This window comes from Acidobacteriota bacterium (assembly GCA_018001935.1).
Lineage (GTDB): Bacteria > Acidobacteriota > JAAYUB01 > JAAYUB01 > JAAYUB01 > JAGNHB01.
Window position 1 is genome coordinate 1 of record JAGNHB010000009.1, and the last position, 57,671, is coordinate 57,671.

The window sequence follows — 57,671 nt, forward strand, 5'->3', positions numbered from 1 at the left end:
TTTCTTTCTATAGAATAAAGCCTTCTTTAGAGGCCGGGCTATAGAGTTTATTACCGCCTCTCCGCGGATGGGGCTGGCCCAATCCCTGACCGTTGCTCTTGGCCTTCTCCCTCACCGGTGCGGAGACCGTAAAAAGTCGGAAAACGAACCAGAATAGTGTCGTAACTCCTTTGTTTGACCCATCGGGCGGGGCCCGACGGTACTTTTTACGAACCCGTCACACATGACGGTCGGCGACCGCCCGGACTCAACTTTCAAGTGAAAATGCCATGGAAGGAGAACCCTGATTTCTGATCGGAGGGATGGCCGTTCTTCAACGGCCGGTGTCCCGCACCTCTTCACCGCGGTTGAGCAGATCATCGAGGCGCGCCTTCAGACGCCGGGCGAGGCGGCGGACGGCGGCTTCCACGGGAGGGCTCAGGGACTCGCTCAGATCGCGGGGGGGCCGGATGGTGACCCCCCAGAGTTCCACCTCCGGGAAGGGGTCCACAAGGGCCAGTTCCCGGAGGGTGGCGACGACCTGGAGCGCGTCGGCCTGGTGGAAGGAGGGGGCGAGGCGGGTGGGGGTGGGGGCCCGGCGCACGATGCGGCCCGGGGGGTCACCCAGCACGGCGTCCACCACGAGGAAGCGGGGGGCGCGCCCCAGGACCTCCGACAGGGCGAACAGGTCGCCGTCCAGGAAGTGGAAAAAGAGGCGGGGGTCCTCGCCGCAAGCCTCCCGCAGGAGGGACACGGCCACGACCCCCGCACCGTCGTCGCCCGCGAGGGTGTTCCCGATGCCGACCAACCCGACCCGGGGGAAACCCTCCGGAAACACCATTTTTCCCTCCGGACCTACAGCCCAACCCGGACAAACCGGAGAAGGAACCACGAAATACACGGAATACACGAAAGGGAAAAGAACCACGAACCACACGAACCACACGAACGAAGAAGACAGAAAATAAATAAACAGGCGGTCTCAACCTCACGCAAAGATACAAAGCCGCCAAGCCTCGTAAAGCCGGAACCGGAACAGGGTATTCCTTTGCGAGGCTTTGCATCCTGGCGTCTTGGCGAGAAACCTTTCTCGTCGATTCCGGACCAGGATCGGCACAAGCAGGGTGTTCCAGCCCCGGGGCATGCCTGGCGACGCTGCTGGGATTCCGTCCGTCCCCTCATCGGGTTTCCCCGCTCCGAAAGCGGTGGGAGCCCACCGACGATTTCAAATCTTGCTCATTTTGCCAAAGATCTTACTTCGAAGGGACTACGCTTTCTCCCGGGACTTCGCCCGGTGAAAGTGGCCTCGAAAGGCCACCGGTAGCGACAACATGTTGGTAAGAACGCATCCGCTGAAGCGCCTACACCCGACCGGCATCAGTACAGCTTCACGTCGTACCGGCAGCCGGTCTCCCCCCGTTCCGCCTGGAGGAGCCGGGGCCGGAGGTTCCCCATCCGGGACAGGTAGCCGGCCAGGTAGTTGTAGAAGAGGACGCAGAGTTCCTGCCCGAGGGGGATGCCCTCCTGGAGGCACAGCTCCCGGATGTAGCACCGCCCGATGTTCACCGTCAACTGGTCGCCCGCCAGGGTGAAGTTCAGGTCCCAGGTGGGTTCGAACTGCTGCCTGGCGAATTCGAGGGTCTCGGCGAGGTCCTTGGGGGCCCGGTACCGCGGCAGCTGACCCGCCAGGGTCTTGCCCGCCATGGTGCCGACGGCGGGGAGCCCCCCGCCCAGGGTCTGCTTGAAGACGGCGGCCACGGAGAGCAGCCGGACCCCGAGGTCCTTCCGGGCGCTCTTCAACTCCTCTTCCTCGGTGATGACGCGGTGCGGCGGGGCGCCGCCCCCCTGCAGCCGCGTCGCCACCTCGACGGCGTAGGGGTCGTGGTAGAAGTTGACGGAGTGGTAGATGTCCTTGTGGAAGATGGCCGCCGCGGGGCAGATCTCCGAGCAGCTCAGGCACTCGAAGCACTCCTCCGGCTTGTCGACCCGGGGGACCCGCTTCTCCTCGTCGAAGGAGAACACCTTGGTCTGGCAGGTCTCCACGCAAAGAGTGCAGCCGACACAGGCCCGTTCGTCAATCTGGATGGTCGCCATCACTCACCTCCTCTCGAAGCGGCGGACGATCTCGTCGCCCCGGCGGATGATCACCTCCATGGGCATCCGGCCCAGGGCGTGGGTGGCACAGGCCAGGCAGGGGTCGAAGCAGCGCACGACGAACTCGAGGCCGTTCATGAAGTAGTCGTCCCCCTTCTGCCCGTAGAACGCCTTGGCGGCGGCCGTGACCGACGCGTCGATGGCGTCGTAGTTGTTCTGGGTGGCGACGATCAGGTTGGCGGAGGTGATCTTGCCCTTGTCGTCCGCGGTGTAGTCGTGGATCAGGACCCCCCGGGGGGCCTCGATGAGCCCGACGTAACGCCCTTCCCGGTAGGGGGGCTCGTCGGCCTTGACGGGGCCGGCGTCCATCTCCTGCGGGATCGCCGCCATGCGCTCGGCGCAGTGGGTCATCTCGATCAGCCGTGCCCGGATGAAGTCGGTGACGGCCATCTTCCCGCCGGTTTCGCGGCGGTACTCCTGGAGCATCGCGTCGGCTTTCGGGGTCCCCAGGCGCTCGTTGGCGTGCAGCCGGGCCAGGGGGCCCACCACCTGCACGCGGTCTTCCCGGCCCCGGACCCGGACGTTCTTCATGTAGGACCCGGGCATGACCCCTTCCACCAGGTGATCCGCGTACTTTTCGGGCGCGAAGGAGAGGATGGGCGTCCCGTCGGTGTCGAGCACCCGGACCTCCCCTTCGAGGAAGTCGGCCTTGCCCTGCTGGGAGACGGCCATGGAGATGAAGGGCAGCCGGGTGGCCTCCCGGATCTCCGCCAGGGTTTCGAGGCGGTCCCTGACGATGCCGGCGAGGTCGTCGAGGATCCCCAGGGCCTCCTCGCCCCAGGCGGCGATCTTCGCCATGCGGTCGTCGGCCGGCCGGTACGCCATGCCGCCGGGGACGGCGGTCACGGGGTGGACCCCGCGCCCGCCCACGGCCTCCACGGTGAGCTGGCCGATGGTCCGCAGCCGGAGGGCCTTCCTGGCCGCTTCCGGGTCCGCCTTCAGGATGCCGAAGACGTTGCGCTCGGCGGCGGGGGCGTCGACCCCCAGAATGAGGTCGGGCCCCAGGAGGAAGAAGGTGCTCAGGGCGTGGGAGTGAATGATGTGCCCGACGTAGAGCAGTTCCCTCAGCCGGCGGGCGTTGGCGGGGATGGTCATCCCTAGGCCGTTCTCGATGGCCTGCACGGAGACCAGGTGGTGGGCGGCGGGGCAGACGCCGCAGATGCGGGCGGTGAACTGGGGCATCTTGAAGAGTTCCATGTTTTCGAGGAACTTCTCGAAGCCACGGATCTCGAGGACCTGCAGGTGGCCGCGCTCCACCTGGCCGGCGTCGTCGACGTCCACCAGGACCTTGGCGTGCCCCTCGATGCGGGTGACCGGAGTCAGGGTGATTCGCTTTCCCATGGTCGCTCTCCTATTCGGTGCTCTGGGGCCGCTTGGCGTCGGCCCACTCCCGCAGCTCCACGGCGGGCTTCTTGTAGATGACGGGGGACGCCATGGCGTAGCAGTAATACGTCTTGGCGTCTTCCTCGATGTAGTGCTTCACCTCGTCGGCGGCGATGCCCGTGAGCATCTCCATGCGCTTGGCCAGCATGGTCCGGATGTCGAGATGGGGCTCCGAGACGATGTCCACCGACGGTCCGTTGCACCCGGTGCAGGCCACCCCCACCTCGGGGCAGGGCGCCATGCAGCGGTTGAGGGTGACGGACCCCATGCAGACGACCCCCTGGCTGAGGAAGCAGACGTCGGCGTCGGGGGCCGTGACCGCCCCGCGCTTGAGGGCGACGCCGGTTTTCTTCATCATTTTCCTTTTGCAGTCGGCGCAGACCGGTTTGCCGGTCGCCGCCGCCTCCTTGTCGCCCAGCAGCTGCTTCACCGCCCCCGCGATGAAGGCGGGGTGCGGCGGGCAACCGGGAAGGTAGACGTCCACCTTGACCACCTCGTCGATGGGGACGACGCTCTCCTCCAGGGGCACCGCGTCGGCGTCGGGGCGCTGCCCGGGCACGTTGGTGGGGCCCTTGGAGTAGGCGGCGTCGAGAACCTGGTCCCGGGTGTAGAGCCACCCCATCCCCGACGGGCCGCCGTAGACGGCGCAGGAACCGAAAGCCACCAGGGTCTTGACGCTGGCCCGCATCTTTCGGAGGCACTCGCGGTCGTGCTCGCTCCGGACGGCGCCTTCCACGATGCCCACGTCGGCCTCGGGGAAACCCTTCTCGTCGACGAGCACGGGGAGGCGCACGAACACCACGTCGTCCATCAGGGCCAGCAGCTTCTCGTGGAGGTCCACCATCGCCACGTGGCACCCGGAACAACCGGACAACCACTCCGTGGATATTCTCGCTTTCATGCCTTTTCCTCCCAGCTCATTTCCTTCAGGCAGGCGTTGGGGCCGGCCTGGATGATCTCCAGCCCCACCTTGTGCCCGGGGAAGATCTTCTCCATGGCCCCGGCGAACACCCCGTGGGCCATCTGGCACAGGGAAAGCTTCTGCTCGTGGGCGAAACGGAAGAGGGCGTTGCGGACCATGCAGGTCCGAAACACCACCCGCATCTTGCGAGTCCCGTTCTCCACCTGCACCAGTTCCGCGCGCTCCCCCTGGAAGGGCTCGAAAACCCAGACGATGCCGCGGTCCGCCAGCGCCTTGCGAAGGCTCTTCAGCGCCTCGACGGGGTCGAGGGTGGGCTCGACGTCCTTGACCGCCTCCAGCCCGAACTTCTTCCCCGCCATGAAGCTGATGGAAAGGCAGCCCCGCCCGAGGTGCTTCTCGGCACCGTGGGCCAGGGCGCCCAGGAAGTGGGACAAGTCGTGCAGCTCTTTCCGCAATGGTTCCATATGCTCCCCCGATCTCGTTAATAGTGTCCACCCGGGAGGCCCCCGCCAGGGGATGCCTCCCGTGCGCGCAATTCCAGCCGTCCCTCGAATTGCAGCCCGGCTGAAAACAGGAGCGGCGACGGGACCGTTACATGGCCTTCTCGATCTCCACCGACCGCTTCTTGAGCTGGTACCGGATGTTGCCGAGATTGGCGCCCGTCGTGGCCACCACCGCCAGGATGGAGTCCGCGCCGAGGAGCGAGATCACGATGATGCCGTCCTTGTACTCGAACATGCCCTGTTGCAGCTGACCGATTCCGAGTTCGTTCCCGACGACCTCGGAGGACCCGACGCCGGTGGAGATGACGGCGCCGACCGCCTCGGTGTCCACCTTGCCCCCGCGGGAGACGGCCTCGATGACGAAACCATCACGACTGACCAGCACGGCCGTGTTGATGCCTTCCACCAGAATCAGCTCCTTGAGCAGCTCCGGGAGTGTCAGAATACCCATGATGATGTGCCCTCCATTGGAAGATTAATGCCGTGTCAATATACGACAGGGTTGCGATTCTGTTCGTAACCTGCGTCACATTCCGGACAAAGGATCGAGGGTCGGGATCGGGGGACCGGTCGGGTCCTCGATCGCGGACGACGGATTGCCCTGGCCCTGCAGGGCGTGATTGACGACTTTCCGCAGAAAGGCCTGGATCTTTCCGGGGGAGTCGATGCGTTCCGCGAAATCGCACGCGATGTCCGCCGGGCTGACGGCGAAGAAGGGGATGGTCCGCCCCCGGCACGCCTGCTCCCGGAACGCCTGCAGGTGGGGCTCGTCCTGGGGGGAGGCCGCCAGGAACACGGCCGCGTCCGTCGTTCGGAGCATCGGCTCCCAGAGGAAGGAGAAGCGCTTTTCCCCCTTGATGGACAGCAGGTGGAGGGTGCGGTCCCCGAGGCTGATCTTGAGGAACCCCATCACGCCCGAACTGGCCGCCCGGGGCGTCTCGGCGCCGCAGATGGCGGCCATCTCCCGGAACAGGCCGGCGGCGACGTCCTCCCGGGTGAAGGCGAAGAGCACCCGGAGCGGGCGGGCGGGGATGCAGAGGATCTCGTCCACGGTGCGGGGCCCGATGTGGCCGTGCTTGGCCAGCTTGGCCACGCTGACGATCACGCGGGACTGGGAGAGCCGGGTGGCGTCCTGGATCTCCGGGATGCTGCTCTTCCCGTTCCGGATGGCCCCGATCACCGAGAGCACGTCCGGGTCGTCCATCTTCTGCGGCAGGCTGTTCAACCGGAGGTCCTCGAGGTTGTCGGGAAGGTGTTCCTTCACGAACTGGTGCTCGTCGTAGAGGCGCAGGCTGTCCATCAGGATGAAGCTGATGGGCTTGGATATCCTTCCCGTCGAGACGGGCCCCGGGATGAACTGGAAGCACCCGTCCCGGAGGGTCAGCATCTCGAGGAGCGCGTCCTCCCCCTGCAGGTCCCCGTAGGCGGCGTCCAGGAGGAGAGGGCTCTTCACCGCAAGTGTCCCCGCGCCCTCCGCCGAACTGACGTGCAGGGTGCCCCGGCGCATGGTGTAGTCCAGAAACTGCAGGATGTCCGCCAGGGGGATCTCGTGGAGCGAACCCCGGAGGATGTCCCCCTTGGGCCGCCGGGCGATCTTGCGGCACATGACCTCGAGCCGGACGATCAACTCCTCGGGGTCGAAGGGCTTCACCAGGTAATCGTCGGCGCCGGAGCGGAGGCCGGTGATCTTGTCGTGGGTGGTCCCGAGGGCGGAAAGGAAGAGGAAAGGCGTGTCCTTGAAATCGTCCAGTTCGCGAAAGGCCCGGCAGAATTCGAGGCCCGTCATCCCCGGCATCATGATGTCGGAGACCACGAGGTCGGGCTGCTCACGGCGCGCGGCCTCGAGCCCCTGCAGGCCGTCCGCCGCCTCCACCACCCGGCACGCGCGGTCGCCGAGCCCCAGCTCGAGGGTCTGGCGCACCAGGCGCAGGATGTTCTCGTCGTCATCCACCACCAGGATGGTGACGGGGGCAGGGGCTTGCTCGCTGGTCCTTTCCAGCGACGGGGACGACAGGTCCCCCTCGTCGGTGTGTCGGCTCGTCATGCGATTCTCGGCGTCTCCGTGTCGGTTCGGTTCAGGGCGGACTGGATACCATACCCTATTCTAGAATCAGGAAAAGGAAACCGCAACCTTTTTTTGCACGGGGACACCGGACCCGCAGGGCGGCGCGGGGTTCGATCCGTCCGCGGGAGACCCCGGGAACGCCGCCGGGACGTTTGTAAAAACATAAAGAAAGATTGTGGGCCCGCCGGCGCGGGGGGAAAGAAAGCCACGGGTTTCGGGAAACGGGCCAGGGATGGTCACCCCCCATCTTTCTTGTTGCAATTTTGTCTGAGCCGGTGTAACATTCCTCTCAAATATGCTTGCTGGAGGTTCCTATGCGCAGGTGGGGGTTCCTTGTTCTTTTCATCGCGGCCGCGGCAGGCCTGGGGACCGCGTCCGACTCGGCCGACTTCCTGACCAACCCCGGCCCGGTCATCAACGTCAACCTGACCAACCCGTCCTTCGAGACGACCTGGTCGGGCACCACCGCGCCCACGGGCTGGAGCCAGAACGCCTCCTTCTCCACGAGCCGCAACACCACCTACCGCCACGGGGGGAACGCGTCCGTCGCCCTGTACAAGACCACGTCCTACATGCGCAGCATCCAGCAGGACAAGGCCGTGGACGCCGGCCGGGTCTACAACGCCACCGCCTGGTTCCGTGACAACGGCAACGGCAAGGCGCGGCTCGTGCTCAAGTTCTTCAACGGCACCACCCTGCTGGGGACCCTCAACGGAACGTACACGACCAACAGCAGCTCCTGGCAGTCCCGGACCCTCTCCGCCGTCGCCCCGACCAAGGCCAACAAGCTCCGCGTCCTGGTCGAGTACGTGGACGATCCCTCCGGCTCTCGCAGCACGCTGTACGCCGACGACCTCGCCATCGACTCCACCGTGGTGACCGCCGACCTGGTCAGCGGCAACCCGGGCGCGATCTACGACCGCAGCCCCGGCTTTTACAAGGACGGCACCTACTGGTACGCCATCGTCCACGCCAAGGCCGACGTCCAGCGCGTCCGCCTCGTGGGGGACTTCACCCGCTTCAACACCAACTCCGTGGACCTGGCCCGGACCCCTGACGGCAAGTTCTGGTGGCTGAAAGCGGCCGGGGGCGATTTCTACAGCACCCCGGCGGCCGGGAACCGATACCGGTTCATCCTGGACGGCAACACCAAGGTCCAGGACCCCGCCGCCCGCTGGCTGGAACTCACCACCACCGGCTCGGTCCTGCCCCTTTACTCCAAGGTCACGAACGCTGACGCCTTCGCCTGGACCGACAACGCCTGGGTCCGGCCCGGCTGGGAGTACTACAACATCTACCAGGTCCACCCGCTCCGCTTCACCAGCCGCAACTCCGGCCTGACCCCGATCCAGCAGGTCACCGAGGAACTGGACGGCGACGGGTACAACGACTACATCAAGAACCTCGGCGTGACTGCCGTCGAACTGCTGCCCGTCAACGAGTTCTACGGCCAGTACTCCTGGGGCTACAACCCTTCCTTCTTCTACGCCGTCGAATCCAGCTACGGGACCCCCGACCAGCTCAAGCAGCTGGTGAACACCGCCCACAACCAGGGGATCGCCGTGATCCTCGACCTGGTCTTCAACCACGTGGCCTGCGAGGACAACATCCTCTGGACCATCGACCAGGCCGCCTACATCGACGGCGACACCCGCTGGTGCGGCATGGTGAACTTCGACGACCCCGTCGCTCTGAGCTTTTTCGTGCAGAATATCCTCTACCTGGCCCGCGAGTACCACATCGACGCGTTCCGCTTCGACGCCACGGCGGTGATCCACAACCCGTACCACGACTGCATCACCGTTCCCGGCTCCGGCGGCGGCTGGGAGTTCCTGCGGGAGATCCGGCGGAAGGTCAAGGCCCTCGACCCCGGCATCCTGCTGATCGCCGAGGAACTCCCCAACGACTGGTACATGACCCAGCACGGAATCCCCGCCTACTACGGCGACACCAACGGCCCCTTCGACGCCCAGTGGAGCGACGGCTTCCACGACAACTTCAAGGCCGTCCTGACGGGCGACAACAACCTCGACCGGCTCTACAGCGTCTTCTGCAACTTCGGGGACGACTGGATGGACGGGCTGATCTACAGCGAGTCCCACGACGAGGTGGGCAACACCGACGACCGCATCGCCCGGCGCGGGCGCGACGGCAAGGGGTGGGAAATGTGCCAGGTCTCCGCGGCGGGGACCATTCTGGCCCGCGGCATCCCCATGGTCTTCATGGGCCAGGAAGCGGGCGAGATCATGCAGTTCGGACTCGACGACGGCAAGCTCGCGGATTACAACCCCGGCACCGGCACCACCTGGTGGGACGACCGGCTCGACCTGAACGCCTACGAGACCGACGCCGGCCGGGCCAAGATCCGGACCTGGTTCAAGAAGATGAACGACATCCGCCGCGCCGCCATGCCCAGCTTCGCCTGGGGCGACATCCAGGTGCGCCACATCCACAGCGGCAACAAGGTCTGCGCCTTCACCCGCGACAGCGGCAAATACCTGATCATCCTGAACTTCGGCTGGCAGAGCTGGCCGAGTTACGGGGTGGGCGTGACGGGCAACTACCGGGAAATCGCCAACACCAGCCGGCCGGAGTACAACCTCAACCCGGGGCTCTACCCCCAGACGGTCAACTCCACCAGCTACACCTGGCACAGCGAGTTCGCCATCCCCTGCTACGGCGCCGTGGTGCTGGAACGGCAGTAACCCAAGCGTCGGCAGTTCGACGTAAACCGCTGAAAATCCCCGCCGGCCGAAGGCGGGGATTTTTTTGCCCGTCCCCTGGAGTCGATCGCCTCCACGCCCTCACCCCGTCGTGAAATTTTTGTAGCAAGGGCGGCGGGTCCGAGCCCAAGCGAACCGGCCCTGCCCGTGGCGGGGTTGTTGTTTCCGTCACGCGCCGCGATGTTTGAACAGGCGCGGGGGGAGTGCCCGGCGCCCCGGAAACAGTCGGCGTGGCCGGGAAGGCGGCGCTCCGGCGGCCTGCGCGCCGCACTCCGCAAGCCGCGATTTCCCCGCCCCGCGCGCCGCCGGGGGTGAAACGTGCTCCGGAGCACCCTCCCGGCCGGCGGCGCGCGGGGGAGGAGGATTTTTATAACTGCCCTTTCTACAAATGTTTCACCCCTGACGGGGTGAGGACGCGGCGGGCACGATCCCGTTGGGGCGAAGACGCAGAGGGCACGATTCAGGATCAGGACACCCGCCCGTGATTCAGGGCCAGGACACCCAACCGTTGCCGAGGTGGGCGTTCCGTGCTCCTGAAGCTCTCGCAGAGGCGCTGAGGCGAGGAGACGTCCCGGGAGAGGCCTGGACCGATCCAGGCGCTTTCGCGGCTGCGTGTTCACCAACATGTTGTCGATCCCGGTTGCTTTCCCCGGCCACTTTCACCGGGCGACGTTCCGGGAAGAGCGTAGGTCCTTGCGTCTTTTTGCGTCTTTGCGAGGGCTACGGATGAACACGGATCGTCTCCGCGAAGCGCACGACCGGGACCTTGCGGTCTGCCTGCCCTTGAACTGAAGCCCCTTCGGGGTTACGCCCGCCGGGGCCACTTCCCGTCCCGTCTCCTGGCTTCCGTCTCCTGGCTCCCGGCATCCGGCTTCCGGCTTCTGGCTTCTGAATTCTGGATTCTGAATTCTGAATTCTGGATTCTTCCCCCTCACCTCTTCCCGACCTCCAACTCCAGCGGTGCGCCGGACGGGTCGTAAAAGCGGACGTCGCCCTCCACCGGCACCGCGCCGGTCGTCGTGAGGCGGATCTCGGTGGTGTAGCCGCCGCCGGCGGCCAGGTAGTTCAGGATCAGGTCGCTCCCCGGCGCGGGGTCCGTGAGCGGGACAACCGGCAGGGCGCTCAGCAGGAACTCGCCCCGGGCGTTGGTCCGGACAGTCAACTGCAGGGGCGCCACGGGTTGGTCCGACGTCACGTCCACCACCCCGTCGACGACGTCGGGGAGGGTGGGGAAGAGTGCGCTCAGGTACCGGGGGTGAGCGGTCAGCGGGTCCAGCGTCAGGACGGCGGTGTAGACGTTGCCGGCCTGGGTGACCAGGCGAAGCGTGACGTGGGCTGCCTGAGCGCCGGGGTTGGTGAGGGCGACCCCGGAGTCCACGACGTTTTTCGCGTACGTGGCCAGCAACCGGAACCGGGTGAGGGGCGCCGCGGGGTAGAGGACGGTCTCGGTGGTGTCGGCGGACCCCGGGTTGTACCGGAAGCTCTCGGCGGCGGCGAGGTCCCCGACCGCCGCCGGGTCGTCCGGTGTGAGGCGCGCCCAGCCGGCCCGGAGGGCCCCGTCGGGGCTCGACAGTTTCAGGACGCACTGGCGCTCGGGCCCCACGGCGAAGCGGGTGGCGGCGCCGCGGGCCTTTTCGAGCACGAGTACCCCGAAGCCTTCGCCCGGCAGGGTCAGGGCCAGGGTCCCCCCGGCCACGGAGTAGGCCTGGGACGTGAAAACGTCGGCGAACACGCTCCCGTCGGGGACCCCCAGGACCCACACGGGCAGCGCCACCGGGGCGGCGACGGTCCCCTTGCGCCGGACGACGGTGACCACCGTGTCCTTGCCGTCGAAGCGGGCGAAGGCGAAGGTGCCGGAGGCCTCGTCCGCCAGGAGGTCGCGGTAGGAACCGGTCCGGAGGGCGGTTTTTTCACGCCGGAGCCCGATGAGGGTCGCGTGGAAATCCAGCAGGTCGGTGCTCGGGGGATCGGCCAGGGTGTCCCAGGGGAAGGTGCGGCGGTTGTCCGGGTCCGCCCCGCCGGGAAGGCCGATCTCGTCGCCGTAGTAGACGCAGGGCGCGCCGGGGTAGGTCAGGAGGAAGGCCTGGGCGGCCTTCACCAGGCCGGGGTTCCCGCCGGCGCGGGTGAAGAGGCGCGGGTTGTCGTGCGCGCCGTTGCTGTTCATCATCGCCAGGCGGACGCACCCCGTGTTGTCCGCCAGAGTGCCCTGCATCCAGGCGTGGAACAGGGGGGTGTCGATGGGCGCGTGGTTGCCGAACATGTCGGCCTTGAGGAGCCATCGCCCCACGGGCGTCAGGAACCCGTTGTAGTTCATGGCGGAGTCCCACTCGTCGCCCTGGAGGTACGCCAGGGGGAGGTCCCACAACTCGCCCAGGATCAGGGCTTCGGGGTTGACGGACCGGACCGCCTGGCGAAACTCCGCCCAGACCGTGTGGTTGCCGATCACCGTGCCGCCGTACCCAACCTCCTGCCCCACGTCGAGCCGCCACCCGTCCGCGGCCCAGTGGGCCCCCAGCCAGGTCCGGGCGATGGAGCCCGGCGCGCCGTAGATCTCGTTCACAAGGCCCGCGTCGGCGTAGTCCAGCTTGGGCATGGTGTCGAAGTGACCGCCGAAACTCACGCCGAAGGTGACGTAGTCGTTGGGCCAGGTGTTGAAGGTGAAGTAGGGGGCGTACGGCGAGGCCTGCGACTCGTAGGCCCCCTCGCTGCCCGGCCACTGGTGGGCGCGGTCGAACCAGTAGTGCCAGTCGCCGCAGTGGTTGAAAACCCCGTCCAGGATGAAGCGGACGGGATAGTCGCCCGGGAAGTCCGCGTCGGCGTGCAAGGCCCCCGCGAGGTTCGTGAAGGCGTCGTTCCCGCCGAAGTGGGGGTCCACGTTCCGGTAGTCCATGGTGTCGTACTTGTGGTTGGAGGGGGACCGGAACACCGGGTTGAAGTAGATGGCCTCGATGCCGAGCCCGCCCTGGAGGTAGGGCCCGAGCTTCGCCTGGACCCCCGGCAGGTCCCCGCCGAAGAAGTCGTTGGACCCCGAGGGGGACGCCCCCCAGCTTTTGGCCTGCACCGGGCCGAAGTAGTCGTACTCGCCGGTGGTGACGTTGCCGGCCGGGTCGCCGTCGAAGAAGCGCTCGGGGAAGATCTGGTACCACGTGATCCCCTTGGACCAGTCGGGGACGTGAAAGCCGGGGACCAGCCAGAAGTTCAGGTTGGCCGGGACCTGGGTGGAGGCCTGGAAGGCGTTGTAGTAGAGGATGTCCGCCCCCTTCTGCACCTGGAACCAGTAGTCGATCCGCGCCGTCCCGACCACCAGGGAAGCGGTCCAGGTGTCCAGGATCCCCTCGGATTCCTTCGTCATGGGGAGGGTCTGGACGCCGGCCACGCCCTCCGTCTTCACCTGGAGCGAGACGCTGTCGGCATCCAGGTGTTTCGTCTGGAAGCGCAGCGTCACGGCCTCTCCGGGCCCGGGCTCGGACGGCCGGAGGTAGAAACGCCCGTAGTCGTGGAAGAGCCCCGCCGGGTCGATGGGCGCCGCGAGGACGCAGCCGGCGGCCGCCCAGCATAAGGCGAGCGCAACGAGCCGATGAAGGCGCCCTGGACCCCCACCCGCACTCACCCCACGACGATTCGCGAGTTTTCGCCTGTTCACCATGACGTCCGCCTCCCAGCCCGACCCGCCGGCCGGAAAATTTTCTGAACCACTAATAGCACTAATCTCCACTAATGGTATATGAAATCAACCAGGAACCGTGTGAAGGAAGGAATGCCGGCCGAGCGTCGCTCCGCTGGCTCACTCCGCGCGAATTAGTGTAATGAGTGGTTGTTACAAGTGATGGGTTCGCAAAAAGTCGGAAAACGAAGGGGAAAGTGTGTGCAAGGCCTTTGTTTGAGCCATCGCCCGGAGGGCGATGGTACTTTTTGCGACCGCGTCACAAGTGATCAGCGATCATCTTCGCCCGAAGAGGAGAAATTCAAAGGGCCTGAGGTCCAGGGCGGCGCCGGGGGCCAGGGTCGCCGCGCCGTCGGCCGGGTAGAGGCGTTTCAGCCCTTCCGGCAGGGGGGCCCCGGAACCGCCCACCTTCACCGTCACCGGTCGGTTGGTGGTGTTGGCCACGGCCACCACCGTCTCGGGCCCGGCCGTCCGGGAGTAGGCGCAGACCGCGTCGGGCCGGTCGGTGGCGAGGAAGGCGATGTCCCCTTCCCGCAGCGCCCCGCTGCCGGCGCGGAGGGCGAGGAGGGTCCGGTAGAGGTGGTCGAAGCGCTTGATCCGGGGCGGGTGGTTGTCCCAGAGGATGTCGTACTTCTCGAACAGGGCGGGGTCGTTGGACGGGACGGGGTCCCCGATCTCCTGGCCGTTGTAAAGCATGGGGACGCCGGGCACGGTGAGGGTCACGGCGGCCGTCAGCAGGGCCCCCTCGTCGCCGAAGAGGTTCACGGCCCGGACCTTGTCGTGGTTGTCGTTGAACCGCATCAGCAGCGCGCCCTTCGGGAAGGGGGCGATTTCCTTCGCGTAGGCCTCCGCGACCCACGACGCCGGTTTCCCGCGCACCACGACGTCGATGAGCGCCTCGTAGAACGTCCAGCTGTAGCTGAGGTCGAAGGCCGCCAGGTGGTCCTGGGGCCAGTCGCCCTCCGCCAGCATCAGGATTTCCGGCTTGATCTTCTCCAGTTCCTCCCGGGCCTTCTCCCAGAAGTCGAGGGGGATCATGTTGGCCACGTCGCACCGGAAGCCGTCCAGGTCGAACTCGCGCACCCAGTGTTTGAGCATGTCCGTCATGTACCGGCGCAGGCCCGGGTTGCCGTAGTCGAGGTCCGCCGTGTCGGTCCAGTCGGGCACGGGGGCCACCACCTTCCCGTCCACGCGCGTGTAGAAGGTCTTGTCTTTCTCCATCATGACGCTGTCCCAGGCGGTGTGGTTGGCCACCATGTCGATGACGACCCTCATCCCGAGGCCGTGGGCGCGCTTGACCAGGGACTTGAGCTCGTCCGGGCCCCCGTACGCCGGATCGATGCTGTAGTAGTCCTGCACGGAGTAAGGGCAGCCCAGGTGCCCCTTCCGGTTCAGTTGGCCCACCTTGTGGATGGGCATCAGCCAGACCACGGTGACCCCCAGGCCCTTCAGCCGGGGGAGAGCCTTTTCGACCTCGGCGAACGTGCCCGCCTTCGAAAACGCGCGGGTGAAGACCTCGTACACCACCGCCGACCGGACCCACGCCGCGCTGGCCCGGGCGGTCCGGCCGCCGCAGTCGAGGGGGCCGTCTGCCGCGGCGGAAACCCCGAGGCAGGCCACAAAAAACACGGTGAGCATCGAGCAACTCTTCTTCATGGCTCTTCTCCCTTGTACCCCTGGGGCTTGATGGATCCGGATTGTCCGCGGGTCCATCATTCCGGCTTTCCGCCGCCGGCGGAAGGCTGAACCGGGCGAACCCAGACCCGGACGTCGAAGGGGGCCAGGGCGCACCGGAGTTCGTCGCCCACCACCAACTCCTCGCCGCGGCGCAGCACGTCGGTCCACTCCCCCTTCAGGCCGGGGAAGGCGGAGACGCCCCACGCGAACTCGCGGGCGGCCGCGCCCCGGTGGAAGAGGAGCACCGCCTCGGTCTGCGCCCCGACCTTGCGGACCAGCAGCACGTCGCCGTCCGCGAAGAGTTCCGTGAACGTCCCGGTCTGAAGGGCGTCGCACTTGCCCCGGACGCCCAGCACCTTCCGGGTCCACTCCAGGCAGGCCTTCTCGTCGGGGCCCAGCCCCTTGCCGGTGAAGGCGCTCACGGTGTCGCCGGGGAACCCGCCGGGGAAGTCCTTGCGGTTCTCGGGGTCGGTGTTCCCCTCCATGGCGAACTCCCCGCCGCTGTAGATCTGGGGGATGCCGCGCAGGAGGAGGTTCAGGGCCAGGGCGTTGCGGTAGACGGCCCCGCGGCTCCCCACGGCCGTGGCGAAGCGGACGGTGTCGTGGTTGTCCAGGATGGTGAAGACGCTCTCCGGGGCGGGGTAGAGGTAGTCCAGCATGTAGAGGTCCCGGATCGGCTTCCAGCTCGCCTTCTCCGCGTAGACGCCCCGCAGGGCGGTCATGGTGCAGAAGTCCATGACACTCTCGGGGCCCTCGGCGGTGCCGTCGGTCTTGGGGAAACCCTTCTGCCAGTAGGCGATGTGGGAGGGGACCCACTCCATGACCTCGCCCACCACCCGAAGGTCGGGGAACTCCTTCCGGAGCGGCGGGAACCACTGCTTCCAGAAACCGTAGGCCATGTAGGGGTACGTGTCGAGCCGGATGCCGTCGATCCCCGTCAGGGCCACCCACCAGATGGAGTTCTGGGTGAAGTAGCGGACGAGCCGGGGGTCGTCGCCGTTGAGGTCGGGGAGGATCCCCGCGAACCAGCCGCGGACCGTGGCGTCCTGGCTCACCGTCGAGGCGTGGGGGGACGCGAGGCCGGGGATGTTCCAGTCACAGCTCAGGTGCCGGCCGGGCGTGCCGTTGAACCAGGTCGGGGTGGGCGGGTCGGCGACCCAGGGGTGCTCGGGCCCGGTGTGGTTGACCACCTGGTCCTGGATCACCTTGAGCCCCATGGCGTGGGCCTTGTCCACCATGGCCCGGAACTCGTCCATGGTGCCGAAGTGGGGGTCGGGGCGGTAGAAGTCGGTGGCGTGGTAACCGTGGTAGGAGACGGGCCCCGCGTTCTCGCAGACGGGCGTGAGCCAGACGGCGGTCAGCCCCAGGTTCCGCAGGTACTCCAGGTGCCGGGAGACGCCCGCGAAATCGCCCCCGTGCCAGCCCTTGAGATCGTCGCGTCGGCTCTCCGCCCGGTTGGACGGCTGGACGTTGTTGTCCGGGTTGCCGTCCGCGAAGCGGTCGGGCATGACCAGGTAGATCACGTCCCGGGCGGAAAACCCCGCCGGCAGGTGGCGGCCCTTGCAGGACCGCAGCAGGGGGAAGGCGACCCGGGTGGTTGCCCCCCCCTTCGCGAGGACGAGGTCCACGCCGCCCGGCGCCGCCTTCGGCGACAGGGTCAGCTCCACGAAAAGGTAGTGACCGTTGGCGGACGCGCCCAGGACCTCGGCGGACGCGGACCCCGACGGGTCGGCGCTCACGGCGCAGCCCGCCAGGTTCTCGCCCTGCAGCAGGAGCATGACGCCCTTCATCTCCAGGTCGGTGAACCAGGAGGGCGGGTCCACCTTGTCCACCCGGACCGCCCCGGCAAAAACCGGGCAGGCCGCGAGGAGAAGCAGCAGGCAAAGGGCCGCGGCCCCGCTGGGAACCTTACGCGTTTTCATCGGAAAATACCTCACGCAGGCAGCTGCCGATCCCCGAGACGGGGATCCTCAACCAGCCCGGCCGGTTGTTGATTTCGTAATCCAGCTCGTAGACCGCCTTCTCCAGCTTGAGCAGGGCGAGGAAGGCGTCGAGGCCCGCGGACGGCGCCACACCCGCGGACGCCAGGTAGCGCCGACGGAAGACCGCCTCCACCCCGGCATTCCACTGCAGTACGGCGGATTCGGCCCGTGACGGGGGCGTATCCGCGCCGTGACGTTCCATCCAGTCGAACAGGGCGGCGTAAGCGGCGTAGTTGTAAGAGCGCAGCAGCCCGGCCACGTCCTTGAACGGGCTGTAGCGGGCGACGCGCTGGTCCTGGGACTTGAGGGGCTCCCCCTCGAAGTCCATGAGGATGAAGTCGTCGGGGGTCTTGAGGGCCTGACCTAGGTGGAAATCGCCGTGCACGCGGCACTTGACCCATCCGGCGGGGTCGAGGCCGGCCAGCCGGCCGAAGGCCTCGAGGGCACGCTCGCGCATGGAAGGGAATCGGTCGAAGAAGTCCCGCAGGATGGGCCCCTCCCCCGGCGCCAGCCGGGCGATCCGCTCGAAGACGGCCTCGGCGCCGCTGCGCATCGCGGCACTCCAGGCCCCGAGGTCGGAAGGGGTGACCGGTTGCGGCGCGAAGGCGGGGTCGTCGGGGGCGGACTGAAGGGTCCGGTGCAGGTCGGCCAGGACCTCCGCCAACCGGGTGGTCCGGTCGAGGTACTCCCGGCACCGCTCCGTCACGACGTCCGCCTCCACCGGTCCCTCTCCCGGCGGGAGGGCGTCGAGGAAGGATTTCAGGAAGTCCTGGGTCCAGGCCCACAGGTCCCCGCTGCTCTCCACGAAGCGCTGGGCGATGGCCAGGGTGCACTCCCCCCCCTCGGCCGGGAGCCAGCTCAACGCGCCCGTGAGCGGGGGCAGGTTCACGAACGTGCCGCGGAGGGCGAAGAAGCGGTTCATCTGAAGCTCCGGCGAGACGCCCGGCTCGAGCCCCCGGATGTACTTGAGGACGTCGTCCCCCTTGACGAGGACGAGGGAGTTGCTGGAGGTCTGGGCCAGCGGGCGGCTCTGGAAAGGGGCCTTGACGGGGTAGCGTTCGAAGCGGAAGGTCCCCCGGAGGCCGCGCAGCTCCGTGCCGGCGTCCATGAGCCGCCGGACCGCCGTGTGGAAGGCCGGCACGTCTACCGCTTCCCGGACGGCCCACCCCCCTTCCACGGGAAAGCCCCCATCCCCGCCGGGCGCCGGCCCCAGGAGGACGGGGACCTGGTAGAGCCCGCTCCGACCGGATTCCATCCCCACCGACACCACCAGCAGGGCGACCCGCCCGGTGCAGGGGGCGGCGTGGGGCGTCAGGTCGACGCCGTCGTGGAAGGCGATGGACACGATCGGGTCCGACTTGTGCCGGAACCACCGGGCGGCCTGCATCCACCCCGCGGGCAGCGCGCCCACGACCGCCTCCCAGGACGGTGCATTCAAAAGGCTTTCAGACATCACGATCGACCTCCTCGATCCGGGGCGTTGAATCCCCCGAAACGTTTCGGATTTCTCCGCCTCACGCCAGGGCGCCAAGCCGCAAAGCCTCGCAAAGAAAGTAGTTAATAATCCCGTACCACTTCTCAAGCTGCCGGCCGAACCCCTTTGCGAGGCCTGGCGTCTTTGCGCCTTTGCGAGAGGCCGGAAAAGCGTCTTCACGCCTTTGCGGGCTTCTCCTCCTTGACGGCCTGGAGCACCAGCATCGCGATCAGCGCCGACACCGCCGCCACGGCGAAAGCGAAGGGGCGGTTGCCCAGCATGTCCACGATCCATCCCATGGTGGCGGCGCAGACCAACTGAGGGATGCAGATGAAAATATTGAACGTTCCCATGAGCAGGCCCTCGTTGCCCTTGGGGATGATCCCGGCCAGGAGCGCGTAGGGCATGGTGACCGTGGTGGCCCAACCAATGCCGAGGATGCCCATCCCGATCATGGCGGCCGTGGCATTCATGGAAAAGAAGAAGATCCCGAAGCCTGCGGCCATGGCCAGAAGGCCGATCGAGTGCATCAGTTTTTTCCCGAACCGGTCCGCAAGCGGTCCAATGATCATGGCGGCGAAGAGGCACACCACGTTCCAGATCATGAAACACTGTTGGGCCCACCGGTTGCCTTCCCCGTAGACGTCCTCATTGCAGACCGAGTAACCCTTGCCTTCCGGCCTTCCCTGAACTGGGACCAGGACAAAAGGTTTTCCCTGTTCCCGCAATTTCAGGAAAATCGCGTCCTCAGAGGAGATTTTCAGCGTGGGGGTGATCTCGCTGATCACGCTTCCATCCGTCCCCTGGACGGTCACAGCCACCAACCCGCCTTTATCCGCGGAAGCGACAGACCATTTCACCCGGCTTGATGAACCCTCCATCGAATTCAACTGCGCAACCGCATTGGCGTAGGGCATGGGCCGGCTGGTGGGTTTGTAGATGTTCTCCGCGACGTAAACCGTGAAAAAGATGAAAAGACAGAAGAAAGGGAACCACGTGAAAAACTGCACCAGGCAAAGTTTGGCCATATCTTTCGGCATATGCAGGATGCTGCCCCACGTGTCCATGACCCAGCGCCCGAAGCCCACCCGGTTCGCCTTCGCCTTGCGGAAGGCTTCCATGTCCTCCGGGGGATACTCTTTCACCTTGAGCACGGTATAGCCTATGGCAAGGAGAACGGTTATCGCTCCGACATAGAAAAGAATATGCGTATTGGTCGGAGCGATTTTCAAGATGAAACGGCTGAAACCGGAGGACAGTTCGGGTTTGTCCCCCCCCAACCACTTGTGAATGTCAAGGCTCCCGATCTGGGCGGACGCCACGGCCCCCAGACCGATCGCCCACCCAATCCAGGCGTTCGCCGTCGCGTGCTGTTGAGGGGGGGCGATGTCGGGGATCAGGGCCCGGTAGGGCCCCATGCTGGTATTGATGCTGGCGTCCAGCATCCACAGGAGAGCGGCGGCCATCACCAGGGCCGAGAACAGCGAGGGCATGAAGAAGGTCACGTTCGGCATCAGGAGAAGCACGGTGGCCGTCAAAATGGCCCCGATCAGAAAAAACGGGCGGCGGCGGCCCATCCGGGTCCAGGTCCGGTCGCTGAGGGACCCGATGATGGGCTGCACCAGGATGCCGGTGATGGGACCGGCCATCCAGAAGATGGAGAACTCGGTGTCCGAGGCGCCCATCGTCTTGTACAGGGAACTCATCTGGCCCATCTGGATCTGCCACGCGAACTGCAGGCCGAGGAAACCGATGGCCATGTCGAACATCTGGCGGGCACTGAGCGGCGGCCGCGCCACCGAAACGGTCGAGGTCGGGGTGCCGGTCTCCATGAAAACCTCCCGGGGTTGTTTTTGCGTCCTTCCGAAAACGCCTCAGCATAACACACCGATAGCGATTTGGAACCGAATTTTCTTGGCCAAACCCTTTCGTTATCCAGCGGGAGTCGATGTGGTATACTTTAGGGGCCGCCCCGGCCGGCCCGCGGACAGACCGGGCTGCCCGGCGGCAAAATCGGCGCAGGCGGGCGGTGAAAGCATGAAGACAAAACGATGGTGGATCCTGGCGCTGGCGGCGGCGTTCGGGCTGTGCCTCGCGGCCCCGCCGGAGAGCAAGGCGGCGAAGGCGGACAAGAGGAAACTCAACAAGGAGGAGCAGCCCCGGCACTACAAGAAGTGGCTCGAGGAGGACGTGGTGTACATCATCACCGACGAGGAACGGGCCATCTTCGGCAAGCTCACCACCGACGACGAACGCGACACCTTCATCGAGCAGTTCTGGGTCCGCCGCAACCCCAACCCCCTGGTGTCCGGCAACGAGTTCAAGAACGAGCACTACCGCCGCATCGCCTACGCCAACGACCACTTCCAGAGCGGCAAGCCGGGCTGGAAGACGGACCGGGGCAAGATCTACATCCTCTTCGGGAAGCCCAACCTGATCGAGAGCAACCCCTCCGGCCACGTCTACAACCGCGACCTGAACCAGGGGGGCGGCCACACCACCACCTTCCCCTACGAGGTGTGGACCTACAACCACATCGAGGGCATCGGCGACAACATCTCCATCGAGTTCGTCGACTCCACCCTCACCAACGAGTACCGGATGGCCATCTCCCCCGAGGAGAAGGACGCCCTCCTCTACGCCAGCGGCGCCGGGAACACCCTCCTGGAGACCCTGGGCTACGAGACCCGGGAGGACCGGATCCGCAACATGGGGATCAAGAACGTTTCCGGCTCCAGCATGTTCCGGTGGGGGGAACTCAACAAGACCTTCGCCCGGTACCAGCAGTTCTTCCAGCTTCGCCGGCCGCCCGAGATCCAGTTCAAGGACCTCCAGCAGATGGTGTCCACCCGCATGGGCTCCGCCACCCTCCCCGCCGAGTGCAGCTGGTTCTTCGTCCAGCTCTCCCCCAACCGCTTCATGGTCCCCGTGACCCTGGCCATCCCCAAGTCCGCCCTTCAGTACAAGGAAGCCAGGGCCGGCGGGGTCCACCAGGCGAAGGTGGAGCTCTACGGACTCGTGCAGTCCCTCTCGGGCCGCATCGTGTACGAGTTCGAGGACACCATCGTCCAGGAACTGTCCGCGGAGCAGGTCGGCAACAACCGCGTCCTGGCCGCGCCGGCCCTTTACCAGCGGTGCATCCCCATGGTCCCCGGCCGCTTCCGCATGAGCATCGTCCTCAAGGACGCCCACTCCGGCAACACCGCGGTGCTCGAGAAGGCCCTCGCCCTCCCCTCCGCCCCCGAGAACGGCCTGTGCACCAGCGCCCTCGTCCTGGCCGACCGGGTCTCCCCCGCCGGGCCGGGGGAAACCCTCACGGACCCCTTCATCCTCGAGGGGAACCTCAAGCTCTACCCGAACCTGGGCAAGGTCCGCAACGGCACCTCCATCGCCGGCTACCTCGAGGTCTACAACCTCGGCGTGGACGGCGCCACCCTCAAGCCGCAGTGGGAACTGGACGTGAAGGTTTTCCGCGGCGACGAGCCCGTGGAGCTGCCGCCCGACTCCGTCTCCCAGGTCTACCCCATCCTGCGCGGGAACAAGCTGGTCCTGTTCTGGATGCAGTCCATCCGGCTGGACCGCACAGGGGAATACCAGGTGAAGGCCCGGGTCACGGACAAGATCACCCGCGCCACCGCAGAGGCCGTCTCCCCCGTCCGGATTTATTGAGATTTGCTTGTTTGTTTGCAAAAACCTGAATATAAACACTATTTGAAAAATCTTCACACCGGATTAACATTTGTTTTCGCCCCGGGGGGACAGTCACCGGGTTTTCATGGATTTCCCTGTCCGCAAAGACGGGGCCTAGCCCAGCCCCCCAACGGACCAACTCCGCAATAACCACTTATAGACCTATAGTTTAAGCATGTATTTCGCCCGCCACTCACGCCGCCGGACGGAATTCAAATTTTTGTTTGATCAATTCAAATTCTTGGATTTTTTGTCGAATCAGCGTGTGGCCCGCCCCGACCCCAACCGCCTAACGACTTTTTTGTGAATCGGAAGCATTACTATAAAAATTCGGTTTACGTGGCATGCAATTTGCTTTAAAAGTCCTTTATTGCATTGGTTTCGGCTGCTTTTCGACGCAGCACGGCTTTGCGAACGACCCAATATCCAATCAAGGGAGGTTGTGATTATGCGCAAACTGTTGTTTCTGATCGCGGTTGTACTTGCGATTGGGACACCGGTGATGGCGGCGGGCGAGCGCGCGGCGCTCAGCGGCACCGTCACCGACGAGTCCGGCAGCATCATCCCGGGCGTCACCGTGACCGTGACCAACACGGACACCAATCAGACCCTGGAATGCCTGTCCAACGACTCGGGGTTCTACTCGTTCCCCACCCTCATCATCGGCCCGTACAAGCTGGAGGCCTCGCTCGACGGGTTCCAGAAGTACGAGCAGACCGGCATCCGGCTGCAGGTCGGCCAGAACGTCCGGTCGGACGTCGTCCTGAAGGTCGGGGCGATCTCCAGCGTGGTGACGGTCCAGGCCGACGTCATGCAGGTCAACACGGTGGACGCCACCCTCGGCCAGGTCATCAACGACAAGATCATCGAGCGCATGCCGCTCAATGGCCGTAACTTCGTCCAGTTGGCCACCCTGACCCCCGGCGTGACCCGCGGCACCTACGGCGCCATGGACGGCGCGGCCGGCAACGCGGAGACCATGCGCTACTACTGGTCGGGCAACGCCTCCATGAGCGCCAACGGCGTCCGCGAGAACCAGAACAACTTCATGCTGGACGGCGTGGACAACAACGAGTCCTTCGTCGGGTCCATCTCCATCTTCCCGAACCTCGACGCCATCGCCGAGTTCAAGGTGGAGACCTCCAATGCCTCGGCCGAGTTCGGCCGCGCGGGCGGCGCCCTGGTCAACGCCACCCTGAAGTCGGGCACCAACGACATCAACGGGACCCTCTTCTGGTTTGTCCGCAACGAGATCTTCGACGCCAACAGCTGGGAGAACAACAAGAACGCCCCACAGGACCAGGCCGAGAAGACCCCGCTCCGCCAGAACCAGTTCGGCTTCACCATCGGCGGGCCCATCATCAAGAACAAGACCTTCTTCTTCGGCGACTACCAGGGCTTGCGCCTGCGAATCCCGCAGCCCTCCACCGTCAACGTGCCGACGGTCGCCGAGCGTTCCCCGTCCAACTATGTCGGGGTGGTTGACCCTGTCGCCATCAACTACTTCAACGCTTTCCCCCTGCCCAACGTCGGGACGAACCAGTACGCCGACAACCAGCGTTCCCGGTCCACGACGTCGGACCAGTTCGACATCCGCATCGACCACAACTTCTCCGAGAACGACAACATGTTCGGCCGTTTCAGCTGGGCCCGCGACCACACCATCATGGGCAGCAAGCTCCCGCTCCCGCTCTACGCGGGCTGGGGCTCGGGCGACAACTCCGGCAACACCTGGGGCGCCGCCCTCGGCGAGACCCACATCTTCAGCCCCTCCCTGGTCAACGAGTTCCGCGCCGGCTTCCACCGGGTCCACCTCGGGTGGTTCCCCACCAACTACGGCATCATGGCCGCCGACGAGATCGGCATCCCCGGCGTCAACTTCGACGACCTGACCTCCGGCATGCCCCTGATCAACGTCAACGGACTCGAGTGGGTCGGCGACTACGGCCCCTACACCCTGCCCGAGAACACCTTCTCCTACAACGACACCCTGACCTGGATCACCGGCAAGCACACCTTCAAGTTCGGCTTCAACCTGAACCGCCGCCAGCAGAACTACTTCCAGCAGCAGTGGGCCAAGGGCTTCTACGAGTTCAACAGCGTCAACGACTGCGCCACCGGCTGGGCCAACCACGCTGCCAAGGGCGCCCTCCACGGCTCCTTCGGCATGCGGTCCTGGGAGTTGGGCCTCTTCGCCCAGGACGACTGGAAGCTCACCTCCCGCCTGACCGTCAACCTCGGCCTGCGCTGGGACATCTTCACCCCCATCACGGAAGTCCTGGGGCGCGAGTCCAACTTCAACCTCGTCAGCTTCGCGGGGCAGCCCGAAGCCACCCAGTTCATGGTGGACGGCAACAACCTGAAGACCCGCTACACCAACTTCGGCCCCCGCATCGGTTTCGCCTACTCCCTCACCGAGGACAGCAAGACCGTCCTGCGCGCCGGTTACGGGGTGTTCTACGCCGTGGAGAACGGCGGCCTGGACACCTCCCTCTCCTCCAACTACCCCTATTCCAACGTGATGGAATCCTGGGGCGCCAACATTTACCGCCTGAGCGTGGCCATCCCCTACCCGCCCCCGGCCGACCCGGCCAACCCGCGCGGGCTCGTGAAGTGGCGTGAGATCGAGGCCCACACCCCCTTCGTGCAGCAGTGGAACCTGACCCTCGAGCGGGAGCTGTTCCGCGACCTGCTGGTCAGCGGCTCCTACGTGGGCACCCGGGGCACCTTCCTCGGCGGGGTCCGCAACATCAACTTCCCCGCCTCCTTCGACGTGAACGGCAACAACTGGACCCGTCCCTTCACCCACGTCACGGACAACATCATGGCCTACGAGTTCCGGGCCAACTCCTTCTACCACGCCCTCCAGCTCAAGGCCGACAAGCGCTTCTCCAACGGCTTCGCCATCCTGGGCTCCTACACCTGGTCCCACTCCATCGACGACTCCCCGGGCGCCATCTCGGGCTACGGCACCGGCGGCATGGCCGCCGAGCCCCAGGACGTCTACAACCTGAGGGCCGAGCGCGCCAACTCCGGCTACGACATCCGGCACCGCTTCAGCTGCAGCTTCATCTGGGACCTGCCCTTCGGCAAGGGCCGCAAGTACGGCAGCGACGTGGGCTCCGTGGCCAACTTCTTCATCGGCGGCTGGCAGCTCAATGGCATCATCACCTTCGAGTCCGGCGGCTGGTTCACCCCCAACGTCTGGAACCGCATGGGCTCCCTGCCGATCCACTGGGGCAGCAGCCGCCCCGACCGCGTCGGCGACGGGAACCTGCCCTACGGCGACCGCTCCCCCGACCACTGGTTCAACTACGCGGCCTTCGACGACAAGCTGGGCGACCCGGTCCACTACGGCAACGCGGGCCGCAACATCCTCAACGGGCCCCGCTACCGCACCATCGACATGGCCCTGTACAAGGACTTCCCCATCTTCGCCGAGACCAAGCTGGAATTCCGCTGGGAAGTGTTCAACATCCTGAACACGCCCCAGTTCAACTACCCCGAGTCCTCGGTCAACAGCGAGAGCTGGAACGGCAACATCGGCCGGATCACCGGCACGCGCAACGCGAGCTGGCGCATCATGCAGTTCTCCCTGAAGTACATCTTCTAGCCCAGGGTTCGACCCGGCCTCGGCCGGATGGACTCCGAAAAAGGGATGCGGCGCGGCCGCATCCCTTTTTTTTCATCGCCGGGTGAACCGGATCGGATAAAATGCATCTGTCAGCGTGTCCCGACCACCCCGTTTCCCACCCCTTCAGTATCGTTATCGGGATCGGGGTCGGGGTCGCAATCGCTGCTATCGCCAACCGGATCGCGATCGGCATCGATCCCAAGCCAGACCGATTGGATGAAGACGACGGCGGAGGGAGTGCGAGAGCGATTGCGATACCGATAGCGATAGCGACCCCGATAGCGATACCGATAGCGATACCGATACCGATGGTTGATGTGAACGATAAATTTTTGATGAGGTGATAAACCATGAATCGACATCGTTTCCTGATCCTGGCCGCCCTGTTCGTCTGCGCCTGCGGGCTCGCACCCTGCGAGGAACAGACGGCGGCCTCCTTCGTCAAACTGGGCGTCTTCGCGGAAGACGGGTCCGGCCAGGGGCTTGCGGGGCTCAAGGCGGAGAACTTCAAGGTCCAGCAGGACAAGAAGGACGTCACCCCCGGCGTGTTCCTCGGGTCCGAGAGCCCGGTCCTCCTGGTCTTCGTCATGGACACCACCGGCGACGCCTCCAACATCGACGCCCTGCGGAAGGAGCTGTGCAACTTCGTCTCCGCGCTTCCCCCGAGCATCCAGGTCATGGTGATGTCGTGCAACGACGGCCTGCGGGTCCTCCAGAACAACACGGGCGACCCCGCCAAGCTCAAGGAGGCCATCATGAACTACAACACCAAGGGCAAGCCGGGCTTCCTGGAGGCGGTGGTCCCCGTCGCCGAGAACCTCAACGGGCTCTTCATCAAGCACAACAACGTCCGCGTGGCGGTCATCTTCTTCACCGACAGCGAGATTTACAACTACCGGAAGCGCTACACCACCGCCGACTTCACCACCGAGGCCGAGAAGACCCGTGAAAAGCTCAAGGAGATCTCGGTGCCCATGTTCGTCATGCGGCTCCCCATAGGCAACAACGACACCTTCAACCGCACCTACGAGGGGTCCGTCGGCGAGATGGCCCGCACCACCGGCGGCGAGGCCGTCTACCCCACCACGGCGAACGGGATCACCAAGGCCCTCATCACCCTGCTCCAGCGGATCCACTTCACCTACGTGCTGGGCTTCCCCGCCCCTGAGGCCAAAGCGGGCAAGGAGTTCCGCGTGAGCGTGAGCCTCGCCGGCGTCGACGGGAAGGTCACCCACAAGAAAAGCTACCGCCTCCCCTCGAAATAACCCGAGGGGATTAGCCCGCGAATGACGCGAATTGACGCGAATCAGAAAGGAGAAGGGGGAATTCAGAAACAGAGTCGTTACAGGGAGTAAGCCAAAGCCTGTCTTCAATTCAGGTCTCGGGCGTTTCCCGATCGTCGCTTTTTTCTGCTGTCCGTATTCGCGCAAATTCGCGTTATTCGCGGGCAGGAATTCGTGGGCAATCAGGAGGGATCTTGGCCGAGTTGATTTACCCTGAGGAGTGCTACCGCATCGTCGGGGCCGCGTTCGAGGTGTACAACCGCATGGGGTGCGGGTTCCTGGAAGCCGTGTACCAGGAGTGCCTGGAAATCGAGTTCAAGTTCCAGGGAATCCCCCACGAGGTCCAGCCCGCCTTCCATCCGGATTACCGGGGCACCCAGCTTCGCAGGGAATTCCGGCCCGACTTCACCTGCTACGGCAAAATCCTCGTTGAGATCAAATCGGTTTCCGAGCTGGTGGACGCCCACGTTTCGCAGGCATTGAACGCCCTCCACGCCGCCAAATACCGCCTCGGGATCCTTCTCAACTTCGGCCACCACCCCCAACTGGAGTACCAGCGGATCGTCCTGACGGCCCCCCGCGGCCAGGCAGTCGTCCGTGAGCCCCTCGAACGCTACACCCCGGAGTTCCCGGCGGATTGGCCCGCGAATGACGTGAAGGATTGGCCCGCGAATAACGCAAATCCTCGCGAATCGGGCCAAAACGCCGAAACAGAGGAGTAGACTTCGGGCTGTCTGTCTTATAATACAAGGGTTTGAGTATTATTGGCTCTGTGATTCCATTTTCCTTCCCGAGTACTTCCTGATAGTTCTCCTGCTTTCCCGGAGCCGGAAAGGGACTTGAGATGTTGTGTTCATCGTTTGTAAATTCGGATTGGTATTCGCGTGAATTCGCGTTATTCGCGGGCTGAAATGGAGGCGTGATGAGAAATGGTTTTCGCCGGGTGAGTGGTATTCTTCGCGGGGTTGTTTTCGCCGGAGCGGTGCTGGCGATCGTGTGGGGGTGGGTGGCGGGGGCCGACCCGAAAACCACCGACCTCTACAAGGAGATGAAGGTCTCCAACCCGGACGAGGTCTTCATCCCGCCGCTGATCCTGCGGCACGTCATCCAGCTCCCCACGCCGTGGGCGGACCCGCTGGCCGAGAGCCAGGCCGTCCCGGCGGGCTCGGTCCTGAACGTCCGGAACGACGGTCCCGCCGTGGTGGTGGAAACCGGGGCGTTCGCGCTTCGGTTCACCCTGGAAGGGAAGGCCCTCCACGTCGTCGCCCGCCGCAAGTCCGCCGACCACGGCGACGTCCACCCGGGGCTGGCCGTGAAGGACCCGGGGCAGGCGCTCGCCCTCCACGTCGTCGACTCGCCGGACCGGATCGCCCTCTTCGCTCCCTCCCGGGGCGCGCCGACCCCCCCGGTCTGCACCGTCCTGCGAAAGGACGCCTCCCTCGAGGTCCCCCGGGGCAAGGGCGTCGATCGCTTCCGCTTCGTCCACTCCCGCCAGGACGGGCGGATCTACGTGATTTCACCCCTCCACCCCGAGGACCGGGTCTACGGCCTGGGCATGAAGGCCGGGTCCCTCAACCGGGCCGGGCAGAAGTTCGTCATGTGGAACTCCGACGCCTACGGCTACCACGAGAGCAAGGACCCGCTCTACGCCAGCATCCCCTTCTACCTCCAGACCCGGTGCAAAGGCGACGGCGCCCGCGGCGTCTTCGTGGACGACGCCTCGGACGTGGAGTTCGACTTCGGCTTCTCCCGCCGCGGCGAGTCCTTCTTCTCCACGGCCAACGCCCAGGCGGATTTCTACCTGTTCGCGGGGGCGGCCCTCCCGGACGTGGTCGCGGATTACCAGGCCCTCACGGGGACCGCGGCCCTGCCCCCCGCCTGGGCCCTGGGGTACCACCAGTCCTCCCACACCTACTTCCCCGAAAAGCGCCTGCTGGACCTCGCCCGGGAGTTCCGGGACCGGAAGGTCCCCTGCGACGCCTTCTACCTGGACATCATCCACCAGGACCAGTACCGCCCCTTCACCTGGAACGCCGCCCACTTCCCCGACCCGAAGGGCATGATCGAAAAGCTCCATGGCATGGGCTTGAAGGTCCTGACCATCGTGGACCCCGGCATTCAGCTCAACGAGGACTACCCGGTCTTCAACGAGGGCCGCAAGGAAGGCTATTTTCTCAAGACCCTCGACGGGAAGCTCTACGCCAACAACATCTGGCCCGGCTACTCGGCCTTCCCCGACTTCCTCCAGGCGAAGTGCCGCCAGTGGTGGGCCGACCGCCACCGCGCCTACCTCGACGTCGGCGTGGACGCCTTCAAGAACGACATGTCCGAGCCCGCCACCTTCAACAAGGCCTGGAGCATGATCCGCTACGACGAGACCACCAAGATGCCCGGACCCCTGGTGGAGGGGACCCTGGACGAGAACGTGGTGAGCCGCTCCCCCGACTTCGGGACGGTGCCCCACCGCTTCTTCCACAACGCCTACGGCCTCTACGAGGGCATGGCCACCTGGAAGGCCCAGGCGGACTACGACGGGCGCCGCCCCTTCGTCCTCATGCGCAACACCTTCGCCTCGGGGCAGCGCTACAGTGCCATCTGGACCGGGGACATCCTCAGCGACTGGCCGTCGCTGCGTCACAGCATCCAGCTGCTCCTCAGCCTGAACCTGTCGGGCTTCCCCGTCTGCGGGGCCGACAACGGCGGCTTCGGCGGCCGCTGCACCCCGGAACTTTTCGCCCGCTGGACGCAGTTCTCCTGCTTCAGCCCCTTCTTCCGGACCCACTACTTCTTCGTCGAGCAGTGCATTCCGAAGGAGCCCTGGACCTTCGGGCCGGAGGTGGAGAAGATCGCCGTCGACTGCATCCGGCTCCGGTACCGGCTCTTCCCCTACCTCTACACCTCCCTGCGGACGTCACTCCAGGAGCGTCGGCCCCTGATGCAACCCGTCTTCTTCCGCCACGAGGCCGACCCCGCCGCCTGGGACGCGGCCCAGCAGTACTACTGGGGCGACGACTTCCTGGTGGCGCCGGTGACGGAGCCGGGGGCGACGGGCCGGGCGGTCTATCTCCCCGCCGGCCGCTGGTACGACTTCTGGACGGGCGTCGACCTGGAATCGAAGGGGGAGAGCCGTTACGTCGATGCCCCGCTGGAAAAGATCCCGGTCTTCATCCGCGGGGGCAGCATCGTGCCTTCCATGGAGCCCGGCGAAAACACGGCCGCCTTCCCGGCCTCCCGGATCGTGCTGGATTGCTACCTGGGCCAGGGGACCGCCGAGGGGCGCCTCTACCAGGACGACGGGAAGACCCGGGCCTGCGTGGAACAGGGGAAGTGGACGCTCCTCCGGTTCAGCCTCACGGAGAAGGCCGGTGACCCCACCCTCGAGGTCAGGCGCGAGGGGGTCCCGGACTTCGCCCCGAAACGCCTCCTCGTCCGGCTCCACGGCGCCGGGAAGGGCTTGAAAAATTTGGGGTTCAACGGGAAGTCGAACCCCTTGACGGTCCGCAACGGCATCCCCGAGGCCGAGATCACCCTGGAGTGACCGTCTGCCCGAAACCGCGGTGGAGGCAGCCGACTCGGTCTCTCGCAACGGCGACAAGACGCGAAGCCTCGCAGAGGGGTCCCGGTCCGATCTTCCGTTTCTTTGCGAGGCTTGGCGTCTTTGCGTGAGGCATCCCCGGCTTGTCTCTAACCTGTCTCGGTGTGCGCTCTCAAAAACTCTGTAAGAAAGGAAGAACCATGAAAAAAACGCTCGCTCTCCTCGCCATGATCCTCTGCCTGGCCCTCCCCGCCGGCGCCCGCGCCGAGCAAAAGGACGCCACGGGCTGCAAGGACCACCCGCTCTTCACCCGCATGCCGGGCTACTGGATCCACTCCTGCGCCCAAAAGCAGTTCGACTCCCGCCCCTTCGTGGTCGCCAAGGGGAAGACGGTCACGGTGGAAGGGCCGTCCTGGCGCATCTTCTACCTCCCCCAGGCCACCTGGACCACGAAGCCCAGCGACATCCAGATCCTGCGCAACTACGAGAACGCCGTTGGGCAGCTCGGCGGGACCCTCGTCTACGGGGAGAAGGGCAAGGACACCTTCCGGATCAACCGGGGCGGCCAGGAGATCTGGGTGGAGGTGACGGCCGAGTTCACGGGCAAGTACCAGCTGTACATCGTCCAGAAAGGGGCCATGCAGCAGGACGTCCAGGCCAACGCCGACGTCTTCGCCCAGGACCTCCGGGCCACCGGCCATGCGGCAGTGTACGGCATCCACTTCGACACCAACAAGGCGACCCTCAAGCCCGAGTCCACGGAAGTCATCGCCGAGATCGCCAAGCTCCTGAAGACCGACCTCGCCCTGAAGATCTTCGTGGTGGGGCACACCGACGGCGCCGGCGGGATCGACAGCAACCTGGAGTTGTCCCGGGCCCGGGCCGAGGCCGTCCTCCAGGCGCTGGTCAGGGACCACGGCATCGCCGCCGCCCGGCTGCGGTCCTTCGGTTGCGGCCAGTTCGCCCCGGTGGCCACCAACGCCACCGAAGAGGGCAAGGCGAAGAACCGCCGCGTCGAGCTGGTCAAGCAGTGACGGACCCGGAAGCGCTCAACGCCCGGCGGGTGACGCCGTGTCGTAGAGGTGGTGGCTGAGGGCGAAGTACCCCCCTCTCAATTCGAAAAGCGGGCGCTGTCCACGGGCAAGGTCCTCCGGGAGGGGAAACGCGGCGAGGGCGAAGCCGGGGAGCGGGTCCGGGTGAAGCGTGCCCGGGACGGTCCGTCCGTTCACCGACAGGAGCGGGCACTCCGTCCGGAAGTCGAAGCGCACCCTCCGGGTCTGCCAGTCCGACACCACGTCCACCTCCCCCGAGAAGGCCAGCCGGACCACCAGGAGGGCGGGGCCCGGGCGGGGCGGGCGCAGCCGGAACGACTCGCCGGAGAGGACCAGGCGGCCGCCTTCCACCCGGGGCGTCCCACCGGGGATGGCCGCCAGGAGGGCGGACTTGTAGATCACGCCCGGAGCGGGGGCCGCCACGGCGTAGGCGTGGGACCGCTCGTCCGGCAGCCAGGCGACGTCCAGCCGGTCGGCCTCCCGCCCGGCCCTTCCGCCGAGAGCGACGGCGGGCGCGGGGGTCTTCAACCAGGTTCGCTCCGAAAGGTCCCAGATCTCGTACCGGCTGCTGTACACCCCGGAACTCGACCACAGGGGGCGTTTCCCGGGAACCTTCAGGAAGCCCGTGTCCGCGGGGGCGCTCACGCCGGTGTAGTCCTGGAGGGCGGCGTAGACGGGCTGCCGCTCGGCCGGCAGGTGGGCCAGGGCCTCGGCGAGGGCCCCGGGCCCGTCCGCGGCCGCGCCCCGGAAACCCGGCGTGGTCAGGCCGAGCAGGTCCACGATGTCGACGCCCGAGGCGTAGGGGATGACCCCCGCGTCCAGGATCGCCACGGGGCCCTTCGGGGCCAGTTCGCGCAGTTTCGGCGCCACCTCGTCGGTGAGGGTCCGGAGGTTCCCCGCCTCCACGGCGTAGGCGGCCGCCCAGAACAGCAGGGACGGGGCCAAAAACAGGAACTGCCAGGCGGCCAGGGCCTGGGCGAGCCGGCGAAGGCCCCCCCGGGGCGGCGGGGTTTCGTCCCCCCGCGGCCCGCCGCCCGCCGGGACGTCGCCGACGGGTCCCGCGGGCTCGGCGGCGGGATCGGGGCACCCCCCCCGTTCCGCCCACTGGAGCGAGCGGAAATAGAGAAAGAGCACCAGGGGCAGGACGGGGACCAGGTAGCGGTGATTCTGGAACCCGGACAAGCTGGTCACGGCGACGAACCCCACCTGGACCGCGAGGAGGAGGCCGGCGGCCAGTTCCCCCCCGAAACGGCGCGAGCGGAGAAAGGACGACGCGGAGACCCACGCGGCGGGGACAGCCACCAGCAGGGTGAGGGGGGCGAAGAAGAGGGCCGTCTTGGTCCCCCCGAAGCCTACCGGGGCCCCCGTGGGGTAGGTCCCGCCGAGGAGGCCTTTCATCACGTCCACCACGTAGGCCGTGGACAGCAGGAGCGCACGCCCCAGCGGGTACGCTAAAAAATTGAGCTTGTCCGAGGCGCTCTGCGGCACCCAGCTTCCCGCGATGGCGAGATTGAGCCCGAAGTACAGGGCCGCGCCCGCCGCCGGGGGGGCGAGGAGCCGGGCCAGGGCCGCCCCCCTCCGCTTTTCCCCCGCGCGACCGTTCCAGGCGGCCAGGACGCACAGGAGGGCGGCCATGCCGAGGCCTTCCGGGCGGGACAGGGTCAGCAGGCAGAGCGCCCACCCCGTCCAGCCGGGGTAACGGCCTTCCCGTTCCCTGCGGGCGAAGGCCCACAGCCCGAGGGCCAGCCCCAGGGCCGTGAGCGGGATCTCCATCCCGCTGAAGAACCCCCAGACCAGCGGGCCGCAGAGCGCCAGGGACGCGACGAAGACCCAGGACCACCCCGTCGACCCCGAGGCGCAGCGCATCCAGGCGAAGGCCACGGCAAGGAAAAGCGCCCACAGGGCCAGGTTCAGCCCGAACAGGGCGAGGGCGAAGGCGCCGGGGTCGCCGAACACCGCCGCGAGCGGGACCAGGAGGGCCGTGTAGAGGTAACTGGTGGCCGCGGTGGAGGGCCCGTTTCCCGGGGTGTAGTGGAAACCCTGGCCGTGGGCGAGCTGCCGGGCGTACTGGAGGTAGATGTAAGCGTCGTCCAGGGGGAGCAGCGGCCCGCCCGGGCACCGGTCGAGGTTGAAGGCCAGGAAGAGCAGCGCCGGCAGGAGCGAAACCAGCAGGATGCGCACGGCGCCCGACCGGCGGTCGATCATGGGGTCCTCCCTTCGCGGGCTTCGGTCGTCATTCGCGCCCCGGTTCAACGGGCCGGGCCGCCGCCGACCCCGACCCCCGCCCCCGGTGAGCGGCAACGTCCGTCTTCAGGCGTCCGGATGCCCTCACCGGGTCCCGGCCCGGTAGTAAACGTTCAGGATTCGGGGGGAGATCAGCGTTTTCAAATCGTCGGGAAGGCGGAAAGCCCCCCACCGTTTGGCTTCACGGAAGCGGCGGGTCCCTTCCTCGAGGAGTTCGGCGGACTTCTCCGCCTCGGTGAAGGAACGGGCGGTCAGGCAGGCGCCCAGGAGGAAAGCCGCCAGGCCGTACTTCTCCTTCGAGGCGGTGAGGTGTGTCCGCAACGCCGCCTCCGCCTTGACGTAGTCGGCGCTCAGGAAGAGGACGAGCCCCTTGTGAAGGTTGCGCAGGCGGGCGTCCGGCGGGGCCGGCCGCACACTCCCGGAGAGGAGCGCCCCGAGCGCCAGCAGGAGGACCGCTGTCCTCGACCTCCTCGCCATATCGAACCGGTTCGGTTTCATCCAACACCATCCCTGCGCGGGTTACCGTCCGCCGCTGCGATTATACCCGGTCCCCCGGCGCGGGATCAACGCATTCCTTGGGTTGCGCCGAAACCGGCCGCGGGTTACACTGGGGGGCGGCCCGACGACGTGAAACCACCCCGCGGCGGGCGCATCCATTCCATCACAGGGTCCCCGGCCGGACGACGACCGGGGACGGGAGGTCAGTCGAATGAAAACGGCGCTGCAAGCCGGGGAGTCCCTCTCGCGGATCGTGACCGACATCCGGCGGAGCTACGAGGAGATCGGAAACATCAACCACATCGAGGGCCCCAACATCCCCTCCACGGAAGTGATCATCGAGGTCCTGCACGACCTCCAGAAACTGGTGTTTCCCGGGTTTCACGCCGCCGAGCACCTGGACCCGCCGGCCCTCACCTACTTCATCGGCGAGAAGTGCTCCCTCGTGCTCAAGCGCCTGGCGCCCGAGATCTGCCGGAGCCTCGAGCACCATTGCCGGAACGGCGAGGCCTGCATCCGCCTGGGCGAATGCCGGGCGTCCGGGCACCGGATCGCCACCCGCCTTCTCTCCACGCTCCCGGAGATCCGGCGGCTGCTGAACCTGGACGTGGAGGCCGCCTTCCGGGGGGACCCCGCCGCGCGCAGCCGGGAGGAGGTCATAACCTGCTACCCCGGGATGGAAGCCATCACCGTCCACCGCATCGCCCACTTCCTTCACCGGGAGGGAGTCCCCCTGATCCCGCGCATCATGAGCGAGCACATCCACGGCGAGACGGGCATCGACATCCACCCCGGGGCCACCATCGGCGAAGGGTTCTTCATCGACCACGGCACCGGCGTCGTCATCGGGGAGACCACCCTCATCGGAAACAACGTGAAGATCTACCAGGGGGTGACGCTGGGGGCCCTCTCGGTGCGGAAAGAGAACGCCGGCCGCAAGCGTCACCCCACCCTCGAGGACGACGTCACCCTCTACGCCGGGGCCACCATCCTGGGGGGGGAAACCGTCGTGGGGAAGGGGTCGGTGATCGGCGGCAACGTCTGGCTGACCCACTCCGTCCCCCCGGGGACGCGCGTCACCGCACGGAGCGAGATGGAGATCGCGGAGAAGTGACGCCCCCGCGGGTAAAGCCGGGAAAGGGTGCTTTCCCGCGAATTGCGCCAATCGACGCGAACATGGCAATTCTGCGATCTTTTCGGGTTACGGGCTTCCAGTTCGCGTTCGTTCGCGTGCTCCGCGGGTGTTTTTTACGGGTTGTGACGGATCTCCTGCAACAAATCCTCGCTTTGGCGGTAAGATGAAAGGAAACGCGGAGGTCGACCCGGAACACGACAGGGAAGGAGGAAACGGATGAGCGTGGAAAAGCCTGAGAGCGTTGAACGCGGCGAGTGGAGCCGCCGGGACTTTGTCCGGGCCGCGGGGGCGGCCGGCGCGAGCCTGGCGGTGCTGGGGGTCCCGTCCCTCGCGGCGGAGACCCCGCCGGCCAAACCGGCGCCCACCGAGACCAACCTCGCCGATTTTATGAAGGTGAAAAAAGGCCCGCACGCCATTCCCGGGCCCTTCCCCGGAAAAGTGGTCTCGGTGGTCGACCCGGCGTCGCTCGAGGGAGACGCGGTGAACGGCAAGGTGGTGGACGCCATGGTCCGCACCGGGGTCCGCACCCTCACCGGCAAAGACGACAAGGAGAGTTTCAAGCTCCTCTTCGACAAGACCGACATCGTGGGGATCAAGGTCAACCCCGTGGGGGCCCCCCTCATCAACACACGGCCCGAGGTGGTGGAAGCGCTCGTCCGCTGGCTGAGGGAGAACGGCCTCCCCGGTAAAAACATCGTCATTTGGGACCGGTTCGAGGCCATGCTCACCGAGGCGGGCTTCACCGCGAAACGCTTCCCGGACGTCGGCCTCGAGGCGCTCCAGGTGATGGACGAGACCGGGAGCAGCTGGCGGGACGCCGAAGGGAACCACCGGAGCGCCGGCAACTTCGACCGCGAGGTCTTCTACTTCGCGAAGGGGATCGAGGGAAAGGGCGTCCGGGGCTACAAGGACGACGAGTTCTACCTCAACCAGCACGTGTTCAACGGCGAGCACTCCTACTTCGGGAAACTGCTGACGAAAAAGCTGACGAAGATCATCAACGTGGCCGCCTACAAGAACACCGGCAACGGCATTTCCATGGCCACCAAGAACCTCGGTTACGGCGCCGTCTGCAACACCGGCCGCCTCCACGCGCCCCTGTTCTTCCGCGTGTGCACCGAGGTGCTGGCCGCGCCGCCCGTGCGCGACAAGCTGGTCCTCAACGTCACCGACGGCCTCCGCGGACAGTACGAGGACGGCCCCATGATGAACGAGAAGTACGTCTACCCTCACCACACCCTCTACTTCGCCACCGACCCCTTCGCCCTGGACATGGTCTGCCACCGCGAGATGGTGGACAAACGAAAAAGCATGGGGATCGCGGTGAACGAGAATCCGCGATTTACAGACTATCTTCATGAGGCTCAACGACTTGGGCTCGGCATCGCCGACCCGGCGAAAATCGAGCGGATCGAGAAAAAGTCTTGATCCATGAAACGAATAGGGTTATAATCAAGCCGTAACAACAACTGGAAGGAGGCCGACATGATCAGGCGCATCGTCATCCTCACGTTGATCGCAGCCGCCGCCGGTTTTGCCCAGGGATCCAATTTCGGCGTGCCGGGGTCTCCGCCGGGCCTTTCGCCGTTCCTTTCCATGGGGGACTTCAAGAACGCCCTCCACGACATCTCCGCCATCGACCGGTCCTTCCGGTCCGCCTTCTCGGGGCAGTTCCGGATCGCCCGGCTCGAGAGCGAGCTGCTGCTCGACGGCCCGGACGGGCTCGCCGTACCCTTCCACTTCTCGGAGATGAAGGCGTTCCCGGCGGTCGCGCTCGTGGTCACCACCCCCGATTTCACCCCCGGTTCCCCCCTTCGGGACCTCGGGACGGAAACGCGGCGGGAGGGCGCCCTGCCGTCCATGATCAACATGTACTACACGCAGTCCCTCCTGCCGAACCTCAAGGTGACGTACGGGGCGGGCATCGGCTACTTCCCCGCCCTGACCAACCCCAACGTCGTCGATCGGCCCCGTGCCGGGACGCTGATGGACTCCGTGGTGATGTCCCCGCGCACGATCGGCGGGCTGGGCTCGCTGGGTTTCGACTTCGCCCTCTCCAAGCACATCTCCTTCGTCTTCACCGGCGCGGGCCGTCTGAACGGTCTCTCTCCGGTCCAGGGCGAATACCTCAACATCGGGACGCCCGAGGGCCGGACCTATGCCCTGAGCGGCATGGACCTCTCCCTCTCCTACTACGACTCGCTCCTGTCGGGTCATCGCGGCGCTTCCGGCTTCTCCGGGATCTCCGCGGACGACACCGGCCTCCTCAAGGCCCGCCGTTCGGTGTTCAGCATCAGCGACTACACTGTCGCCGGCGGTGTCCGTTTCACCTTCTGACCTTCCCCGCGTTTTCCCCCAGGGCGCCCGAGGGCGCCCTTTTTTTATTGTTCGCCCGCACCCGATCGGTTATCTTGTTCCGCGCGCCCGGCGACGGATGAGAGGCCGGGGCGACACCCCCCGGGGAGAACGCATGAACTACCCTCCCGACCTCCTGCGCAAGGTGAACCGTCCCGGCCGTTACACGGGCGGCGAGTACAACATCGTCCGGAAGGCCGGGCCGGGGGTCGCCAGCCGCGTGGCCCTCGTCTTTCCCGAGGTGTACGAGATCGGGATGTCCCATCTCGGGACCCACCTGCTCTACGACCTCCTCAACGCCGACCCGGCCGTGGCGGCGGAGCGCTTCCACTGCCCTTGGCCCGACATGGAGGAACAACTGCGCCGGCGGCGTCACCCGATCCTCTCGCTCGAGACGGGCCGCCCGCTGGCCGATTTCGACGTGGTGGGCGTCTCGGTGCTCTACGAACTCACGGCCACCAACCTGCTGACGGTCCTGGACCTCGCCGGCATCCCCTTCCGGTCGGCGGACCGGGACGGGCGACACCCCCTCGTGGTGGCCGGCGGCCCGGGGGTTTCCAACCCCGAACCCCTGGCCGACTTCTTCGACGCCGTGGTCATCGGCGACGGGGAGGAAGCGCTGCCGGAAATCATCCGGCTGGAGCGCGAGGCGCGTGCCGGCCGGAAGAGGGACCGCCCCGGCCTGCTGCAGCGGCTCGCCGGGGTGCCCGGCGTTTACGTCCCCTCCCTCTACCCCCTCGCCGAGCGGGATGGGCGGGTGACGGTGGACCGCGAGGCGGCCGCCGCCCTCGGCCTGCCCCTGCCCATCCGCAAGCGGGTGGTCAGGGACCTCGCGGCCTTCCCCCTCCCCGCGAAGCCCCTCGTCCCGAGCTTCGAGATCGTTCACGACCGCATCACCGCGGAGATCAGCCGCGGGTGCAACCAGGGGTGCCGGTTCTGCCACGCCTCCTTCTACTACCGCCCGCAGCGGGAGCGCCCGGCTTCCCAGCTCCTGCGCTGGCTCCTCGACGCCCCGGAGGGGACGGGCTGGGACGAGGTCTCCCTCTCCTCCCTCTCCTCGGGAGGGTACACGGGCATCGAGGACCTTGCCCAGATCCTCGCTCCCCAGCTCAAACGCCGGCAGGTCAGCCTCTCCTTCCCCTCCCTCCGGGCGGGGAGTTTGAGCCGCCGCCTCGCGGAGGCCGTCTCGGACTACCGCAAGACGGGCTTCACCCTGGCGCCGGAGGCCGGGAGTCAGCGTCTCCGGGACGCCGTCAACAAGAACCTGACGGAGGACCAGATCCTGGAGGCGGTTTTCACCGCCCGCCGGCACGGGTGGGACCTGGTGAAACTCTACTTCATGATCGGTCTCCCCGGCGAGACGGACGAGGACCTGGAGGCCGTCGCGGCCCTGGTGCGGAAGATCCAGGACGGGGCCCGCGCGGTGAGCGGGCCCGGCGTGTCCCGGCGGCCCCTCTCCCTGAACGTTTCAGTCTCGCCCTTCGTGCCCAAGCCCCACACGCCCTTCCAGTGGGCCGCCATGGACCCCCCGGCCGAACTGGCCCGGAAGGTCTCCCTGCTGCGGGGACGGCTCCGGGACCGCGCCGTCAAGCTGAAGTGGCACGACCCCGTCGTCAGCCGGCTGGAGGGGGTCCTCTCCCGGGGCGACCGCCGAGTGTCGGCCGTCGTCGCCGAAGCCTGGCGGCGGGGCGCCCGCTTCGACGGCTGGAACGAAGTTTTCCGTCCGGAAGCCTGGGAAGCGGCCTTCGAAGCTGTCGGGGTCGGCCCCCGAACCTGGCTGGACGCCCTGGACCCCGACACCCCGACCCCCTGGTCCCACGTGGACCTGGGCGCACGCACCGACTGGCTTCGCACTGAGTGGGACGCCGCCCTCACGAGCCGGCTCACGCCCGCCTGTGTCTCCGAATCCGCGGGACCGGCACCCGGGGAAGGGCTCCGGTTCCGATGCCGGGACTGCGGCGCCGCGTGCACACCCGCGGACCTGGCCCGGAGAAGTGCCGAAAACGCCCGGTTCCTGGCGGAGGCCCTCGGGCCGGCACCCCCCGGGGAAAACCGGCCGGCTGACCCGGCCCCGGGCCCGTCGGAAGCCAAACCCTTCCGCTTGACCTTCTCCCGCTCGGGCCCGGCCGTCTGGCTGTCGCACCTGGACCAGGTCCGGGTGCTCCAGCGGACCCTGCGCCGTTCCGGGATGCCGATCCGGTATTCCGAGGGGTTTCACCCCCACCCTGTCCTGGGCTTCTCTCCGGCCCTGGGCGTCGGGGTCGCCGCGGCGTCCGATTACCTTGACGGGTGGGCCCTGGAGAAGGCCCCCGAACGGGACGCTTGGCTCCGGCGGCTCAACGCCGTGTCCGTGGAGGGCATCACCTTTCACGCGCTGGAGTGGCTTCCGGACGGGGCGCCGTCCATCGAGGGGTGGGTCAACCGGGCCGATTACCGGGTGTCCTTTCCGGCCGACGCGGTGCCCGGCCCGGACGGGGAACGCACCCGGCAACTGGAGGCGAGGATCCGGGACCTCCTCGCGTCACCCCGGATCGAGGTGGAACGAACCCGCAAGGGTGAAACCGCCCGGAAGGACATCCGGCCCTTCATCCTCGACGCCCGTCTCTCACTCCCTGCCGGCGGCGGCGCGCCGGGAGTGGGCGCCCTCGCCGTGGACCTGTGCGCCGCCCTGACCAACGCCGGCACGATCCGGCCGGAAGAGTGGGTGTCCCTGGTTTTGCCCGGCTACGACGGCCCCTGGGAAGCCACCCGCACCCGGCTGTACCGGGCGTGACCCCGCGGGGCACCCGGTTCGGGCCGGTCAGGCGCCGCTCGCGCGGGGGGTTCGGGGCCGGTTATCAGCCCAGGATTTTCCGCACCCGGCGCCGCCCGCCCCCGGGGTTCCCGGCCAGGGTGAAACCCGCCTTCTCGAAGAGGGAAAGCGTCCCGGTCCAGGCGAAGGTGTCGATGTAACGTCCGGAAGGGTCCGGCTTCGAGGGGTATCCTTCGGCGATCTCCGCCCCCTGACGCCGCATCGCGCCCAGGGCATGGACGAGCAGGACGCCGGCCACCCCTTTCCGGCGGTGGCTGCGAAGGACAAAGAAGCAGGGGAGCGACCAGACCCGGTCCGCGTCGTCACAGCGCAGGCTGGGGGCCCGGTCCAGGCGGGGAAAGGACCGCCGGGGGCCGAAGGTGCACCACCCCACGGCCCTTTCGCCGTCGAAGGCGAGGACGGCCTGCACCGAACCGTCCAGGACGCCCGACCGGAGCCGCTCCCGGGCGACGTCCCCCTTGACGTCGTCCCACTTCTCCCCCTTCCGGATCCGCCAGGCCTGGCACCAGCACCCCCCGCAGGCGCCCTTCTCCCCGAAGAGGGCTTCCACCTGCGGCCAGAGGTCGGGAGTCAGTTCACGGGTTTCGATAGGCATCCCGGTCATTCCTCACTTGTCGAGTTTCTTGGCGAGGTGGACCCGAAGGGGACACTGGCAGAGGTACCCGAAGCCGAAAGCGACGGCGAAGGGGCACTCCCGCGGGTTCTCCTCGAGGCAATCGAGTAGGCGCCTCCTGCCGGGAGGCGCCAGAACAAGTGCGCCGCCCGGCAGGCGGCGCGTACTGGAGGCGCCTTCTGCCGGAAGGCGCCAGAACAAGTGCGCCGCCCGGCAGGCGGCGCGTACTGGGGGCGCCTCCTGCCGGGAGGCGCCCTGGCTGGTGCCCGCATGAAACCATGCGCCGCCCGACAGGCGGCGCGAACATAAAAAACGCCGGCCCGGAAGCCGGCGTTTTTCTCAGACAAACGATGGCGGTTCAGCGGGCCGGGCGCTCCGGGCGTACCGGGGTGTCGCCGGCCGGGGCGGGGTCGGGCTCCGCCTGGAACTGGAGGAGGGCCTCCATAAAGACGGGGTCGTTCCCGAAGCGGGCGACCGCGTCGAGAATGGCGCCTTCCAGCGTTTTAGACGCGTGCTCGGCGCACTGGCCCTGGGTGTCCCGTTCCGGGGCGGCGGCTTCCGTGGCCGGGGCCGTGCCCAGCGCCTGTGCGGCCCGCCGGAAGGTCTCCTGCAGGGGCTGCATGTCCATGCGGAAGCCGTGGAGGGCCCGGGCGGCCTCCTCGGCGGTCCGGGCCGTCTTCAGCGCCTCCGCGGTGGAGTGCATGACCCACAGGGAGTCCTCGAAGGCGGCCCGCAGCTCGCGCTGGGTGTCCATCGGGGCGGCGTAGGCCGTGACGGCCAGGGCCGCTATGAAAGCGATCGTCAGGATCTTCTTCATGATCTTCTCCTTTTTCCTGTTCGCGAGGCTACTTGCGCTTGATCGTCAAGGTCCCGGTGGACGCGACGCCGTTGGCTTTCACGGACACGTAGTAGTTGCCGGTACCCCACATCCACCCGAACTCGTCCGCCGTGCCCGTCTTGTTCGACAACACGTCGTAGTTGCTGTCGTCGGGCTGCGACCCCTTGCGAATGTAAAGGTCGAAGTTGCCGGCGGTGACGTCCAGGCTGGCCTCCACCTGCTCGGTGTTGAAAGGGCCGTAGTGCTGCCAGGTGTTGGCCGCCTTGTTGGGGTTGTACGTGGTGGTGGAGAGGGTCGTGTCGGCACAGCCGTTGTGGTCTTCGTCACCGGTGGTTTCGGTGAAGTCGTGCTGAACGACGAAGCGGGTCATGATGATCTTCCGGTTGGGAAGGTAGATCGTGTGCCCGGGGACGCAGACGAGTCCGCCCGGCCACCTGATGTAGCACGGCCCCGGGAGCGTGAGCCGGATGGGATCGTACTCGATGATGACGGCGCCGTCCTGCCAGGTGTTGTTGTCATAATCGGGCGGGCAGAGGTTCCCCTGGTTCTGGTGCACACAGTGCACGCCCAGGCCGGAATAGTACTTCGCGCCGAAGACATACACCCGCCGCGCTCCGACCATCGCCGCGTCGAACTCGGGGACGGTGTCCTCGACCGGGGCCGTGTCGACCAATTGGTGGGTCTCCCAGGGGTAGGTGCGGGTGATCTGCCAGATGTCGTTCATCCGGATGAAGTCCAGGGCGCCGCTGGTGGAGGCCCCTGCGTCCAGGCCGTTGGCCAGTTCGTGGTAGCCGTTCGCCCGGGAGAAGAGGCCGACGAAGCCCGGCCCGAACCAGGGCAACTGGGCGATCCGGTGGAGGATCTGGACCCCGGCCCGGGTGTCCATGTTGATGACGCACTCATAGATGCCGGCAGGGGTCTGGACGTGGATGTGGTAGTGGGGCCACTTTCCCTCGTCCTCGTCCGGTTCCAGGTGGTAGTCGTCAACCGTGCCGATCACCACCCCGTACTTGTTGAACGTCGCATAGGCCGCCGAGGTCGCCAGGACCGCGGTGAAGAAAAACAACATAACCCTTCGTGTCGTTGAACTCACGACAACCTCCTGAAAATTGAAAATGAATGGAAAATAGCAGGAAAAAACTCACCTATCGTATAACAGATTACGATCCCGTTCAAGCAAAATTTTTCAGGTCTTGCCGACCGTGCGGGCGGTGCCCCCCGAGGGGCGCAACCGCCGGCCCGCAAACACCCTGCGGCGGTTTCGCACCGTCCGGGGCGTCTCGGGATTTGACGGCCCGCCGAAAAAATTTCCCCTCCCCCGCCCCAAAAAAAATCCGCCGGCCCGAGGCCGGCGGAGAGGGTTCGGATCGGTCGAATCCGGGCTATTTTGCAACCTGGCCATCGGCCGGGAGCAAGCCCCGGCGCCTGAGCAGCGGTTCCACCTTCGGCTCGGCCCCGCGGAAGCGCTTGTAGAGGGTCATGGTGTCCTCGGTGCCCAGCTTCGCCAGGATGTTGTCGCGGAACAGCCGGGCGGTGGCCCGGTCGAAGAGCCCCTTCTCCACGAAGGCCTCGTAGGCGTCCGAGTCCAGCACGCCCGCCCAGATGTAGGCGTAGTAGCCGGCCGAGTACCCTCCGCTGAAGACGTGGGCGAAGTAGGGGGTCCGGTACCGGGGCAGGATCTCCGGGATGAGGCCGATGGCGCCCATGGCCTTCGCCTCGAAAGCGTTCACCTCCACCCCCTTCGGGTCCGAAAGGGTGTGCCAGTTCATGTCGAGGACGGAGGCCGCCAGGTATTCCACGGTGGCGAAGCCCTGGTTGAAGAGCTTGCTGTTCCCCACCTTCTTCATCAGGTCCGCGGGCATCAGTTCGCCGGTCTGGTAGTGGCGGGCGTAGTGCTTGAGCAGGTCGGGCTCGAAGGCCCAGTTCTCCATGATCTGGGACGGGAGTTCCACGGCGTCCCGCGGGGTGGTGCGGGTGCGGTTGGGGCTGTCGGCGAACAGGGTGTTGAGCGCGTGCCCGAACTCGTGGAAGAAGGTCTCCACCTCGTCCAGGCTGAGGAGGGACGGGGCGTCCGCCGTGGGGCGGGTGAAGTTGCAGACAATGGTGGAGAGGGGGGGCACCCGCTTGCCGTCACGGTACCAGGCCCGGCGGAAGCTCCCGGACCAGGCGCCGCCCCGCTTTCCCGGCCGCGGGTGGAAGTCGAGGTAGAGGAGCCCCACGTGGCGGCCGTCCTCCTCCTTGACTTCGTAAACCCGGACTTCGGGGTTGTAGACGGGAACGTCCTTCAGTTCCAGGAACTGCAGGCCGTAGAGGTCCCGGCAGAGCCGGAAGACGCCCTCCCGGACGTTCTCCAGCTTGAAGTAGGGGCGCAGGGCGGTGTCGTCGAGATCGTACTTTTCCTTGCGAAGCTTCTCCGCGTAGTACCACCAGTCCCAAGAGGCCAGCTCAAAGCCCGCCTTCTCCCGGTCGGCGATGGCCTGCATCTCGGCCAGCTCGGCCTTCGCCCGGGCCAGCGCCGGGTCCCAGAGGCGCTTGAGGAAGGCATTGACCGCGTCGGGGGTCTTCGCCATGTTTTCCTCGAGGATGAAGTGGGCGTGGGACGGGTAACCCAAAAGGTTCGCCTTCTCCTTCCGCAGCGTCACGATGCGCAGGACGGTCTCCTTGTTGTCGTGTTCGTTGCCCCGGTTGCCGCGCATGAAGTAGGCCCGGTAGAGCTGCTCCCGCAGGGCGCGGTTCGAGGCGTACTGGAGGAAGGGCGTCATGCTGGCGACCTGCACGGTGTAAACCCACTGGCCCTCCATCCCGAGCTGTTTCGCCGTCTCGGCGCCCATGGCCTCCACCGCCGGGGGCAAACCGGCCAGGTCCTCCCGCTTCCCGATCACGATGCGGGAGGCGTTGGTCTCCGCCAGCAGGTTGTCGCCGAACTTCACGCCCAGCAGCGAGAGCTCGCGGTTGACCTCCCGCAGGCGGGCCTTCCCGGCGTCGTCCAGGAGCGCGCCGCCCCGGACGAAGTCCTGGTAGCTGTTCTCCAGCAGGAAGCGCTCCTCCGGGTTCAGCTTCAGCTTCTCACGCTGGTCGTACACGGCCTTGACCCGCTCGAAGAGCTTCCGGTCGAGCCGGATGTTGGTGAAGTGGGCCGTCTGGATCGGGGCGGCCTCCCGGGCCACGGCCTGGAGTTCGGGGCTGGTCTCGGCGCCCTGGAGGCCGCCGAAGACCGACAGGACCTCGCCCAGGAAGACCCCCGCCCGGTCGAGGGCGGCCACGGTGTTGGTGAAGGTGGGCGCTTCCGGGTTGGCGGTGATGGCGTCGATCTCGGCCTGATGGCGCTTGATCCCCTCCAGGATGGCGGGGAGGAAGTGCGCCGTCCGGATCTGGTCGAAGGGCGGGGTGTTGAAGGGGGTCTCCCAGGCCTTGAAGAAAGGGTTGCCCGCGGCGGGCCCGGCGTCGGATGGCTTCGCGCCGGTCTGCGCAAGAAGCAGCGGGGTGGCCAGCGCCGCCAGGAGCAGCGTGGCGAGTAATCGGCTGAATCCGGATTCAGTCATGACGTCGGGTTCCTCCTGTTCGAGAGTCGCAAACAACAAACGCATTCTTACGGCTTGGGCCATGGAATGTTTCATGAGGCAATGGTGCCAGGTATTATCTAATATCAATCAAATCAATGGAACATAATAACATGCCACCTAACCCCTTCGTTTTCCGTCAGACATAATCGAAGACGGGGCTGCAGTGGGGAGGAAACACTCCCTCACCCCCTTCATCGACTGGCCTGGTCCGGGTTTCGACACACCGACCGGGGATGACCCGGCGCCCCCGTCGGTCGCCTAGAGGATATCCCATTTCTATTCAAAATAGTGGGCCTCGATCAATCCCTCAGGGTGAGTTCGCGGACGTCGATGCGCCACCGGCGGAGCAAGGCCTTCACCTCGCGGCCGGAGAGGCGCTTCCCCCGCTGGATCCCCCGCCGCGCCCGCAGGATCGGCGGGAGTTTCTTGGCGGCGCTGAGCCAGGCCCAGGCGAGGGTCTTCAGGAGCCGCCACCGGCCGTGTTCCTCCACGAAACGCCCGGAGGACCCCTTCACCCGCAGGGCGCCCCAGGAGAGCCACCAGAAGCGCCGGACCATCCAGTACGGGTTCTGCAGCAGAAGGGACAACGGGAAGTTTTTCAGGGCCAGGAAAATGCGGTTGCGCTCCACCAGCATGATCTTGAGGGGCGAGAAGCTCCCCGCCGTCATGGAGTGGAGGTGCCGGACCACCGCATCGGGGGCGTAAGTGGCCCTCCAGCCCAGGAGCCGGGCGCGCAGCCCCAGGTCGGCGTCGTCGGCGTAGGCGAAGAAGGTCTCGTCGAAGCCCCCCGTCTCCCGGACCAGGTCCCGGTGGTAGAGGGCGGCGCAGCCGTCGGGCCAGAGGATCTCCTCCTCCCGGTCGTACTGGCCCGTGTCGGGCTGTCCCGTTCCCCGGCCGCGGTTCTGGCCGTCGGGCCAGATGAGGTGACCCGCCTTGTCGATGACGCCCGGTGGGTCGGCAAAGAGGATCTTGCTCCCCACCATGCCGACCTTCCGCGCCGGGTCGCCGCGGCGGAGGAGGTTCTCCAGCCAGGCGGGCTCGGGGACGGCGTCGTTGTTGAGCAGGGCCACCCACTCGCCGCGGGCGTGACGGAAGGCGAGGTTGTTCCCCCCGCAGAAGCCGGTGTTCCGGTCCAGGAGGAAGCTCCGGAAGCCGGGGCGCTCCCCCCACGCCCGGACGAGGGTCTCCGAGCCGTCCGAGGAGCCGTTGTCCACCAGCAGCACCTCGCGGTCGGTGACGGTCTGGGCCTGCACCGCCTCGAGGCACCGCTCCAGGAAGGCCGCCCCGTTCCAGTTGAGCACGACGACGCTCACCCGCGGCGTCGGGGCTCCGGCTGTATTGTCGGGGTTTTGCGGAGGGTGATCGGGCATTTTGTCAATCCATGGTCAACCCATATCGCAGACGGCCGGGTCCGAAAACTTCCGCCGGATCCCGCGGGCGTTGCGGCATTATACCATCCCCGAAGCGCGGCCGCGAGAGTGGTGACGGCGCCGGCCCCCGGCTTCCGCATTCGTACAGGAGTGCACTGACCCGCTTCGGGGTGCCGCGCCGGCTTTTGGGAACCCGGAGCCCCGGGGCTCTCCCGTGAACGGAGCCCGATTTCAGCCCTTACCCGGGAATCAACCGCGAACGGGGGTGTTCTTCGAGAGCGGGGTGTCCACTCCACGCCAGGCGAACCAGAGGGTGCCGAGGACCCCGAACCCGAAAGCCGTCAGCAGGTTGGTTTCCGGCGAGAGGCGCCACAGCAGCGCGCCGCCAAACGCGGCCGCGGAAACGATCACGTCCCGTACGAGGTAGTACAGGCCGAACACGGCGGCCTTGCGCCCCTCGGGCGCCAGGTCCATGATCAGGGCCTTCCGGGTGGGTTCGCCGAACTCCTTGAGGCCTCTCAGCACGAAGGCAAAGATCAGCGGGGAGAGGGACCGGGAGTGGAGGAGGACCAGGGGAAAGGCGGTGAAGAAAACGAACGTGATCAGGACGAAGGGTTTCTTCCCGAACCGGTCGGCCAGCCAGGCCACGGGGAGATAGACCAGGACGGCGGTCAGGTTCTCCAGGGCCGAGAGCCCGCCGAACACCAGTTCCGAAACGGGGTGTTGGACGGTCCGCGTCGCCCACACCACGACGAAGGCGTCCGGGATACGCTCGCAGAAGCGGATCAGGATGTCGGACAGGAGCAGGTGGCGCAGGCCCGCGGGCACCTCCGCCCAGACCCGCCAGGGGCGAAGCTCGGCCCGGCCCGCCGTCTCCCGGACGTCCTCGATCAGGGCCTGCTGCAGCACCGCGGCGGCCGCGGCCAGGAGCAGCGCGATGACGAAGGCGGCGCGCAGGCCCCCGCTCACGCCCCAGGCGGCGATGCAGGCCCCGCCCACCACCGGCCCCGTCATTTTCGGCACCCGGCGCACGAGAGCCAGCAGGGAGACGCCCAGCGTCCGCCGGTTGGCGGGGAAAGACCGGGCGACCAGGTCCATGGTGGCGGGCAGCGAGATGGCGGACCAGGAGATGAAGAGGGCCGCGCCGAGGAGCACCGCCCACCAGGTCGGGACGAGGATGACGATCAGGTAGCCGGCGGCGCTCGCCCCGTTGAACACCAGCAGGGCGCGCTTGGCGCCGAGCCGGTCGCTCAGGTAGCCGCCGGGGAAGGAGTAGAGCGCGGAGAGCAGGTCGTCCATGCCCGCCAGGAGGCCGATGGCCGCGACGGCCGTGGCGGCGGTGGTCAGTTCCTGGAGGTACAGCGGCAGGAAGCGCTCGGCCAGGTGCTCCCCCATGCCCACCAGCACCACCATGCCCAGTATCCCGGACATCCCGCGCTTCGGGCGCCGGGGTGATTCCGCGGGATCGTCGACGGCGCGGTGTGCCATGGGTTCTGTCCTCTTCCGGTTGTATTTCAGGCGCGTCGATTTTTTCAGGCGGATGGCCGACCCGAGTTTAAACAGCCTCTGGCGCCTTGTCAAGGTTTCGGGAACATGCTATATCCTCTCTCGGGTCGGCGTTGAGGGTGACGAGTTGGGCAACGTCGCCGCACCTTGCTTTCCCGGGAAACTCCGCGGGGGTCCGGGCGCCGGAAAGCTGAGCGCACGTCTCACCGGCGAAGCGGCTCGCTGTTGGGATCCCGCCGACCCGGCGTCGTAGCGCGTCGCCGCCCGGACTCTTCGTGTGGTTCGTGGTGATAATCTGGTTTGTCCGGATCGGGGAGTTCACTGTAGACGAGCAGAAATTGCTGGAAACCCTCGCGGAACGAAAGGCCGAGATGGCGGAGCGCCTCTGCGAGCTCGTGGCCATCCCTACGGCTAACCCTCCGGGACAGGCCTGTCGGGAGTGCGTCGGGTATCTCTCGGAACTGCTGACGTCCTGGGGGATCGAGCACCAAGTCCTCGACGGGCCCGGGGGCGGTGGTGAGCGTCCCTCCATCGTGGGCCGGTGCGGGGAGGGCGCGTCCGCCCTCCATTTCCACGGCCACTACGACGTGGTCCCGGCCGCTTCCCCGGACCAGTTCCGTCCCCGCCGCGAGGGGGACCGGGTCTTCGGGCGCGGCAGCGCGGACATGAAGGGGGGCCTCCTGGCCATGCTCTTCGCCCTCCGGGCGGTGCGGGACGCGGGCATCCGCCCGGGGACGGCCCTGACCTTCTCCCTCGTCCCCGACGAGGAAACGGGGGGCGAGGCCGGCACGGCACACCTGTTCCGGATCGGGGCCCTGCCGCCGATGCCCCTGTCGGGGATGATCATGCCGGAGCCCACCGGCGGCGCCGTCTGGCACGCCAGCAAAGGCGCGCTGACGTATGAAATCCTCACCCGGGGGACCTTCGCCCACGTGGGGCTGGCCCACCGGGGGGACAACGCCTTCGAGCACCTGGTGGCGCTGGCCGCCGACTTCCTGGAACTGAAGAAGGTCGTCGATGCCCGCCGCACGGCGCTGTCGGTCCTTCCGCCCGGGGCCGACCGGTCGGTCCTGCTTCTCGGGGGCCAATGCGGGAGCGGGAGCAATTTCAACGTCGTGCCCGACCGGGCCTTCTTCACCCTCGACCGGCGTTTCAACCCCGAGGAGTTGCCGGTTTCGGTCCGGGCGGAGATCGAGGCGGTCCTCCACCGCCATCGTCAGCGGGGGGGCGTCGTGGAAAGCCGGGTCACCCAGGAAGCGGAAGCCGCCGTGTCCGACCCGCGCAGCCCGGCGGGTGAAGCGCTGTCGCAGGCGATCCGCAACGTGACGGGGACGGCGCCCCCCTTCCGGCTCTGCCCCGGGGTCTGCGAGATCCGGTTCTTCGCCCGGGTGGGGGTCCCGGCCTTCGCCTACGGCCCGGGCCGCCTCGAGGACGCCCACAGCCCCGACGAGCACGTGGAACTGGCCGACCTCGTGACATGCGCGAAAGTCTACGTCCAGGCCGCGGTCCGGATGAGTCCTCCATGAAGACTGCAGTGAGTCGCCGGACGGACGCTCCGCCGTGGCGCAAGCTTCAGCTTGCGCGGGTGAATCCCATTGATGGGCCGCACGCAAGCTGAAACTTTCGCCACCCCTTCTGGAGTGCGGCGCGAAGGCCCCCGAAGCGCCGCTTTCGAACAAGCCGACAGAAAGGCGCGCAGGCTTCCGAAGCGCCGTCGCGAATTCGTGCTCCCTGTCCGCGAAAACTTGGCACCCATTGCATTCTCTGTTTGTTCACCAACCTGTGAGGTTCAAGATCCAGCCAGAGGATTTGAACTCCCGACAACGCGGTCTCGAAAATCAGACCATTCAGCGAAATCAACTTCGAGCAATGAAGCGAGATGTTCCGCGGATGTACAGAGAACTGGGTGTGAAACGGCACCAATCGGGAGTTCCTTCAACTGGAGATCGCTGACAAGAATCGCCAGGGGATTGGACTCGGTGTCACGGCCCTGCGCGTTGAATATGACCATGTCTCCAGCCTCTGCCATATCAAAGATGAAGGCAAACAAATATGCTGAGAAACTCCGGATATGGAAGGCACAGCCAGTGAAAAAATCGTTCGTCTCGAGACCCTTGGCTACAATCTCGACAGAGCAGCCATCGGGGAAAAAGAGATGATATATGCCATACTTGCCACCGGGCAAATCACATCTTTCCCGTAATAAGGGCAGTACTTTAGTTCTGTCGACTTGAGCAGACTCACCAGCCTTAAATCGTTCAAGAAACAGGTCGAAGCTCATAGGGAACTCTGCCTGATAAGATATTTGCTTTCTTACTATAACACATGATTTGTCAAGGGAAGCGGGATTGTTCGGCTTGTCGGAGATCCCGGCCATTTCCACCGGAAGCGGATCTTTGCCGGATTTACAATGAAATTAATGTCGATCAGTGAAATTAGTGGTTAAAAAAAAGGCCTTGCAGATGGCAGCAAGGCCTTTGGAATTGGAGCGGGAAACGGGATTCGAACCCGCGACCCACGGCTTGGGAAGCCGTTGCTCTACCAGCTGAGCTATTCCCGCTCGGTTTTCTTGGCGGCCACGGTCAGGCGGGACTTGGTGCGGTCCGCCGCGTTGCGGTGCAGGACGCCCTTCGTCACGCTCTTGTCGATGACCGAGAAGGCCTGGGGCAGCATCTTCTGGGCTTCTTCCAGCTTGTTGTCGTCGATCAGGGCCCGGACCTTCTTCACGGCCGTGCGCATGGTGCTCTTGGTGTGCCGGTTGCGCTCGGTGTGGACCTTGGTCTGCCGGATGCTTTTCAGTGCCGCTTTATGATGAGCCATCGCTGTCGTCTCTCCTTCCCAAAATTGCAACCGCCAATTTTAAGGATGAAATTCGAGATGTCAACCCTTTTTTTACCCCCGGAAAAGCACAGCGTGGAATTTCCCGCGAAATGCACGAATCACGCGAATGGGATGAACGCTTCGGCCTGGGGTAACGCGGGGGGGGTGGAACGAGGCGGACCAGCGGCATACGGGACAGGCGCCCGGGGCCGGACGCGGGCGCAAGGACACTCCCGCCAGGGGCTGAACCGTGACGGGCGCCTGCACCGCGGCGGCGCGTCAAGGGTACCGGGTCCGGACCGCCGTTCTGCGGCTGAGCACGTCTCCCGGCCGGCCACCCGGGCCTTGCAACCCAGGCTTGATCCGAATCGCCCGCCCCGCGGGCTCTCCTGGGCACCGCAGGATGGCCAAGATCAGGCGCGCAGTCTGCAGCCTGTCTCTCCGCCCGGCTTTCCCGCGCCGGCCGGGACTGATTCCATCTCCTTGCTTTCCCGAGCCGGCTGAAGCCGGCGCCACCACCCGGCTTTTTCACGCCGGCTGAAGCCGGCGCCACCACTTTGATTTAGCGGAAAAATTTTTATTGACAGGACGGTTCATTCTGTTAAAATGCCACTCCGCCGCGAGCCGTCCCGGATCGGACGCGGCGACCCGAGGATGAGCAGATCCCGCGAGCACGCGAAATTTCGGTCCTTCTTCCACAGGGGGATCGACGGAATCCGGGCGATTGGAAGAAAACTTTTCCATTTTTCGTCACGCGACGCAATCCTGCCAACCTCTACGACCGCGGCCGCGGCCGCGACGCAAATCCGTTACGGAGTACACCATGAGAACGTACATCCCCAAGCCGAGCACGATCGAGAAGAAGTGGTGGGTGGTCGACGCCAAGGACCAGGTCCTCGGCCGGCTCGCCACCAACGTGGCCCGCGTCCTCTGCGGCAAGCACAAGCCGACCTGGGTCCCCTTCCTGGACACGGGCGACTTCGTCATCGTGGTCAACGCCGCGCAGGTCGTCATCACCGGCAACAAGCTGGACCAGAAGTACTACCGCCGCCACACCGGCTACCCTGGCGGCCTGAAGGAAATCCAGGCCAAGAAGCTGTTCGCCGCCAAGCCGGAGACCGTCGTCAAGGAAGCCGTCTGGGGCATGCTGCCCAAGAACAAGCTGGGCAAGAAGATGCTGTCCAAGCTGAAGGTTTACGCCGGCCCCGACCACAAGCACCAGGCCCAGCAGCCTGAGGAAAAGAAATTCTAATCCCAAGGAGAAGATACATTGGCCACCAAAGTTCAGTTTTACGGAACGGGTAGGCGCAAGACCGCCGTGGCGCGGGTTTTTCTTCGTCCGGGCGCCGGGAAGATCTTCGTCAACCGGCTCACCTACGAGGACTACTTCAAGACCAACACCCAGCGGATGATGGTGCGTCAACCCTTGCTGCTCACCGAGAACCTCAGCAAGTTCGACCTCAACGTGACGGTCATGGGCGGGGGGCTGGTGTCGCAGGCCGGCGCCGTCCGCCACGGCATCGCCCGCGCGCTGGTGGATTTCAACTCGGAGCTTCGGTTGAAACTCAAGCAGGCGAAGTTCCTCACGCGCGACCCGCGCAAGAAGGAACGCAAGAAGTACGGTCAGCCTGGCGCCCGCCGCCGCTACCAGTACTCCAAGCGCTAGTCGACCGGTTTCCGGAATATTAAGGTTACAGGAGGCTCCGTTGGTTTCCATAACGATGAAAGCACTGTTGGAAGCGGGTGTCCATTTCGGCCACCAGACGCGCCGCTGGAACCCCAAGATGAAACCCTACATCTTCGGGGACCGGAACGGCATTCATATCATCGATCTCCAGAAGACGATGCACCTCTTCAAGGAGGCGACCGACTTCGTCGCGGAGAGCGCCCGGCGCGGGAAGCGCATCCTCTTCGTCGGCACCAAGCGCCAGGCGCAGGACGCCGTCAAGGACGAGGCCCTCCGCTGCGGCCAGTACTACATCAACAACCGGTGGCTCGGCGGCCTGCTCACCAACTGGCAGACCGTGAGCAAGTCCCTCGAGAAGTACAAGTCCCTCGACGCCATGAAGGAAGTCAACTACGCGGGCGAGGTGTCCAAGAAGCAGGTGGCCCGGCTGGAGCGCAAGCGCCGCAAGCTCGAGAAGAACCTGGCCGGCATCAAGAAGCTGGACGCCATGCCCGAGGTCCTGATGATCATCGACCCCAGCAAGGAAGACATCGCCGTGCTGGAGGCCAAAAAGATGGGGGTGAAGGTGGTGGCCCTGGTGGACACCAACTGCAACCCCGAGCCCATCGACTACGTGATCCCCGGCAACGACGACGCGCTCCGCTCCGTGCGGCTGATCGTCTCCAAGCTGGCGGACTCCGTCATCGAAGGGCAGAACATGATGAAGCAGGACGCCGAGCTGGCGGCCAAGGACGCCCCGGAAGGCGGCGCCGACGTCACCCCGGAACTCCGCGACGCCTACGCGGCGGAAGCGGTGCACCCGGAGCGCCGGAAGTACGCCCAGCGGCGGCCGCCCCGGCCGCGGGTCCCCCGCGAGATCATCCCGGACGCCGTTCCGGCCGCCCCGGAAGCCCCTGCCCCCGCTCCCGCCCCCGCTCCCGCCGAACCGGCGGAGTGAGCCCGCGGGGCGAACCCGACGACCGAACCCGGGGCCGCAAGGCCCCGTTTCACCTGGATCCTGGAGGACAACATGCAGATAACACCCGCAATGGTGAAGGAATTGAGGGAAAAGACCGACGCCGGCATGATGGAGTGCAAGACCGCCCTCGTCGAGGCCGACGGCGACATGGAAAAGGCCGTGGAGATCCTGCGGAAACGCGGGGTGGCCACCGCCTCCAAGAAGTCCACCCGCGTCGCGAGCGAGGGGGTCATCGGTTCCTACATCCACCACAACCACAAGGTCGGCGTTCTCATCGAAGTGAACTGTGAGACCGATTTCGTCGCCAAGAACGACAAGTTCAAGGAACTGGTCCACAACGTGGCCATGCAGATCGCCGTCACCCGGCCGCGCTGGGTCCGGCGGGACGAAGTCCCCGCCGCCGTCGTCGAGAAGGAGCGGGAAATCTACCGCGAGGCCCTGAAGAACGACGAAAAGAACCGGAACAAACCGCCCGCCGTCATGGACAAGATCATCGACGGCCGAATCGAAAAGTTCTTCAAGGAAACCTGCCTGACGGAGCAGGAGTACATCAAGGACTCCACCATGACCATCGAAGGATACGTGCACTCCATCATCGGGGTCATCAAGGAGAACATCCGCATCCGGCGCTTCTGCTGCTTCAAGGTCGGCGAGGAATGAGAACACCGCGCGCCGATCGCGCGGCGCGCACGGAGGCACCATGATCAGAACCGTTTCCAAGGAGGCTCTCGGCCAGTACGAGGAAGGGTTGCGGCTGCTGTTCGAGCACCAGTACGCCGAGGCCCGGAAGGTTTTCACCCAGATCGCCAAGGCGGCCGGGACCCATCCCCTCATGAAGAACCGCGCGGAAGCCTTCGTGAAGACCTGCACCCTCCGCGTGGAGAAGGTCTCGCGGGAGCAGCAGGAAACCGACGACTGGCTGGCGACGGTGATCTACCACGCCAACCGGGGGGAGTGGGCCCTCGCGGAAGAGGCCCTCAAGAAACTCCAGGGTCTGAAGGGAAACGATCTCCTGCCCTACCTGGCCGCCGTCGTGGCCTGCGGAAAGGGCGACCTCGCCCGTGCCCGGGCGGCCTTCGCCGAGAGCGTGGACCTGGACCCCGAAAATCGCCGTCGCGGGCGCCACGACCCGGACCTCGAACCCATCCGCGGCGGTTCCGCCGGCAACTGAACCCTTGGAAAATCCACCGCGCGCCGGCGCGGACAAACCGTTGAAATCTTTCGGGGCATGAGCTATCATGCCCCTTTTGTTTTTGCCGACTGCGGCTTCGGGAGGAGCATGCCATGTCTGAGGTTTTCGGGGTTTTAATCCTCGCCGCCGGGAAGGGCACCCGCATGAAATCGGACCTGCCCAAGGTCCTCCACCCCGTCCGGGAGGTCCCCATGCTGGGGTGGGTCCTGGACACCGCCGATTCCCTCGGCCCCGCCTGGACGATCACCGTCATCGGCGCCGGGGCCGAGAAGGTCCAGGATCGGTTCCGCAACCGCGGCCGCTTCGTTCTCCAGGAACCCCAGCTCGGGTCGGGCCACGCGGTGATGCAGGCCGTTCCGCTTCTGGAGGGCGAGGCGGGCGACGTGCTGGTGCTCATGGGCGACGTCCCCCTCCTGCGGCGGCAGACCCTCGAGGCCCTGCTCTCCGAGCACCGGGCGTCCGGGGCGGCTTGCACCGTCCTGACCGCCGTGCCTCCCGAGCCCGGCGCCTACGGCCGGGTGATCCGGGACGACTACGGAAACGTCCGGGCCATCCGGGAAGCCCGGGACGCCAACGAGGCCGAGCGGTCGGTCCGCGAGATCAACACCGGCATCTACGCCTTCGCCGTCACCCCCCTGTGCCGTCACATCCGGCAGCTCAAGGCCGACAATGCCCAGGGTGAGTACTACCTCACGGACCTGGTGGAGATCTTCCACGCCGTGGGCCTGAAGGTCCGGGCCTTCCAGGTCGGCGACCACCGGGAGGTGGCGGGGATCAATCACCGGGGCGACCTGGCCGACGCCGAGCGCGAGCTGGGCCGCCGGATCAACCGGGAGTGGATGCTGGCCGGCGTCACGATGCTCGACCCCGAGCGCACCGACATCGGCCCCGCCGTCCGCCTGGAGCCCGAGGTGGTCCTCCACCCCGGCGTCACGCTCCGGGGCGCCACCACCGTAGCCCGCGGCTGCGAGATCCTCCCCGGGTCTTGGCTGGAGAACACCGTGCTGGAGGCGGACGTCCGGGTGGAGTTCTCGGTCGTCCGGGACTCCGTGATCCGGGCCCGGACCACGGTGGGCCCCTTCGCCCACCTCCGGGGCGGCGCCGTCATCGGGCCTTCCAACCGGATCGGCAACTTCGTGGAGATCAAGAAAACCACCACGGGCGCGGGCACCAAGGCGTCCCACCTGACCTACCTGGGCGACGCCACCGTCGGGGCGGAGGTGAACGTGGGGGCGGGGACCATCACCTGCAACTACGACGGGGTCCGCAAGAACCCCACCGTCATCGAGGATGGGGCTTTCATCGGCAGCGACAGCATCCTCGTGGCCCCCGTGACGGTGGGCCGGGGCGCCTACACCGCCGCCGGGTCCACCGTCACCCGCGACGTGCCCGCCGATGCCCTGGCCGTCGGCCGCGCCCACCAGACCACCGTCGAAGGGTGGGCGGCGAGGCGGCGGCAGAAACTGGCCCAGGAGAAGGCTGCGAAGGGAGAGAAGGAGTGACGTCCATCCTTATCCCCACGCTGTTCCGGGAGGAACTGGATCTCTTTCACGCCGCTGCCGCCCGGGCGAATGCGATCCTGATCACCGCCACCGAGCGGGAGGACGGTGACTCGGTGGCCTCCGAGCTGGCCGTCAGGCACATCCTCGAGCTAAGCTTCCCGGCCGCCGGGAAGACCATCCACATCGTCAACGAGCAGGCATGCCCCGACCGCTATCGCTTCCTCCACGGGGCGGACGGGATCTTGCCCCTGGACGCCGTGGCGGGAAACCGCTACGACCTCGGGGTGGTGGTGGACTGCGGGGCGGACCGTTCCGGCTCGGTCCGGCCGCTGTTTCTCTCCTGCCCGTTCAAGGTGAAGATCGACCACCACTCCTTCGGCAACTCCGGGCAGTACGACGTGTCCATCAGCACCAGCGCCGTGGCGTCCACCACCGAGATCCTGTTCCAGTTCGTGACGCACCCCCGGTGGGCCGTGCCGCTCGACCCGCTCCTCGCCGAGCTGATCTACGTCGGCATCCTGTGCGACACGGGCGCCTTCCGCTACGATCTCACCCGGCCCTCGACCCACGCCATCGCCTCGCGGCTCATCGAGACGGGGTTCGACTTTCCCCGGACCGCCGAGCGAGTGCACCTGGAGCGCAGCTTTCCCATGAAAAAGCTCCTGGGGCGCGTGCTGGACACCCTCGCGGTCGCCCCGCACGGCCGGTACCTCCACGCCGTCATCACCCGGGAGATGATGGCCGGGACCGGGTCCTCCCGCGAGGACGCCGGCGACATCATCGACGAGATCTGCTTCGTCCGCGGGGTGGAGGTCTCCGTCCTCTTCGTCGAGCAGGACGACGGCTCGGTGCGGGTCT

The 57,671-nt window shown here is 66.3% G+C and carries 41 protein-coding genes and 1 tRNA gene (1 of these 42 running past the window's edge); 19 read left to right on the forward strand and 23 right to left on the reverse strand.

Annotated elements, in window-relative coordinates; genetic code table 11:
• Positions 1 to 313 precede the first annotated feature (313 nt).
• The 7 genes from KA419_05425 to KA419_05455 form a co-directional block, all read right to left on the reverse strand.
• On the reverse strand, positions 314 to 820 hold the full coding sequence (locus KA419_05425; protein MBP7865372.1) for a hydrogenase maturation protease: 507 nt from the start codon (positions 818 to 820) through the stop codon (positions 314 to 316).
• A gap of 536 nt (positions 821 to 1,356) precedes the next feature.
• Positions 1,357 to 2,073, reverse strand: coding sequence for a ferredoxin family protein (locus KA419_05430; protein ID MBP7865373.1), 717 nt, complete (start codon positions 2,071 to 2,073; stop codon positions 1,357 to 1,359).
• Positions 2,074 to 2,076: 3 nt separating this feature from the next.
• Positions 2,077 to 3,474, reverse strand: coding sequence for a Ni/Fe hydrogenase subunit alpha (locus KA419_05435; GenBank protein ID MBP7865374.1), 1,398 nt, complete (start codon positions 3,472 to 3,474; stop codon positions 2,077 to 2,079).
• A 10-nt stretch (positions 3,475 to 3,484) separates the two neighbouring features.
• The gene (locus KA419_05440; GenBank protein ID MBP7865375.1) at positions 3,485 to 4,417 is read right to left on the reverse strand and encodes a methyl viologen-reducing hydrogenase; all 933 of its coding nucleotides are present in this window, start codon (positions 4,415 to 4,417) and stop codon (positions 3,485 to 3,487) included.
• On the reverse strand, positions 4,414 to 4,902 hold the full coding sequence (locus KA419_05445) for a hypothetical protein (GenBank protein ID MBP7865376.1): 489 nt from the start codon (positions 4,900 to 4,902) through the stop codon (positions 4,414 to 4,416). The genes KA419_05440 and KA419_05445 overlap by 4 nt, the downstream gene beginning before the upstream one ends.
• A 127-nt stretch (positions 4,903 to 5,029) precedes the next feature.
• Entirely contained in the window at positions 5,030 to 5,392 is a 363-nt protein-coding gene (locus tag KA419_05450; protein ID MBP7865377.1) for a roadblock/LC7 domain-containing protein, read from the reverse strand.
• A 75-nt stretch (positions 5,393 to 5,467) separates the two neighbouring features.
• A complete protein-coding gene (locus tag KA419_05455; GenBank protein MBP7865378.1) occupies positions 5,468 to 6,985 on the reverse strand; it encodes a response regulator in 1,518 nt (505 codons plus the stop codon).
• A gap of 335 nt (positions 6,986 to 7,320) precedes the next feature.
• Between KA419_05455 and KA419_05460 the strand changes: the two genes are divergently transcribed.
• Positions 7,321 to 9,711, forward strand: a complete 2,391-nt coding sequence (locus tag KA419_05460) for an alpha amylase C-terminal domain-containing protein (GenBank protein ID MBP7865379.1) — start codon at positions 7,321 to 7,323, stop codon at positions 9,709 to 9,711.
• Between the two features lie 949 nt (positions 9,712 to 10,660).
• Here KA419_05460 and KA419_05465 read toward each other — a convergent pair.
• From KA419_05465 to KA419_05485, 5 genes are all read right to left on the reverse strand, one after another.
• On the reverse strand, positions 10,661 to 13,375 hold the full coding sequence (locus KA419_05465) for a glycoside hydrolase family 13 protein (GenBank protein MBP7865380.1): 2,715 nt from the start codon (positions 13,373 to 13,375) through the stop codon (positions 10,661 to 10,663).
• Between the two features lie 294 nt (positions 13,376 to 13,669).
• Positions 13,670 to 15,049: a DUF3459 domain-containing protein gene (locus KA419_05470; protein MBP7865381.1), complete on the reverse strand. Its 1,380-nt coding sequence runs from the start codon at positions 15,047 to 15,049 to the stop codon at positions 13,670 to 13,672.
• A 56-nt stretch (positions 15,050 to 15,105) separates the two neighbouring features.
• Positions 15,106 to 16,992 (reverse strand): cyclomaltodextrinase N-terminal domain-containing protein, encoded by a 1,887-nt coding sequence (locus KA419_05475; GenBank protein ID MBP7865382.1) that lies wholly within the window; start codon positions 16,990 to 16,992, stop codon positions 15,106 to 15,108.
• A complete protein-coding gene (locus KA419_05480) occupies positions 16,979 to 18,505 on the reverse strand; it encodes a hypothetical protein (GenBank protein MBP7865383.1) in 1,527 nt (508 codons plus the stop codon). The genes KA419_05475 and KA419_05480 overlap by 14 nt, the downstream gene beginning before the upstream one ends.
• Positions 18,506 to 18,702: 197 nt before the next feature.
• Positions 18,703 to 20,358: an MFS transporter gene (locus KA419_05485; protein MBP7865384.1), complete on the reverse strand. Its 1,656-nt coding sequence runs from the start codon at positions 20,356 to 20,358 to the stop codon at positions 18,703 to 18,705.
• Between the two features lie 205 nt (positions 20,359 to 20,563).
• Between KA419_05485 and KA419_05490 the strand changes: the two genes are divergently transcribed.
• The 6 genes from KA419_05490 (at position 20,564) to KA419_05515 (ending at position 31,702) form a co-directional block, all read left to right on the forward strand.
• Positions 20,564 to 22,195 (forward strand): GWxTD domain-containing protein, encoded by a 1,632-nt coding sequence (locus KA419_05490; protein MBP7865385.1) that lies wholly within the window; start codon positions 20,564 to 20,566, stop codon positions 22,193 to 22,195.
• Positions 22,196 to 22,664: 469 nt separating this feature from the next.
• Positions 22,665 to 25,829 carry a TonB-dependent receptor gene (locus tag KA419_05495; protein ID MBP7865386.1) on the forward strand — a complete coding sequence of 1,055 codons (3,165 nt, stop codon included), beginning with the start codon at positions 22,665 to 22,667 and terminating at the stop codon, positions 25,827 to 25,829.
• A 371-nt stretch (positions 25,830 to 26,200) separates the two neighbouring features.
• Positions 26,201 to 27,115, forward strand: a complete 915-nt coding sequence (locus tag KA419_05500) for a VWA domain-containing protein (protein ID MBP7865387.1) — start codon at positions 26,201 to 26,203, stop codon at positions 27,113 to 27,115.
• A 212-nt stretch (positions 27,116 to 27,327) separates the two neighbouring features.
• Entirely contained in the window at positions 27,328 to 27,855 is a 528-nt protein-coding gene (locus KA419_05505) for a GxxExxY protein (protein ID MBP7865388.1), read from the forward strand.
• 200 nt (positions 27,856 to 28,055) lie between these two features.
• Positions 28,056 to 30,671 carry a glycoside hydrolase family 31 protein gene (locus KA419_05510; protein ID MBP7865389.1) on the forward strand — a complete coding sequence of 872 codons (2,616 nt, stop codon included), beginning with the start codon at positions 28,056 to 28,058 and terminating at the stop codon, positions 30,669 to 30,671.
• A gap of 197 nt (positions 30,672 to 30,868) precedes the next feature.
• Positions 30,869 to 31,702, forward strand: a complete 834-nt coding sequence (locus KA419_05515) for an OmpA family protein (GenBank protein ID MBP7865390.1) — start codon at positions 30,869 to 30,871, stop codon at positions 31,700 to 31,702.
• Between the two features lie 15 nt (positions 31,703 to 31,717).
• On the opposite strand, the gene KA419_05520 is transcribed toward KA419_05515, so the two are convergent.
• Together KA419_05520 and KA419_05525 are read right to left on the reverse strand one after the other, a co-directional pair.
• A complete protein-coding gene (locus tag KA419_05520; protein ID MBP7865391.1) occupies positions 31,718 to 33,925 on the reverse strand; it encodes a hypothetical protein in 2,208 nt (735 codons plus the stop codon).
• 123 nt (positions 33,926 to 34,048) lie between these two features.
• A complete protein-coding gene (locus KA419_05525) occupies positions 34,049 to 34,462 on the reverse strand; it encodes a hypothetical protein (GenBank protein MBP7865392.1) in 414 nt (137 codons plus the stop codon).
• Between the two features lie 211 nt (positions 34,463 to 34,673).
• Between KA419_05525 and KA419_05530 the strand changes: the two genes are divergently transcribed.
• From KA419_05530 to KA419_05545, 4 genes are all read left to right on the forward strand, one after another.
• On the forward strand, positions 34,674 to 35,576 hold the full coding sequence (locus KA419_05530; GenBank protein MBP7865393.1) for a serine acetyltransferase: 903 nt from the start codon (positions 34,674 to 34,676) through the stop codon (positions 35,574 to 35,576).
• A 237-nt stretch (positions 35,577 to 35,813) separates the two neighbouring features.
• Positions 35,814 to 37,025 (forward strand): DUF362 domain-containing protein, encoded by a 1,212-nt coding sequence (locus KA419_05535; protein ID MBP7865394.1) that lies wholly within the window; start codon positions 35,814 to 35,816, stop codon positions 37,023 to 37,025.
• A gap of 57 nt (positions 37,026 to 37,082) precedes the next feature.
• On the forward strand, positions 37,083 to 37,934 hold the full coding sequence (locus KA419_05540; protein MBP7865395.1) for a hypothetical protein: 852 nt from the start codon (positions 37,083 to 37,085) through the stop codon (positions 37,932 to 37,934).
• Between the two features lie 133 nt (positions 37,935 to 38,067).
• Positions 38,068 to 40,725 (forward strand): TIGR03960 family B12-binding radical SAM protein, encoded by a 2,658-nt coding sequence (locus KA419_05545; GenBank protein ID MBP7865396.1) that lies wholly within the window; start codon positions 38,068 to 38,070, stop codon positions 40,723 to 40,725.
• A 64-nt stretch (positions 40,726 to 40,789) separates the two neighbouring features.
• On the opposite strand, the gene KA419_05550 is transcribed toward KA419_05545, so the two are convergent.
• The 6 genes from KA419_05550 to KA419_05575 all read right to left on the reverse strand — a co-directional run bounded on the left by KA419_05550 (position 40,790) and on the right by KA419_05575 (position 48,636).
• Positions 40,790 to 41,368, reverse strand: a complete 579-nt coding sequence (locus KA419_05550; GenBank protein MBP7865397.1) for a GNAT family N-acetyltransferase — start codon at positions 41,366 to 41,368, stop codon at positions 40,790 to 40,792.
• Positions 41,369 to 41,735: 367 nt separating this feature from the next.
• Positions 41,736 to 42,194 (reverse strand): hypothetical protein, encoded by a 459-nt coding sequence (locus KA419_05555; protein ID MBP7865398.1) that lies wholly within the window; start codon positions 42,192 to 42,194, stop codon positions 41,736 to 41,738.
• A gap of 28 nt (positions 42,195 to 42,222) precedes the next feature.
• Positions 42,223 to 43,284 carry a DUF2278 family protein gene (locus KA419_05560; protein MBP7865399.1) on the reverse strand — a complete coding sequence of 354 codons (1,062 nt, stop codon included), beginning with the start codon at positions 43,282 to 43,284 and terminating at the stop codon, positions 42,223 to 42,225.
• 313 nt (positions 43,285 to 43,597) lie between these two features.
• Positions 43,598 to 45,757: a M3 family metallopeptidase gene (locus tag KA419_05565; protein ID MBP7865400.1), complete on the reverse strand. Its 2,160-nt coding sequence runs from the start codon at positions 45,755 to 45,757 to the stop codon at positions 43,598 to 43,600.
• Positions 45,758 to 46,077: 320 nt separating this feature from the next.
• Positions 46,078 to 47,091, reverse strand: coding sequence for a glycosyltransferase family 2 protein (locus KA419_05570; GenBank protein MBP7865401.1), 1,014 nt, complete (start codon positions 47,089 to 47,091; stop codon positions 46,078 to 46,080).
• A 306-nt stretch (positions 47,092 to 47,397) separates the two neighbouring features.
• A complete protein-coding gene (locus KA419_05575; GenBank protein MBP7865402.1) occupies positions 47,398 to 48,636 on the reverse strand; it encodes an MFS transporter in 1,239 nt (412 codons plus the stop codon).
• 305 nt (positions 48,637 to 48,941) lie between these two features.
• On the opposite strand from KA419_05575, the gene KA419_05580 reads away from it, so the two are divergent.
• Positions 48,942 to 50,180, forward strand: coding sequence for an ArgE/DapE family deacylase (locus KA419_05580; protein MBP7865403.1), 1,239 nt, complete (start codon positions 48,942 to 48,944; stop codon positions 50,178 to 50,180).
• A 263-nt stretch (positions 50,181 to 50,443) separates the two neighbouring features.
• On the opposite strand, the gene KA419_05585 is transcribed toward KA419_05580, so the two are convergent.
• The 3 genes from KA419_05585 to rpsT form a co-directional block, all read right to left on the reverse strand.
• Positions 50,444 to 50,935, reverse strand: a complete 492-nt coding sequence (locus KA419_05585; protein MBP7865404.1) for a hypothetical protein — start codon at positions 50,933 to 50,935, stop codon at positions 50,444 to 50,446.
• Positions 50,936 to 51,138: 203 nt separating this feature from the next.
• A tRNA-Gly gene (locus KA419_05590) sits at positions 51,139 to 51,214 on the reverse strand.
• On the reverse strand, positions 51,205 to 51,474 hold the full coding sequence (rpsT, locus tag KA419_05595) for a 30S ribosomal protein S20 (protein MBP7865405.1): 270 nt from the start codon (positions 51,472 to 51,474) through the stop codon (positions 51,205 to 51,207). The genes KA419_05590 and rpsT overlap by 10 nt, the downstream gene beginning before the upstream one ends.
• An 823-nt stretch (positions 51,475 to 52,297) precedes the next feature.
• Between rpsT and rplM the strand changes: the two genes are divergently transcribed.
• From rplM to KA419_05630, 7 genes are all read left to right on the forward strand, one after another.
• On the forward strand, positions 52,298 to 52,726 hold the full coding sequence (rplM, locus tag KA419_05600) for a 50S ribosomal protein L13 (protein MBP7865406.1): 429 nt from the start codon (positions 52,298 to 52,300) through the stop codon (positions 52,724 to 52,726).
• 18 nt (positions 52,727 to 52,744) lie between these two features.
• Positions 52,745 to 53,140 (forward strand): 30S ribosomal protein S9, encoded by a 396-nt coding sequence (rpsI, locus tag KA419_05605; protein MBP7865407.1) that lies wholly within the window; start codon positions 52,745 to 52,747, stop codon positions 53,138 to 53,140.
• A 40-nt stretch (positions 53,141 to 53,180) separates the two neighbouring features.
• Positions 53,181 to 54,098 carry a 30S ribosomal protein S2 gene (rpsB, locus tag KA419_05610; GenBank protein MBP7865408.1) on the forward strand — a complete coding sequence of 306 codons (918 nt, stop codon included), beginning with the start codon at positions 53,181 to 53,183 and terminating at the stop codon, positions 54,096 to 54,098.
• 72 nt (positions 54,099 to 54,170) lie between these two features.
• Positions 54,171 to 54,779: a translation elongation factor Ts gene (gene tsf, locus KA419_05615; protein ID MBP7865409.1), complete on the forward strand. Its 609-nt coding sequence runs from the start codon at positions 54,171 to 54,173 to the stop codon at positions 54,777 to 54,779.
• A 40-nt stretch (positions 54,780 to 54,819) separates the two neighbouring features.
• The gene (locus KA419_05620) at positions 54,820 to 55,290 is read left to right on the forward strand and encodes a hypothetical protein (GenBank protein MBP7865410.1); all 471 of its coding nucleotides are present in this window, start codon (positions 54,820 to 54,822) and stop codon (positions 55,288 to 55,290) included.
• A 113-nt stretch (positions 55,291 to 55,403) separates the two neighbouring features.
• Positions 55,404 to 56,813 (forward strand): bifunctional UDP-N-acetylglucosamine diphosphorylase/glucosamine-1-phosphate N-acetyltransferase GlmU, encoded by a 1,410-nt coding sequence (glmU, locus tag KA419_05625; protein ID MBP7865411.1) that lies wholly within the window; start codon positions 55,404 to 55,406, stop codon positions 56,811 to 56,813.
• Positions 56,810 to 57,671 carry the 5' portion of a bifunctional oligoribonuclease/PAP phosphatase NrnA gene (locus KA419_05630; protein ID MBP7865412.1) on the forward strand. Its footprint extends 164 nt past the window's final position, so the window shows 862 of its 1,026 coding nt (coding positions 1–862); the start codon lies at positions 56,810 to 56,812; its stop codon lies off the right edge, out of view. The genes glmU and KA419_05630 overlap by 4 nt, the downstream gene beginning before the upstream one ends.

Bases quoted from the DNA above. Each gene is read 5' to 3' on its own strand.
- KA419_05525 (MBP7865392.1), bottom strand. From the start codon at position 34,462: ATGAAACCGAACCGGTTCGATATGGCGAGGAGGTCGAGGACAGCGGTC.
- KA419_05475 (MBP7865382.1), bottom strand. From the start codon at position 16,992: ATGAAAACGCGTAAGGTTCCCAGCGGGGCCGCGGCCCTTTGCCTGCTG.
- KA419_05435 (MBP7865374.1), bottom strand. From the start codon at position 3,474: ATGGGAAAGCGAATCACCCTGACTCCGGTCACCCGCATCGAGGGGCAC.
- KA419_05495 (MBP7865386.1), top strand. From the start codon at position 22,665: ATGCGCAAACTGTTGTTTCTGATCGCGGTTGTACTTGCGATTGGGACA.
- KA419_05545 (MBP7865396.1), top strand. From the start codon at position 38,068: ATGAACTACCCTCCCGACCTCCTGCGCAAGGTGAACCGTCCCGGCCGT.
- KA419_05555 (MBP7865398.1), bottom strand. From the start codon at position 42,194: ATGAAGAAGATCCTGACGATCGCTTTCATAGCGGCCCTGGCCGTCACG.
- KA419_05515 (MBP7865390.1), top strand. From the start codon at position 30,869: ATGAAAAAAACGCTCGCTCTCCTCGCCATGATCCTCTGCCTGGCCCTC.
- KA419_05480 (MBP7865383.1), bottom strand. From the start codon at position 18,505: ATGTCTGAAAGCCTTTTGAATGCACCGTCCTGGGAGGCGGTCGTGGGC.
- KA419_05490 (MBP7865385.1), top strand. From the start codon at position 20,564: ATGAAGACAAAACGATGGTGGATCCTGGCGCTGGCGGCGGCGTTCGGG.
- tsf (MBP7865409.1), top strand. From the start codon at position 54,171: ATGCAGATAACACCCGCAATGGTGAAGGAATTGAGGGAAAAGACCGAC.
- KA419_05535 (MBP7865394.1), top strand. From the start codon at position 35,814: ATGAGCGTGGAAAAGCCTGAGAGCGTTGAACGCGGCGAGTGGAGCCGC.
- KA419_05565 (MBP7865400.1), bottom strand. From the start codon at position 45,757: ATGACTGAATCCGGATTCAGCCGATTACTCGCCACGCTGCTCCTGGCG.
- KA419_05560 (MBP7865399.1), bottom strand. From the start codon at position 43,284: ATGTTGTTTTTCTTCACCGCGGTCCTGGCGACCTCGGCGGCCTATGCG.
- KA419_05585 (MBP7865404.1), bottom strand. From the start codon at position 50,935: ATGAGCTTCGACCTGTTTCTTGAACGATTTAAGGCTGGTGAGTCTGCT.
- KA419_05450 (MBP7865377.1), bottom strand. From the start codon at position 5,392: ATGGGTATTCTGACACTCCCGGAGCTGCTCAAGGAGCTGATTCTGGTG.
- rpsT (MBP7865405.1), bottom strand. From the start codon at position 51,474: ATGGCTCATCATAAAGCGGCACTGAAAAGCATCCGGCAGACCAAGGTC.
- KA419_05540 (MBP7865395.1), top strand. From the start codon at position 37,083: ATGATCAGGCGCATCGTCATCCTCACGTTGATCGCAGCCGCCGCCGGT.
- KA419_05470 (MBP7865381.1), bottom strand. From the start codon at position 15,049: ATGAAGAAGAGTTGCTCGATGCTCACCGTGTTTTTTGTGGCCTGCCTC.
- KA419_05455 (MBP7865378.1), bottom strand. From the start codon at position 6,985: ATGACGAGCCGACACACCGACGAGGGGGACCTGTCGTCCCCGTCGCTG.
- KA419_05445 (MBP7865376.1), bottom strand. From the start codon at position 4,902: ATGGAACCATTGCGGAAAGAGCTGCACGACTTGTCCCACTTCCTGGGC.
- rplM (MBP7865406.1), top strand. From the start codon at position 52,298: ATGAGAACGTACATCCCCAAGCCGAGCACGATCGAGAAGAAGTGGTGG.
- KA419_05485 (MBP7865384.1), bottom strand. From the start codon at position 20,358: ATGGAGACCGGCACCCCGACCTCGACCGTTTCGGTGGCGCGGCCGCCG.
- KA419_05510 (MBP7865389.1), top strand. From the start codon at position 28,056: ATGAGAAATGGTTTTCGCCGGGTGAGTGGTATTCTTCGCGGGGTTGTT.
- KA419_05500 (MBP7865387.1), top strand. From the start codon at position 26,201: ATGAATCGACATCGTTTCCTGATCCTGGCCGCCCTGTTCGTCTGCGCC.
- KA419_05465 (MBP7865380.1), bottom strand. From the start codon at position 13,375: ATGGTGAACAGGCGAAAACTCGCGAATCGTCGTGGGGTGAGTGCGGGT.
- KA419_05430 (MBP7865373.1), bottom strand. From the start codon at position 2,073: ATGGCGACCATCCAGATTGACGAACGGGCCTGTGTCGGCTGCACTCTT.
- KA419_05520 (MBP7865391.1), bottom strand. From the start codon at position 33,925: ATGATCGACCGCCGGTCGGGCGCCGTGCGCATCCTGCTGGTTTCGCTC.
- glmU (MBP7865411.1), top strand. From the start codon at position 55,404: ATGTCTGAGGTTTTCGGGGTTTTAATCCTCGCCGCCGGGAAGGGCACC.
- KA419_05440 (MBP7865375.1), bottom strand. From the start codon at position 4,417: ATGAAAGCGAGAATATCCACGGAGTGGTTGTCCGGTTGTTCCGGGTGC.
- KA419_05460 (MBP7865379.1), top strand. From the start codon at position 7,321: ATGCGCAGGTGGGGGTTCCTTGTTCTTTTCATCGCGGCCGCGGCAGGC.
- KA419_05530 (MBP7865393.1), top strand. From the start codon at position 34,674: ATGAAAACGGCGCTGCAAGCCGGGGAGTCCCTCTCGCGGATCGTGACC.
- KA419_05425 (MBP7865372.1), bottom strand. From the start codon at position 820: ATGGTGTTTCCGGAGGGTTTCCCCCGGGTCGGGTTGGTCGGCATCGGG.
- KA419_05550 (MBP7865397.1), bottom strand. From the start codon at position 41,368: ATGACCGGGATGCCTATCGAAACCCGTGAACTGACTCCCGACCTCTGG.
- KA419_05575 (MBP7865402.1), bottom strand. From the start codon at position 48,636: ATGGCACACCGCGCCGTCGACGATCCCGCGGAATCACCCCGGCGCCCG.
- KA419_05620 (MBP7865410.1), top strand. From the start codon at position 54,820: ATGATCAGAACCGTTTCCAAGGAGGCTCTCGGCCAGTACGAGGAAGGG.